Genomic DNA, 57,671 nt, shown 5'->3' on the forward strand with positions numbered 1-57,671 from the left:
CCAGCAATTACAAATCGTATTTCAGGATCCCTATGCGAGTTTAAGCCCAAGGATGTCGGTACAGGATATTATTGCTGAAGGCGTACATGTATTTAATCATCAACAAAAGTTAAGTGATCAAGAAATAAGTCAGCAAGTATCCCAAGTATTAACTAAAGTTGGGTTAGAACAAAGTGCTGCAAGCCGTTATCCACATCAATTTTCAGGTGGGCAACGTCAACGTATTGCTATTGCAAGAGCACTGATTCTAAAGCCAAAATTGATTGTATTAGACGAGCCGACATCGGCATTAGATAGAAGCATTCAAAAACAAATTATTGAGTTATTGAAAGCGCTGCAGCATGAGTTTTCATTAAGCTATCTATTTATTAGCCATGACTTGTCAGTGGTGAAAGCAGTCAGTCATCGTGTATTAGTGATGAAAGCAGGTGAAATCGTTGAAGAAGGGCTAACTTCACAGTTATTTGCGCAAGCAAAGCACCCTTATACACAAGAGTTGATATCTTCGACTATTCTATGAAAAGATAGTTAACATTGTGAAAGTAGCGTTAAGTTTGTAAAAAGATTGCTAAGTTCATATACAGCTGACTATGTGTAGATAAAATGTACACATAGTCAGCTCATTTATTGTTTCCATTGAGGTGTTATGAAAAAATTAATTTTAGGTTGTTTGTTGTTTTCTGCATCAAACTTCGCCAGCGCCCTAAGTTTAGATGTTCAGCGTAATATTTTTACTGATACCTTAGACTTACAAGAGAAAAAACAGTGGCAAAAAGCCAATCAGAATATTAATGATATTGCTGATTACCCGCTTGCTTATGTCGCCCAATACAATTATTTGAATGCGAATATGTCGACGGTCAGTGATGCCGATATTATAAATTTCATTAAAACGCATAAAGGCAAGGTGGTCAGTGATGATTTACAGCGCTCTTACCTTTTTTATTTAGCGAAACAAAAAAATTGGAAACAGTTTTTAACTGCTTACCCTAAAATGCCGAATAATCGCGTTTTAAAGTGTTATTACCTGCAAGCTTCTATTGCCACCGGACAAAGCGAAAAAGCCTGGCCGGATGCACAAAAATATTGGTTATCTAGTACTTCATTACCGAATGCCTGTGATGATGTTTATGTTTATTATCAAGCGCACAAAAACTTGACACAAGAAGATATCTGGCAGCGATTTAACTTGGCTTTTGTAAAAAACAAACAAGGCTTGATGCGATTTTTAACCGCAAGAATGGATAAAGACAAAGCTGCCTTAGCGACTCAATTATATGAACTACATAAAGATCCTGAAAGTTTATTAGACAGCGATCTTTTTGCTTCTAGAAAAGTCCAAAGTTATCGTTTTTTAGTACCGAGTATTAAACGCCTAGCACGAAAAGACTTAGCTAAAGCGATGCTAGCTTATCAGCAGTTTGATAAAAAAATTGCATTTACCGCTACTGAAACCAATGCAATCAAAAAGCAATTTGCGACACTTATTGTACAGCGTGATAAAACTAACTATTTTTCTTGGTTAGACAAAGAGTTGCCGTCATTAAATAACGCGTCTTTAGTTGAGCAGCGTATCCGTTATGCGATTAAACGTAGTGACTGGAAAAATATAGGTTACTGGTTAAGTAAGTTACCAGATGAGAAACGCTATTCATCTGCATGGTTATATTGGCAAGCAAAAGTATTAGAGCAAGCCGGTGAAGCTGATAAAGCAAAGTCTATTTATGAAAAGGTGGCAAAAAATCGTAATTTCCATGGTTTTATGGCATCTCAAAAATTAGGTTTGAATTTTTCTCTTAATGCACAAACTATTGTTGAAGAGAAGGATAGCTTGAACTCTTTAGGTGGTGAGCTGGCGGTGATTGATGAGTTATTGTTCCATCAATTGAGCATACAGGCTAAAAGACAATGGCAACGCCTTTTAAATACACAAAACAAGAAGATTCAGCAGAAGCTAGGATTATATGCCTATGATCAAGGTTGGGCACATTTATCCGTACTAGCGAGTATTAACTCTAAAAGTTGGAATGCACTAAATATTCGTTTCCCAACAGCAAAACCAGAAATATTTGTAAAGGCGGCTAATAAATATGATTTAGAAGATACTTATATTTATGCCATTACTCGTCGCGAAAGTAGTTTTGATGAATATGCAAAATCACCTGTTGGTGCAAGTGGTTATATGCAATTAATGCCTAAAACAGCAAAAGAAACGGCGCGTAAGATTGATCTGACTGAATATAATGAAGTTTCACAACTTAACCAAGGTGCGCTCAACGTACAATTAGGCACCGCTTACTTTAATGGCCTATTAACACGTTATGACGGTAATCGAGTGTTAGCAACAGCTGCCTATAATGCAGGCCCACACCGAGTTGATAGATGGGTAACACCGAACAAGAAAAATGGCAATATTGGGATTGAAATAGATAGCTGGGTAGACACCATTCCTTATTATGAAACACGTGCCTATGTGCAAAGTGTTTTAGCCTATAACGTTATTTATCAACATGTATTAGGTAAACCATTGAAGTTTTTGAATCAGAAAGAATTTTTAGCTCGTTATTAATGATGACTTAATAATAAATAGTCGGCCGTTAATGGTAGTTAGCTGTTAACAAGGGCATTAATAAATGTTCTGTAGGGAAAAAGCCTGCAGAACATTATTTACAGGGGCTGTTTTCAAATATTTAAGTCGCAGTTTATAAGCCTTTCCATTTTAATATTACCTTCTAGCATTACCTACTAAACATTACTTTCTAAACATTACTTTCTAAACATTACCTTCTAGCATTACCAATTAAACACTACTTTCTAAAAAATTCTTCTGCTCTCCGCATATTTAGCACTACAGTGATTGGATTTATATTGTTCATAGAAGTTGAATTGATCTAAAAATTGAATTGAAGGCAGAAATGCTTTTAATTGATCCAGCAAGCATTATTTTGTTGGTTACCATCACTGGTTTTAGTGTTGCTCTGGTCTATATAAAGCGTTCTACAGTCGCTTTCGTCATTGATTTGACTACCTGTGGCTTTTGCTTCGGCTTTTAGCGTGTAGGTGTGTGTAGCGGCGGACACAATACTAAAAGTATAGTATTGATTATTTGAAGGTAAACCCGCAGACGATGCATTAGATATGTAGGTAGGATGAGTGATGCGAAAACTGCTTTGTTCTATTTGTGCTTTAATCAGTTCACTTTGAGCATCTGCTCGTCGTGTTTTTATAACAAATCCTTGATACGAGGGATAAGCGATAGCTGCTAATAGGCCCAAAATAGCAATCGCTATCAACAGCTCAATGAGTGTGAAAGCGCACTGCTTTTTTATTTTTAATTTTTTATTATTAACTATCAGCATAATCACCTACCTGTATAGGTTATCGCTAGCTCCCATATTTTTTATTAATTTTTTAGAGATTGAATAAATACTCAAAAAAACGAGGAAGTGGGGAGTATCTTCGCTCGTCATTTTTATCTATAACGATTTAAACTGAATTCGAGTTACTTATTACTTGAGTTATTACTGAGTTCCATATTGATAAAAGACCTAATTTCACTTTAAATCAATAGTGATGGTTGTTTTAATCAAATAGTTTGTGCACCACTGCCAATGTTTCTTCTATTTTTTGCGTATTACTTGGCGCAATGTAGATCGTATCATCGCCGGCTATCGTTCCTAGAATACCTTCTGCTTTACTCATCGAGTCTAATAAACGTGCAATTAATTGCGCTGCGCCTGGACTAGTACGGATAACAATTAAACTGTCATTTCTGTCTATATCAACAACTAAGTTTTTTAGTGGGCTGGTGGTCGTCGGAATACCCAGTTCTGCAGGTAAACAATATACCATTTCACCCGTTGCATTGCGTGTACGGACCGCGCCTGTCTTACTTAACATACGGGACACTTTAGATTGATTAATGTGAGTGAATCCAGCGCCGATCAATGCATCGACAATCTCACTTTGTGAGCTTAAATGTTCTTTTTTAAGCAAGCCTTTAAAGAAGTCCATTAGTTCAGAGGTCTGTCGCATTTGCTAATTCCATAATTGCATTATAATAAAAGCCATATCTTAATCTAAATGCACCGTAGGTTAATAGATTAAATGTCACTTTTTTTGCATATTTATTCGTTTTTGGCTAAACGGTTCTATTTACATTGAGAGTCTCTACTTTATTGCTGGTACTTCTGCTAAAATTTGCAATAAATTGCCAATATCAAGGATGATTCATTATGATCTCTGTTGCTCGCCTATTGGCGCTTATTATGTTTTTCTTTGCTACTGCAATAAGCGCTGAGATCATGCCTCAGATGCAGGTTAAATTTGCTACCGATAGTAATTACTATCCCTTTGAATATTTATCTAAAGATAAAGAGATCAAAGGCTTTGATATTGATATTGCTAAAGCAATTTGCCACGAAGTTAATTTGCAATGCACTTTTGAACATCACCGCTTTGATGGTTTACTATTAACGTTACCTTTTGGTCGATATGATGCCGTTATTGCCGCGTTAGACATTACTGCTGAACGTTTAAAAACCGTCGACTTTAGTGATAGTTATTATAAAGTGCCTCCGGTCTTTATTAGTAAAGAACCGTTGCAAGGGCAGTTTTCACTCTCCGGAAAATTCATCGGCGTACAGGCTAATACTTCAAATCAAAATTACTTGATTAAATACGCGAGAGACAATAGTTACATCGTGCCTTATTTTTCATCTCAAGCAGCATTCGAAGATTTAAAACTACAACGAATAGATGCCGTTTTTGCAGACTTTGCTGTAGTTAATGATTTTTTAAGTAAACAACTTTCAAGCCAACAACTGACAGGTGACTCATTAGTAATTAGCCGCACTGAAGAAGTCTTTATTAAAGAGTTTTCTGAAGGTTACGGTATTGCGGTAAAAAAAGGTAATGATCTGTTACGTGAACGTTTAAATACAGGATTAAAGCTCATAGTTGAGAATGGTACTTATGCCAAAATTTATCAGCAATATTTTCCATAATTAATTTTTAAAGTCCTAATATCAGCATTTTATAGAAAATAAAAGACCTTTCTTTTTTACATTGCTCACAATTACTTAACATATTTCACACTTGCGTATTTATTCACTTTAGAATGACAAGGCTAATCTTATTTCTATTATCATTAGAAATGCAAAATAAAGCATTTTGTTTGGTGATGGCTATACATACTTAAACATTTTATTTCACTGGAGAAAAATATGAAAGTTGCTGTTCTTGGTGCTGCAGGTGGTATCGGTCAAGCGTTGTCATTATTATTAAAAACTCAACTACCAGCTGGTTCTGAGCTAGCATTATACGATGTTGCTCCTGTTGTTCCTGGTGTAGCGGTTGATTTATCACATATCCCAACAGCAGTTAAAGTTGAAGGTTTTGGTGTTGACGCGTTAGGCGCTGCATTAACGGGTGCTGATATTGTAATTATTCCAGCGGGTATGCCACGTAAGCCAGGTATGGACCGTGCTGATTTATTTGCAGTGAATGCTGGTATTATCAAAACGTTAGCTGAAGGCATTGTTGCTAACTGTCCTAAAGCATTAGTTGGTGTTATCACTAACCCTGTAAATGGCACTGTTCCAATCGTTGCTGAAGTTTTCAAAAAAGCAGGTGTTTACGATAAAAACCGTATATTTGGTGTAACGACGCTTGATGTTATTCGTAGTGAAGCATTTGTTGCTGAACTTAAAGGCCTAAACGTTGCTGAAGTTAAAGTTCCAGTAATTGGTGGTCACTCAGGTACAACTATTTTACCACTTCTTTCTCAAGTTGAAGGTGTCACGTTCTCTGAAGAAGAAGTTGCTGCATTAACACCACGTATTCAGAATGCGGGTACTGAAGTTGTAAATGCTAAAGCTGGTGGCGGTTCTGCTACTTTATCTATGGGTGCTGCTGCCGCTCGTTTTTGTTTATCTTTAGTTAAAGGTTTACAAGGCGAAGACGTTGTAGATTACGCATACGTTGATATTGACGGCGGCGATGCTCCTTACTTCGCTCACCCAGTACGCTTAGGTGTTAACGGTGTCGTTGAAATTTTATCATACGGTAAATTATCAGCTTTTGAAGAAAAAGCTAAAAACGATATGTTAGAAACACTTAACAAAGATATCCAAGAAGGTGTTGATTTTATAAACGGCTAATCTTTTTTTAGTTTTTTATACAATATTATTAATAAGGTCAGCGATGCTGGCCTTTTTTGTGCCTATAATTACTTAAGCTTGTAATTGCTTATTAATAGTTACTTAATGAATTAATTTTTAAAAGGATCGCTATATGAAAGTTGCAGAAGCAATGACCGCTCGCGTAGTGACAATCGAAATGGATGATCGTATTCCTGCGATCCAAGAAATATTATCCCAACTAGGGTCTCATCACTTATTGGTAGTTGAAGAGGGGAAATTGTGTGGTGTTATATCTGACCGTGATATTTTACGAATACTCAGCCCCTATTTGTATACAGAATCAGAGTTAGTACGTGATACTGAAACGATGCAACGTCGCGCTCACCAAGTGATGACGCGCAGTCCTATTACTGTTTCTCCAGAAGTGTCAGTTAAAGAAGCGCTGGCATTGATGTTAACCCATGATATTAGTTGTTTACCGGTACTTGAAGGCGATAATATTGAAGGGATATTTACTATTCACGATGGTGTTCGCGCGCTGATCAAATAATAATTGGGCGTTAATATAAAAACTTACAGTCCTGACTCATAATAACCCCCTAGTTAGGGCTGCTTTATTAGTTTCCTCAGTTAGATTGTGACGATATTTTATAACAACAGCATTCACTACAGAGTTAATTTGATGGTGTAATCTCTTGGTATATACATAAACGTCATAAATAATGTGCTTTAAATATTTTATATTGTATGAATTATTCTTTATAGTGTTTGTATCGACTAATTACCCCCTGAGATTTACATGGATTATCTCCCTATTTTTACCAAACTTAATAACCGCCATTGCCTTGTTGTAGGTGGTGGTGATATTGCTGCGCGTAAAGTTCACTTATTATTAAAAGCTAATGCTTCTATTACCGTTTGTGCACCGGAAATCTGTGACTCATTATTAGAAAAAGCTAAAAATAATCAGTTAACGGTTATCAAAGAAGTTTTTTATGATGAGCTTATCACTGATAAATGGTTAGTTATTGCTGCTACTAATCAGCATCATGTGAATGAACATATTGCACAACTCGCTGAGCAAAAACAGATTTTAGTGAATGTAGTCGATGAACCTAATTTATGTAGCTTCATTATGCCGTCTATTGTTGATCGCTCACCTATTGTTGTGGCCATTTCTAGCGGTGGTAAAGCGCCTGTATTAGCACGTTTAATACGCGAACGTTTAGAAGCTTTATTACCCATGCATATTGGCCGTCTAGCAAAGATCTCAGGGGATTTTAGACACCGAGTGAAGCAAGTGATCACCAAAGAGTCTTTACGTCGCCGTTATTGGGAAAAGCTGTTTGGTAATGGAGATTTAGCTAGCTTATTACAAAAAGGCCAAATGGAAAAAGCACAACAGTTGATGGAAGACAACCTCACTGAAGAAGTCGCGCAGGGCGACGTGGCTTTAGTTGGTGCAGGGCCAGGCGATCCTTCATTGCTAACGCTTAAAGCATTACAGTTAATGCAGCAAGCGGATGTGGTGCTCTACGATCGATTAGTTTCAAAAGAAATTCTTGATTTAGTACGCCGCGATGCGGATTTAATTTCCGTGGGTAAAGCGGCAGGTAAGCATGAAGTTGAACAGTCTCGCACTAATCAAATGTTAGTGGAACTTGCACAGCAGGGTAAAAAAGTAGTGCGTTTGAAAGGCGGTGACTCTTTTATCTTTGGGCGTGGTGGTGAAGAGTTAGAAGAACTAGTAGAAGCTGGTGTTGCTTTTCAAGTTGTCCCTGGAATTACCTCTGCCTCTGGTTGTAGTGCTTATGCCGGGATCCCTTTAACTCACCGTGATTACGCGCAATCGGTGACGTTTGTAACAGGGCATAGAAAGAAAGATGGACAAGCATTAGACTGGAAAGCACTAGCTATTCCGCACCAAACATTAGTTGTGTATATGGGGCTATTACAAGCGCAAGACATTCAAACTAATTTGTTAGTGAATGGTCGCGATGCTAATACACCGGTTGCATTAATTAACAAAGGAACCAGTAGTGAGCAGCAAGTGATCACAGGGACGTTATCTGAGCTCTCTAAGCTCGGTGGCGGACTTGAAGGGCCGACATTAATGATTATAGGTGAAGTGGTTGAGCTGTCTTCTAAGTTAGCTTGGTTTAATCCAGAAAAAAGTAAAAAGTTATCCCGAGACCCTTTTTTAGTTGATTTGTCATAAACAGCTATTTAATCTGCTAAAAAATTACTGAGCTAATCGTTTACTGATACCCATAAAAAAGCCTGATTCAATATCAGGCTTTTTATTATTTACAGTTTACTCTTTCAACAATAATGCTTTTTTATACTCTTTTCAGTAACAGTAACAGTAACAGTAACTTACTTTACTCATCTGTTCTGTTGACTTATTTTACCAATGCTGGTGTAAGTGTAATGCTCGTTGATATAAGCGTTCATAATGTTTTGCTGAATCTGACCAGTAAAAATGCGATTGCATTGCCTGTGTTTTTAAACGCAACATCTCTTCAGGGTGCTCAATATAAAGCAGTATTACACGGCGTAACAGATTTAATAATTGATCTGGGTTGGCATCATAAAACATAAAACCATTTGCATGTTCTGAATCTTGGTCATAATCAACAACGGTATCTTTTAAGCCCCCAACTGCACGTACTATAGGTAAAGTACCGTAGGCTAAACTGTATAATTGATTTAAACCACAAGGTTCAAATATAGATGGCATTAAAAAGAAATCTGCACCAGCTTCAACCAAGTGTGACAATTTATTACTGTAAGTATTAACAAACTTAAACTTATCTGAATAATGTTCAGATAAGGCGGTTAAATGGCCTGTAATAGCTGGGTCACCAGAACCAATAATGATCAGTTGCACATTATGTTTTAAAAAACGCTCTAAAATTGGCAGAATTAAACCAAAACCTTTTTGATCCGTTAAGCGACAAACCATACCAAAAATAGGCAAATCAGCTACTTCAAGACCGACTTCTTGTTGTAATGCTTGCTTACATTTTTCTTTCCCAGATAAATCTTCATGGTTAAAGTTAAATGGAATTAGGTTATCTGTTTCAGGACTCCAATCATTATAATCACAGCCGTTTAAAATGCCTTCAAAGTCATGGATACGTTCGATAAAGTGATGTGACATACCATGGGAGCCTAAAGGCGTTAATAGTTCACTCGCATAATTAGGGCTAACGGTATTTACTTTGTCTGCATAAATAACGCCGACTTTTAAGTAGTTAATATAACTGAAGTTTTCTAAAACGCGTTCATCCATACATGAGCTAACTTCTGGGATCAGGTTTAATTGTGACTTTTCAAATATACCTTGGTATGCAGAGTTATGGCTGGTCAGCACAGTTTTGGTGTGTGCAAAATGAGAATGGTCATGGAAACGTGTTTTTAATAGGTAAGGTACTAAACCTGTATGCCAATCATTACAATGAATGATATCAGGAGAGAAGCCTTCAGCTAATGAAGTTAATAGCGATGCTAAGCTGAAAAATGCAAAACGTTCTCCATTATCTTGGTATGCATTATTTTCTTCACCGTAAAAGCCTGCACGGTCAAAATAATGTGCATTATCAATGGCTAAAACTTTAATCCCATCCAGTGATAACTCTTTTACTGTGAACTGTACGTCTGGTCGAGAAGAGTCTGTGTGCAAGGTTAATTGATGCACTTGTTGAGCATGTTCACGGTGTTCAATGGTGCGATAAAATGGTGTAATAATAACCACTTCATGGCCTAAATTGCGAAGTTCAAGCGGTAATGCTTTTGCTACGTCTGCAAGGCCACCTGTTTTAGAAAAACCTTCAACTTCAGACGAAATAAATAAAATTTTTAATTTTTGAGAATCCACTGGGACCTCCTTTGGTATAGGCCATGGATAGCAATAAAAAAGCCACCAGAAATAGTGGCTTTTTAAATCATTGTACTGGTTTAAAAACCGATTCTAGATCCTTTCGGAATAACTACAATACCTTCGTCAGAAACGGTAAAGCGTTTTTTATCATCCTCTAGATTAACACCAATTTCTATTCCATCGGCAATTCTTACGTCTTTATCAATAATTGTTTTGGTAATAACGCAATTTTTACCGATTTTAGTATCACCTAATAATACTGATTGATAAATATCCGTACCTTGACCAACAAAACAGTTAAAACCAAGAACTGATTTTCTGACCGTTGCACCAACAATTAGTGCACCATCGGAAATCAATGAGCGGCGAATACTACAGGTGATATCGCCATCATTTTGGAAATTAGCTGCTGGAAGTGGTGGATAATGTGTATGCATTGGCCACGCTCTATTGTAAAAAGAGATAGGCGGTACGGATTTAATCAAATCCATATTCGCTTCCCAGTATGACTCAATCGTACCCACATCACGCCAGTAAGCTTCCCCTTCTTCATTGGGGATTTTATTAGTTGTAAAGTCATACACAAAAACTTTACCGCTTGGCATTAAATAAGGAATGATATCTTTTCCAAAGTCATGACTTGATTCATCATCTGCTGCATCGCGGATCAATTCATTTTGCAACTCTGCAGATTTAAAAACGTAGTTACCCATTGATGCCAGTACATGGTCTGGGTCGCCAGGGATCGTTTTGGCATCTTCTACAGTTGGTTTTTCTGCAAAACCTATCATACGACCTTCTTCATCGACTTCGATAATACCGAAGTGATAAGCCTGTTCTTTAGGTAGGCGGATCGCGGATACGGTTAATATTGCATCTTTTTGTTTATGAAATTCAAGTTTTTGGCGGATATCCATCTTGTAGATATGATCACTACCGAATATACAAATGGTATCTGCATCATCTGATTGGATAAATTGTAAGTTTTGATAAATTGCATCAGCTGTACCGCTGTACCAATGCTTACCCTTACGCATTTGCGCAGGAATTGCATCGATAAAAGTGTCAGTAAAGCTGTTTACTTCCCAAGCTTCACGAAGATGATCGTTCAAAGATTGAGATTTAAATTGAGTCAGTACGTAAATACGTAATAAGTCAGAATTTACAAAATTATTAAGTACACAGTCAATTAGACGGTAACTTCCTCCAAAAGGCACAGATGGTTTGGTGCGCGATTGGGTTAAGGGGTACAGGCGTGAACCTTCACCACCTGCTAAAATCATCGAGAGAACTTTTGCCATGAGAAAACCTCATCTAAGTAATATAAAAAATAGTCATTTGTAATCCTATGCCAGTTTAATCAAAACCCACACGGCTACCTTTTGCAATCACAACAATGCCTTTTTCAGAGACAGTAAAGTGCTTGCGATCCTCTTCTAAATTTTCACCAATCACCATGCCAGGAGCTATTTCTACATTCTTATCTAGTATTACATTAGTGAGGCGTGCACCACTACCAACTTTAGCGTTACCTAGGAAAACACAGCCTTTGATTTCTGCATTGGTACATAAATGTGTTCTGAAACCTAAAATAGAATTTTCGATAGTTGCACCATTAATATACGAACCAGCTCCAAGGTGGGATTTAGAAACGTGACTTACTGAGTCACCTTGATCTCGGAATGTTGCTGGTGGTAACGGTGGATGGTAAGTGTGTAAAGGCCAATGCTTGTTATACAAAGAAATAGGTTGATTGTCGCTTAATAAGTCCATGTGCGCTTCCCAATAGGAATCGATGGTACCTACATCACGCCAATATGCATGCTCTGGTTCACCTGGTATTTTATTTTTACTAAAGTCATACACAAAAACTTTACCCTGAGGGAATAGTTTAGGAATAATGTCTTTACCAAAATCATGACTAGAGTCTTCTATTGCAGCATCTTTTTCAAGTTCTTCCACTAGTGTGTCGGCTTTGAAAATGTAGTTACCCATTGAAGCTAATACATGGTCAGGGTCTCCAGGAATTGTTTTTGCATCTTCAACAGAAGGTTTTTCTGCAAATCCAATCATATGGCCTGCTTCATCAATCTCGATGATACCAAAATGGAAAGCTTGTTCTTTTTGCACTCGAATTGCTGCAACTGTTAAGTCTCCTCCCATTTCTTTATGGTAATCAACCATTTGTTGCACATCCATTTTATAGATATGGTCACTACCAAAGATACAAACATGTTCTGCTTCATTTTTGGTGATAAAACGAGAGTTTTGATAGATGGCATCTGCGGTACCTGAATACCAGTTTTTGCTTACACGTTGCTGAGCGGGTATTGCTTCAATAAAACGATCTGAAATACTGGAAAGTCGCCAAGCTCGGCGTAGATGAATATTCAGAGATTGAGATTTGAATTGGGTTAGAACGTAAATTTTCATTAAATCTGCATTTACGAAATTATTTAATGCAAAATCTACTAATCGATAATTGCCGCCAAAAGGCACGGCGGGTTTGGTTCTGTTCTGGGTTAATGGGAAAAGCCGAGAGCCTTCACCCCCAGCAAGAATCATAGCCAAAATACCAGCCATAAAAGCCTCCACATATTTTGTATAATAAAAAGCTATGCCAATACGGCGATAGCGCCTGTCCAATTATTTAATAATTTCAACTTTCTGACATTAGCAATAAAAACAAAGTTATGAAATGCCTGCTTGATGATTATTTGAGACAGCTCAATACTTTAAATTTATTGTTTTGGGCATTTTCAATGAATTTTTTATAAGTAAGGGTTAAAAGTGGCTCATAGCGTAGGAATTTATTAGCAACAATAGTCAATTTTCCTTTCTTTTTCAAAAATTTAATTGACTGATTTATAAATGTTTCTGCTGCGTCATAGTTCGTTTTTTGACCAGAATGAAAGGGAGGGTTCGAAAGCAATACATCATATTCTTTGCTTACGTTGGAAAAAACATCCGATGCAAACACTTTCGCGTGTAAATTATTTTTTTCTAGGGTCAATTTAGCACTAGCAAGTGCGTAAACGTTAACATCAATTAAATCTAAGCTTAGTTTGGGATGCTTTTTAAGCAGGTAGCAAGAGAGTACGCCAGCACCACAACCAAAGTCTAAGCCGTCTCCACTTAATTGATCGGGCAAATTATTGAGTAACAGTTCACTACCTTTATCTAATTCACCAAAACTAAATACGCCAGGTAATGAGCGAATGGTAAGAGAGACATCATTAATATTAAGCTGGTAATCTTTTATCCATTGTTGTTGGTCAAAAGTAGCGACGGGTTTAGTTAGCTGCGCATAAATAATGCTGCAATGACGAGCAGAGTCAATGGCGTTGCTATTTTCAGCATAGGGAGTCAACAGAGACGCGACACTTTTTATCCCACACTTTTTCTCTCCAACTAATACAATATCCGCATTTTGCTTTAGGTGAGGAGTCAGGTTTGCCAGTAAATATTCAATTTCTGTTTTTGCTTTAGGGATATAAATCAATAATAGATCGAACTTCTCTTGATCATCTCTGCCTTTATAGTCTGCGGTAAAGTGAACTTCAGAAGATCCTAGTTGGCTTTCTAATTGATGATAATAACGATAATCGTTAAAACAAAAACAACTTGATGATGCTATTGTTTGTAAATGAATGGGGTAATTATCATCAATGTTACCTGCCACTAAAATAGACTTTCCGGAAAATAAAGATTCATTACGCTGTAAAACTTGACTTGGATTTGAATAAATTTGATTAGAGGCCATATAAAAGTCCTATTACAGCTTGTGATTAAAAGTTTGAATGATCATATATCCACGCTACTTCGACCTTACAGCTGGTAATGTATTTGAGCTGTAAGGGTATATATACCTAAAATGCATAAACATGGGCGTTTAAGTCATTAGGTTATAGAGTCTGAGGGCAGTATTATAAGGGTATTTTAACGATTACTCACCTAATCATGGAAAATAGTTTGTCACAGGGATGTTATGAAGTTTACTAATAAATTTACGTTTATTACGAGTGCTATCGTGTTGACTTGTATTGCGTTGGTACTGGCAGGCGGTATGGTTAGTTTACGTGCTTTGTCCTTGAAGTATCATCAGCAACGTATTGATAGCATTATTCAAGTTATTGAGAAGCAAGTAGCGAAGCAAACTACTATCACTCAATTTGATCACTGGTTACCTGATGTGCTGGATGCCTCGGGAGTGGTTCGTTTACGTGTTGAGCGGGATCAGCAAATTGTTTATCAAAATTATTATGAAGGGCGACGCTATTTTCCTTCTCGATTATTATTACGCTATGACTATGATCTAAAGTATTACCCCGGTGTTCGAGTAATAATACACACTCGACAGCCTTTTTCTGATCTCAAATTTACCTTTTGGCCATTATTAGGGATCACCTCAGCAGTTATTTTATGCCTTAGCTTATTATGGTTTGCCATTCGTTGGATGCGACGTTCTTTTTATGGTGCCGAGCTATTAGAACGCCGCGCTCGTTATCTATTACAAAATAATCCCACCGCTCGTTTTGCACAAAAAGGTGAGTGGCCAAAAGCTGCGAGTAAAGCTTTGGATGTACTATCTGAGCGATTAGAGAACAGCCGTAAAGAGCGAAGTATCTTTGATACACATATTCGCGGAAAAGTATTCTTAGATGAAGATACCGGTTTAGGTAATCGCTTAGCCTTTGAAAATAGGTTAGATGCAGTAGCGATGGATGAAAATTTTTTAGCTAGCACCTTAATGTTAATTAGTTTGACTGAGTTAAGTGCAGTTAAACACCAGTTTGGTGTCGCTGAAGGTGAAAAAATCATTCAGCAGGTTGTTGATTTATTGCACCACTTTTGTGCTCGCTACGACGATAGTTTTTATGGCAGGGTTCAGAAGTCAGAGTTTGTGATCCTATTACCACAGATGTCCTACCAAGAAACCAAAATAGCTGCTAAACAGTTAGCTAAACTGTTGTCTCAACTACTCCTGCCAGATGCCGCTTGGACTGATAATTTCTATCACGTCGGTGTAGTTAATTTTCCTTTTGGTGCTAAAACTATGCATATTATCGATGATGTTAATCAATCATTATTAGTCGCAGAACATCAGAAAATCAGTGGTTGGCACTTGTCAGAGGAAGATAAAAATCAAGCGGTCATAGTCAAAGGAACAGTGCGTTGGCGTGCATTATTAACAGATATTTTAGATAGACAAGCGCTGTTAATGTATCGACAACATCTTATGCATCGCGATGCCATGAGTATTTTATATTGCGAGTTGTGGCCGCGTATTATTGGATACCAAAAAGAAATTATTGCCGCCGGTACTTTTATGCCAATGGCTGAAAAGTGTGGTTTAAGTGATCAAATAGACAAACAAATGCTAGAAAAAGTATTGGCGTTGTTAGTGATGCGTGGTGAGTTGTCTAAGCCTATCGCTGTTAATTTAGGTGCTCACCTTCTGATGAATAAAAAGAATCATCAATGGTTTATGTTTGAGTTGATGCAACAAACTCGGCAAATTCGCCATAATTTAGTGATTGAAGTGTCAGAGCATTTGATTGATAAAGATTATTTTGCACTTCGTTCTGCCTTAAATGCTTTACAAAAAGTGGGTTGTAAGATTGCGGTGGATAATGTCGGTAAGTCAGTGGTCAATACCTCCTATATACTGGATTTTAATATTGATTACTTAAAATTACACGCCAGTTTAATCCGTGATATTCATAATCGTAAAACTAATCAAATCGCAGTACAAAGCTTAATGGCTAGTTGCTTGAATAGTCATGCGAAAGTGATTGCTGTTGGTGTGGAAAGTAAAGAAGAGTGGGAATGTCTGTTGCGACTGGGTATTTATGCCGCGCAAGGATCGTTATTTTCGACCCCTCAGGCAATGAGTATTTAGCGCTGCTAAGCGTAAATCGTTGCTACTAAGCTGATAGCTCTTTTACTAATCCGCTTGCATTGTTACCAAGCAGGCAGCTTTTTTATAACGTTGATGACTCTTTTTCTGATCCGAGAATCAATAAGCACAGCAACGTTTAAAATTTTTGTTGTGCTTTTAACCCTGCTAGTCCTTGTAACCCTCCGGTATGAACGGCCACTATATGCGTTCCAACAGGAAAAAAACCTTGTTCAATTAATTGCCATAGTGCATAAAACATTTTCCCCGTATAGATAGGTTCTATCGGGATTGTTGTTTGTTGTGTAAATTGATGGCAAAAATTCGCTAAGGATGACGATATCTTACCGTAGCCTCCTGCATGAAAGTCAGTATGTAAATGCCAATTTAACGCGTTTGCTTGAGGTACAAAGTGAGTGACAGTGTTACTTAAATAGTGTGCATTTTTAAGTACTGCAATGCCATGTACTTGCGTTTCGGGAGAGTATTTTAATGAGCCACTGATTAAACCTGCCAAAGTGCCCGCGCTGCCTGTCGCGGTAAACATATGATCTATCGGTTGCTCAGATTGCTGCGCTAATTCTATGCATATCTCTTCTACACCGGGAAGGGCTAAATCGTTACTACCACCTTCTGGAATAATATAAGCATCGCTATATTGTGATTGTATTGTTTGTAAATATTCAGCCTGCTCTTTTAAACGGTAGGTTTTTCTATCCACAAATTGTAGCTGCATGCCCCATTGCTGAGCTTGTGACAGTGTAGGGTTAGCTGCATAGTGCGCTTCGCCTCTAATGATGCCGGTGGTCTTTACATTGAAGTGTTTACCCGCTGCTGCCAGAGCATGAATATGGTTAGAAAATGCCCCTCCAAAGCTAAGTATATGTTGTTGATGGTTTTTTTCTGCGTGCAATAGGTTATATTTTAATTTTCTCCATTTGTTGCCAGATATCTCTGAATGCAATAAATCATCTCGTTTTATTGAGAGCTTTACTCCGTGAGCCGTGAGGAAAGGGAGATTGATTGATTGCAAAGGGCTAGGAGGCAGTTGCTGATATATACTGCTTTCTGTGAATCTCATTTACTTTATTACCTATAACGGGAAATGACAGTTTTTTGTATCTTATACGAGTTAAATTTATCATGATATGCATGATTGAGCGCTTAATTAACTGATCTGATTGTGAAGATGCTTAATTTTTTCTTTTCTGTATTTTCTTTACACCTTCCCTACACTTTGAGGAATACCATGTTTGAATTAAAAACCATTGCGCTTTTTGTGTTGACTGCGATTGCTGAAATTGTGGGTTGTTATCTTCCTTATCTTTGGTTAAAACACGATAAAAGTATTCTATTATTGTTGCCTGCAGCTTGTAGCCTTGCACTCTTTGCTTGGTTGCTTTCTTTGCACCCAGCAGCTTCAGGGCGTGTCTATGCCGCTTATGGTGGTGTTTATATTTTTGTCGCAATAGTCTGGTTATGGGCGGTCGATGGAGTGAAACCAACAGTCTGGGATATGGTGGGGGCTTCAGTCGCATTAACGGGAATGGCTATTATTATGTTTGCACCTAGAGGGACTTAATATTTAGTTGTACATTTATGTGATGATTAGCTACTTGCTGCTCTATTATTGGGTGCTTTAGTTGTTTATTAATAGTACGGAGTAAGATCTTATTAAAAATACGAGGACAAGATCGCATTAAAATGATATCGAGTGCGCTTAAATTACAGAGCAATATTAACCAGCGACGATCAATATTATCCAGCGACATTCAATATTAACCAGTAACGATAAGGCGCTTTATTATTAATTATAAACAGTTTAATCAATTTTGTGCTTCGTTACCTGCTACCACCTATGTGCAACAGTGGGGCGGCTCACATGTCTGGAAAGTAGGTGGGAAAGTCTTTGCGATTGGCGGCTGGGAAAAAGATCAAATACCGGCTTTCACTTTTAAAACATCAATATTGAATTTTGGATTTCTAAGTGAAGTTGATGGCTATAAACCAGCTCCTTATTTCGCTAGTCGAGGTATGAAGTGGATCCAGCTATATGATGGTGATGCAGGAAAAGATCAAGATTTACATTATTACCTAGGTGAGTCGCATCGATTAGTGTCATTGGGTTTAACTAAAATAAAACAGAAGCAATTAGGCTTAAATCAAGAAACACAATAAGTCATAGTTGCTTACACTTTCATTTATACTGTTGCTAAGTATATGATTAATTTAAGCTGTTAAAATAATCCACTGTCTCAATATTGTCTCCTTACGCCCTTATTTGAATTTCAACTTCACTCTTTACTCTAATACACCATCTTTGTTCTTTTTCTAAAGTAATACCTCCTTTTTTATTGCGCGATCCCTCTTTAATGATCAAAAAATAGATCCTCGTGTGATATGAGCAACAAATTGTTAATTAAAGAGATTCATATTTTTTAGTGCAATGGCACCCTGTTAACAAATAGGTAACATTTAGTTTAATGAAGCTTAATAAATTTACATATTTTTATTGGATTGCTGAATTAAGCAATAATTTCAATTCTAACCTTACATGGAGTTAATAATGCTGAAGACTTTTTATAAAAGTACCTTAATCGCGGCTGTTGTCATGGTGACAAGTGCTAATGCTTTTGCAGCAGATAAAGTATATCGATTGAAACTTGCTGAATCCTGGGGACCTAATTTCCCTGTTTTTGGTGATTCAGTTAAAAATATGGTGAAAATGGCTGAAGAAATGTCCAATGGCCGTTTAAAAATTCGCGTTGACTCTGCTAATAAGCATAAATCAGCATTTGGTGTTTTTGATATGGTTAAAAGTGGTCAATATGACATGGGCCACTCAGCAAGTTATTACTATAAAGGTAAAGTGCCAAACACACTATATTTCACTACTATGCCCTTTGGTATGACTGCGATGGAGCAACATGCTTGGTTCCAATACGGTGGTGGCCAAGAGTTAATGGATCAAGTTTATGGCGATCATAATCTAATGGCTTTCCCTGGCGGTAATACAGGGGTGCAAATGGGAGGTTGGTTCCGTAAAGAAATTAATAGCCTTGACGATCTACAAAACTTAAAAATGCGTATTCCTGGTTTTGCGGGTGAAGTACTGGCTAAATTAGGCGCGACTCCAGTTAATATACCACCTGGTGAGTTATATACATCATTAGAGCGTAATACTATTGATGCGTTAGAGTGGGTAGGTCCATCACTTGATTTACGTATGGGTTTCCATAAAATTGCACCGTTTTATTACATGGGGTGGCATGAGCCAGCAACTGAGTTGATGTTTATTATCAATAAAAAGAAAATGGCTTCATTACCTGCAGACTTACAAGCAATCTTAGAAGTTGCAATGCGTAAAGCAGCTTATGATATGTATGTTCAATCATACGCTTTAAGCGCTGAAAACTGGGAAAAAATGACTTCTGAATTCCCTAACATTCAAGTTAAAACTTTCCCACCTGCGGTATTAAGTGCGATTAAAAATGCCAATGATGAGATCCTTGCTGAAAAAGCAAGTGGCGATGAAATGGCTGCTAAAATCATTAAATCACAGCAGGATTATCTAAAATTAGTACGCGTGTGGACTGATATCTCTGAGTATGGTTACATTAAGAGTACCAAAGAATAACCGTTACACTCCTCATTAAGGCTACTTTATGTAGCCTTTTTTTCACCTATCTGTTTACTTAGAAGGAATTATCTTAAATGGAAGGTTTGCAAAAAGTCTTTGATCGCTTCTCAGATTATATTGGTAAAATTTCTGCAACATTAATGCTATTACTGTTAGCCAACGTTTTTTATGATGTTGTGGCTCGTTATTTTTTTAAATATAGCTCCATTGGTTTACAAGAATTAGAGTGGCATATCTTTGCTTCTATGTTCCTATTAGGTATTGCTTACACACTAAAAGAAGAAGGGCACGTTCGTGTTGATATTCTTTATGAAAAGCTCAGCCTTAAAAATAGAGCTTGGATTAACTCCATAGGTTGTGTGCTGTTCCTGATTCCTTTTTGTGCTCTGGTTATTTGGTACAGCTACGATTTTGCTCTGGAGTCTTATCATTTGAATGAAACCAGTGGCGACCCAGGTGGTTTATCACACCGTTGGTTAATTAAAGCAATGATCCCTCTTTCTACTCTCGCGCTTGTGTTTAGCGCATTAGGTATGTTGGTAAAAAATCTGCGTTGTATTGTTGAGAAAGATATTTAAAAGGGACTTTTTATGATTGGCATTATTATGTTTGGTGTAGCTTTATTGCTACTACTAACTGGTTTCCCCGTTGCATTTGTTTTTGCAGGTGTGGCATTAATCTTTGGTGTTTTTGCCGAGGGTTTTGAGTTATTTGCTTTTATGCCTTATCGCATCATGAGCATCATGGAAAACTCGATTATGATGGCCGTTCCCATGTTTATTTTTATGGGTAACGTATTACAAAAAACCAAATTAGCAGAACAATTACTAGAAGCCATGGGGCAATTATTTGGCCGTATACGTGGTGGTGTTGCGGTTTCAACTATTTTAGTAGGTTGTCTGTTAGCTGCTTCAACAGGTGTTGTAGGTGCTTCTGTAGTGGCGATGGGAGTTATCTCCTTACCTGTTATGCTCAAGTATAACTATGATAAAAAACTTGCGACAGGTGTTATTTGTGCCTCTGGTACGTTAGGGCAAATTATTCCACCATCTATCATCTTAATCATTCTTGGTGATGTGATGGGAGTACCGGTTGGTGATCTGTTTAGATCTGCGGTGTTACCCGGCGCAGTATTGGTTGGGGCGTTTATTCTTTATGTACTGATTTACGCTTTCTTCAAACCAGAGTCTGCACCTGCGCTTCCTGAGTCAGAGTTTGCAGGGCATGGAATGAAACCTTGTTGGACTGCTTTTAAAGCCATTGCTCCTCCTTTAGCGTTAATTTTTTCGGTATTAGGTTCAATATTTTATGGTATTGCAACACCAACTGAGTCTTCTGCTATTGGTGGCGGTGGTGCTATTCTGCTCGCTATTTTGTATCGTCAATGTTCTTGGAAGGTGTTGTGGGAGTCTTCAATTGAGACGGTAAAAGTCACGGCGATGGTATTTGCTATTTTCATTGGTGCAACCGCCTTTTCAATGGTCTTTTCTTACACAGGCGGGGAAGAAATTATTGAAGAGATCATGTTTAGTCTACCAGGTGATAAATGGGGTTTCCTGATCATTTCAATGTTGGTTATTTTGGTATTGGGTTTCTTCATCGATTTTGTTGAAATATCTTTTATTGTAGTGCCAATGTTGTATCCAATTGCTGAAATGATGGGGATAGATTTAACATGGTTTGCTATTTTAATTGCAATGAACCTACAAACCTCATTCCTGACGCCCCCCTTTGGTTTTAGCTTATTTTACTTAAAAGGTGTGGCACCACCCGAAGTCAAAACCATGGACATCTATAAAGGAGTTATTCCCTTTATTCTCTTACAATTGTTAGTACTAGCTTCGATTGTGGTGTTCCCAGGGTTTTATGGGTTTGATTCATGATCAAAAGGGTCTGACTTTTAGTGGATTAGCGATAAAATGATTGTTAATAAAAACCTCTCTAGCAGAGGTTTTTTTATAGGTTGATTATATTGACTTCATGAAGAAAATTATATTTTTAATCGTATAAATATTACTAAGGAGAGTGTCGATTTTTCCAGTTAAACAAAAAAGCCTGCTTTAAAAGCAGGCTTCTTAACAACAGATCATCGTTGCTCATTAATCGTTGTTCATCAATAGTAGTTAAGCGTCATTGATAACAATACTGTAACTCCATAATAGACAATCGCAACATCATTAAATCACAACTTTAGCACATTGCCACATTACTAAATCATAACAGTGCAATGCTTAGTCTCTGTTACTTAACTTCTTTACCCGATGCTTGTAGATCCGCATGGTATGAAGAACGAACTAAAGGTCCACAAGCTGCGTGTTCAAACCCTACTGATTTTGCCATTTCACCCAGTGCATCAAACTCTGCTGGTGGCACGTAACGCTCCACAGCAAGATGTTGTAAGCTAGGTTGTAAGTATTGGCCTAAGGTCAGCATAGTCACTCCATGAGCGGCTAAATCTTTAATTACCGTTTCAATTTGCTCATTGGTTTCGCCTAATCCCATCATTACACCTGATTTAGTCGGTACAGTTGGGTGCTGCTCTTTGAATTTTTGTAATAACTGAAGAGACCATTTGTAGTCTGCGCCTGGACGAACTTGCTTGTACAAATGAGGTGCCGTTTCTAGGTTGTGGTTAAATACATCAGGCACATCTTTTTCAAAACAAGCCAGTGCTTTGTCCATACGACCTTTGAAGTCTGGCACTAAAATTTCAATTTTTATCGCAGGGTTAAGTAAGCGAATTTCACGAATACAATCAGCAAAATGTTGTGCGCCACCATCTCTTAAGTCATCACGGTCAACGGAGGTGATTACCACATACTTTAGCTTCATATCTTTGATCGTTTCAGCTAATTTCTTTGGTTCATCTTTATCTACAGCCAATGGTTTACCATGGCCTACATCACAGAAAGGGCAGCGACGAGTACAAATGTCACCTAGAATCATGAAGGTCGCTGTACCGTGGTTAAAACACTCATTTAAGTTCGGGCATGAGGCTTCTTCACAAACAGAGTGTAATTTGTTTTTACGCAGTGCTGCTTTAATTTCATTGACGCGAGTATTATCTGCAGCCAGCTTGATTTTCATCCAAGCAGGTTTTTTTAAGATAGTGCCTTTGTCCGATGGAATAACTTTGATAGGTATATGAGACATTTTATCTGCATCACGCAGTTTGTTGCCCGCGGTTAATTGGCTTGGCTTAGTGTTCATTAATAAAGCTCTCTATCTGTGTGTATTTTAAATTCTGATTTAATTTCTCAATCAATAACGGCGATAATTCAGCGACGGATGAGGTTAATCCTAAATCGCGACACTGGGTCATTTCTAATCCAGCATAACCACAGGGGTTAATTTGTAAAAAGGGAGTGAGATCCATGTCGACATTCAAGGCAAGGCCATGAAACGAACAGCCTTTACGAATCTTTAATCCTAATGATGCAATTTTTTTACCATCAACATAAACACCTGGTGCATCGGGTTTAGCTACTGCAGTGATATTATGATCAGCAAGTAGATCTATAATGGCTTGTTCAATAATCGTAACTAAGCTACGCACATTAAAATCTTTGCGGCGTATATTAATTAATAAATAAGCGATTAATTGTCCCGGAGCATGGTGTGTTATCTGCCCACCTCGGTCACTTTTAACAACAGGAATATCTGTCTGTGTTAATAAATGTTCTGCTTTTCCAGCTAACCCTTGTGTGAAAACAGGCGTATGTTCAACCAACCAGATTTCATCAATCGTTTCTTGATCTCGCTGCTCGGTGAAATCACTCATTGCTTGCCAGGTTTGCTGATAGGGTTGAACCCCTAGGTAGCGAATAATTAATTTATCTTGTATTAATGTCATGAGCTTGGCTTATAAATAGACTGGCTTATAAAATAAAGCGAACAAGTTCAAGCTTGTTCAATTCACTATAAATTTCTTCTATATGTTCTTTGCTAGTAACAATCACTGGTACTGCTAAAGAATGATAGTTGCCTTTAGAGCTGGGTTTTATGGTCGGAGAATAGTCACCTGGTGCTATTTGTTGGATAACACTGATCACTTCTGGAACCAATTGAGGATGAGCCATACCCATCACCTTAAATGACAAACTACATGGAAACTCTAATAATTCATCAAATTTAGTATTCAATGCCATGACTAACTCCTGATTGAGAGATTGATTGAAAGTTAAAAGTGAGGACAAGCCTCACTGATAAAGATCCTATTAATGTTATATAGGTAATATAGCTTATATGGGGATCTTTTTAACCAAACCAACCAATAAATAATAATTTAATATAATCGATGATACGGCTGAAAATACCACCTTCTTCAACAGTCTCTAAAGCAATTAGATCATAAGTTGCGATGGCCTCATCTTCCAAGGTGTAATTCACTTGGCCCACTTTGTCACCTTTTTGAATAGGAGCGCGTAGTTCACTATCAATTACAAAGTCTGCTTTTAAATTCTGTGATTGGTTACGTGGAAGTGTTAGTGGTGTATCAACTGCAACACCTAAACGAATGTTTGCTTGTTGACCCATCCAAATACGTTCACTAGCTAATTGATCGTTTGCTTTGTAAGGAGTAATTGTTTCAAAGAAGCGAAAGCCCCAGTTAAGTAGTTTTTTACTTTCTACTTTACGGCCTTCATCTGAACGAGCACCCATTACAACACTGATTAAACGCATGCCATCTTTAGTTGCTGAAGAAACTAAGCTGTAACCTGCTGCACTAGTGTGACCTGTTTTAATGCCGTCCACGTTTAAGCTTTTATCCCACAATAGGCCATTACGGTTATATTGAACAATGCCGTTAAACTTAAATGATTTTTCACTATAAATTCGGTATTCCGTTGGTACATCTGTGATCAATGCTTTAGCAAGAATCGCCATGTCGCGAGCGGTAGTATGGTGCCCGTCCGCATGTAAACCGTGGCTATTAACAAAGTGAGTATTGTTCATGCCTAGTTGTAATGCCCATGAATTCATTAAATCTGCAAATGCGCCTTCACTGCCAGCAATGTGTTCAGCCATTGCAACACAAGCATCATTACCTGATTGAATAATAATACCGCGGTTCAAATCTTCTACAGTGACTTCTTTACCTACTTCGATAAACATCTTTGAAGAATCTGGAAAGTTTTTTGACCACGCATTTTCAGAAATAGTTACTTTGTCATCAAGATTTAAATTACCTGATTTAAGTTCCTGTCCAATGATGTAACTGGTCATCATCTTAGTCAAAGATGCTGGCTCTAGTAATTCTTCACTGTTGTTTTCAGAAAGTACCTTTCCTGAGTTGAAATCTATTAATAAGTACCCTTTAGCAGCAATAGACGGTGCTTTAGGAATGATCATAGGAGCGGAGAATACATTAATGCTAAATAAGAAAGTGATAAGCAGCAGGCTTACTTTTTTCATGTTACATACCTTCAAGGTTGTTAAGTCGAAAAATTGTTACGCACTATAGCAGATGAAGCGTTATTTGCTAAGGGGCTAAGATGATTTGTTGAGTAATTATTCTGGCTCCGTGCCTGTTCACCATTAAAACTTATTAATGAGTTTAATAAGGTTTATCTATCCTTATTGTACATTTTTTCACTGCAATCCTCTTAAATTAGTAAGAGTGCAGTTAAGCAAAACATAAGGGTAAGAAGCTTCGGCAAAAAAATATTAATTAAGTTCGATACAAATATTTATAAATAAAATCCCAGTGTTTCATATTAGTGCAGAGAAAGAATATTAAATGCACCAAGTTGGTGCTAAATGAGTCGCTTAAAATTATTGATGTTATTAACTTGTTGTTATTTAAGGTAAATATATTTTGGCACGTTAGTTGTAAATAGAATCATATATGCAAACGTTAAATACACATTAAAGGAATATATGATGAAAATGTTAACCGCAATTATTAAACCATTTAAATTAGATGAAGTGCGTGAAGCCGTAATGGGTATCGGCATTGCTGGTGTTACTGTTTCTGAAGTTAAAGGTTTTGGTCGTCAAAAAGGACATACTGAATTGTATCGTGGCGCTGAATACCAAGTAGATTTTTTACCAAAAGTAAAATTAGAAATTGCAGTGAAAGATGATGATATTGAGCGTTTAGTTGAAGCTATCGTTGGCGCTGCAAATACAGGGAAAGTAGGTGACGGTAAAATATTCATTCAACCGTTAGAGCAAGTTGTTCGTATTCGTACTGGCGAATTAGACGAAGAAGCACTTTAAACCAAATTCATTAAGTTAAGGATTACCATTATGGAAACGACAGTTACAGAACTACGATTTGCGTTAGACACCTTTTATTTTTTAATTTCGGGTGTTCTTGTTATGTGGATGGCAGCAGGTTTTGCCATGTTAGAGGCGGGTTTAGTTCGTTCTAAAAATACCACTGAAATTTTAACTAAAAATATCGTGTTATATGCGATTGCTTGTACGATGTTTTTACTTGTTGGTTACAACATCATGTATGTAGACAATACTGCAGGCGGTTGGTTACCTTCATTTGGTTCATTAATTGGTACTCAGGCAGAAGGTGCTGATCACTCTTTAGAATCTGACTTCTTCTTCCAAGTAGTATTCGTTGCAACTGCAATGTCTATCGTATCGGGTGCTGTTGCTGAACGTATGAAATTATGGGCATTCCTTATTTTTACCGTATTTTTAACTGGTTTTATCTACCCAATTGAAGGTTTTTGGACTTGGGGTGGCGGTTTCCTAAGCGAAGCTGGTTTCAGTGACTTCGCTGGTTCAGGTATCGTTCACATGGCCGGTGCAGCCGCAGCATTAGCAGCAGTAATATTGCTAGGTGCCCGTCGTGGTAAATACGGTAAGAATGGTAGTATTCACCCAATCCCAGGTTCTAACATGCCACTTGCTACATTAGGTACGTTTATTCTATGGATGGGTTGGTTTGGTTTTAACGGTGGTTCACAACTATTAATCTCTGATGCAGAAAACGCATCTGCAGTAGGCCTTATCTTTTTAAATACAAATGCCGCAGCTGCTACAGGTGCTATTGCAGCACTATTAGTGAGCAAGTTTAAATGGGGTAAAGCAGATTTAACAATGATTCTAAATGGTGCATTAGCTGGTTTAGTTGCGATTACTGCTGACCCACTATCTCCATCACCACTATTTGCAGTCGTGATTGGTGCTATCGCAGGTGTTATCGTTATTTACAGTATTATTACTTTTGATAAATTGAAAATTGATGATCCAGTAGGTGCATTATCAGTACACGGTGTATGTGGTTTATTCGGTCTATTAGTTGTACCAATGTCGAATGACGGTGCATCATTTATGTCTCAATTATACGGCGCAGCGGTTATCTTTGGATTTGTGTTTGTTTCTTCATGGATCGTTTGGTCTATCATCAAAGTAACAATGGGTATTCGCGTTACTGCTGAGCAAGAAGATGCAGGTATGGATTTACACGATTGTGGTGTTGAAGCTTACCCTGAGTTTAAAGATTAATTACAGCTGATTATTAACCTCTGAGTATTGTTAATATTTAAGATAATGCGTTAATTAAAATTGAAATCCCTACTTTATTATTTAAAGTGGGGATTTTTTTTATATTAACTTTTGATTATTCAATCTAAACTATGGCATCTAATAACGTATTTTTACCGTTGATTAAGGAATGATTATGTTTAAAAAAATCCATTTATTAAGTTTACCTGCACTGCTTCTGTTAACAGCTTGTTCGAATAACAACCCAACACAAGAAACGGCAATCGGTGAAATACCTAGCTGGATATTAAACCCTCAAACAGAAGATGGAATTGCCGTTTCTGAATGTGTCCTATGGTCTGGTAACATGTCCATTGATAAGCAACAGGCGATGGCTAATGCACGCGCCTCATTAGCACAACGCATTGATACTCGTGTTAGTGCAATGGATAAAGCTTATAGTGACAAAGTAGATGTAGCCACTGGAATTGAGTCAGGAGTGACTTTCTCAAGTGTTTCTAAACAAGTGACAGAACAAAATTTATCTGGTACCAGCGCATTAAAAACAGATATTGTTAAGATCGCAGAGAAAGATAATTTATGTGTATTAGTGGCAATTGGGCAAGCGTCAACCAAAACTATTTTTGAAGATTTGGTGAGTGCTTCTAAGCTACCGCTAAACGCAGAGCAAAAAGATGCTCTTTACCAGGAGTTTAAAGCTCAAGATGCGGAGCAGCAACTGGACCAAGAAATACAGAAGTTAAAAGATAATAAAAATGATTAACCGTTGAGACTGAGGCTTGCCTTGAGCCTTTATTTTTTCATTATATTTTTAAGGGCATTAATACCTGTTAATGCCTTTTTTATAACGCCTAGATTCTCAAAACTAAAACTAAACCTTTCTAGCAAATGCACCTTAATCACACTGCTTAGCTCTCATTGCAACATTAAGTTTTTTTGTATGCAAAATTTAAGCTATCGAATTAAGTCATCGTCATAAATACTCAACTGCTGTTATGTCAGTTTTTTTAAGCTTTTTATCAATAACTCAAATGGGATGGAGCTTAGAAGAATATAGGTCTGAAAAAGGGTGTAGAGGATTGACAATTACAGAAGTAGCCACTATTGATTTTGGGTTAATAGATTTCTCTGAATGGATAGATATGATGGCACAATCCGGTATGCTTACAGAAAATGGAGATATGGATAGTGTTACAAGGGGCAGTATGGCTAATGCATTTAATAGAGACAATACTTTAGAGCGAATGGAATCTCGTGGAGGTAGTAACAATACATGGGTTGATCGAATGACTGAAATTGAAGGTGCCGATATGATTAACAATATAGATTGTAGCAGTAGACCTAGACCGCAATCATGTGAGGTCGGAACAATTAAATAACAATGTAATATTAGTATAAAAAAAGGCTTTCATGATAGAAAGCCTTTTTTATATGCAAGATTTATTAGTCTTTCTTTGTTTTTAGAAAATAATGACTCTTTCCATTTTCACCCACAATGTATGGGTAATCTAAAATAGTGTTTGGAATTACTTTGTTCACCATATTTTTATAAACAGGTAATCGAGTCGGGATAAAAGCATACATCATGTCGGTTTGGATTCTTAATGCAGCCCCAAGTGATGTAAGGCTAGAGTCCAGAATGCGAACAACTATATATTTATTTGCTTTTATCGATGGTGTAAAAGGCATTGTCTCTGCCGTCGCATATCGGTTAGCAACTATTCTTTCAAATGGGTCTCCACAATTGTTATATTCGTCTCGTCTTTTAAAAGTAGGGAAACAATGCGCCCCTTTGAATGAATAAACATTGTTTATATTGCTAACCATTTCAGCTGGTGGATCCATTTTTTTTGGTGCATCTGATGCCATAAAAGCATCTATTGCTGGAGCGAGGTAATTATCTCTTACATATTGCTCAATTTTATCTTTCTCGCTAATATCTATGTCATCTGCTGGCACATATGCAATATAATAGAGCCATTTAGCATCATCACCTCCACCAGAATGCAATAAAGTAGCCCAACCTAAACTACTTAACCCGCCCGAAACACCGTCTTCTAGATAACCCAAAGTACCCTGAATAGATTTATAAACGACGTGTGAATCTGTCATGTCGCCTTCTTTAATAACTGTGTCTTTAACACCTTTTGGAAGGGCATTGAAACCAGAGTCCATTAGTGCATAGCAAATGAATCATCTTGATTTAGAGCCTTTGGAGAAGGGTCGCTAGCATAGCCATCAAGCACTCGATTATGTACCGCGCAACCACTCAACAGTGTGGCCGCTAATGTTGTTGCTAATAATATTTTTTTCATTAACTCGTTCCTTTTTATGTCCTTTAATTGTATGGGGAAGTTTAAATCAAGCAACCAACACAACGTAATCAAAACAAATATTCAATAGTCTTGAATACAATAGATATTCACATTGTGGTTGATTTTTATATTTACGTCACTTTCTAGCTATATTTAGGTATATTGTAAATCAAAGAAGATAAAAAGTGTCACTAACTGAAGATTAATAATTAGTTGTTAATGCAGGTAAACACACTATTTCTTGTGCACTGATTGGGAGTAGTAAGGCACATACCGCTATTTCATTAGCGGATAACCTTGTTAGAAAGGATCCAAATTTTTTTTGTTACTAATTACTTTTACTCGAGCGGCTGCAAAAGAATTAATTGAATGTATTAAGGATAGATTAGAACCATCTAAAGCTTATAGGGTTATAGGTAAATTTTTATTACAAAGTCAACTGGCATAGTTATTGCTTTTTACTATTATCTGTGTCAAAAAAAGGCTATTTACAATGAATATTAATGCTGCATCAATGTTTAAAGAGTTACAAAATCAAGGCTTAGAAGCAAAAGGGTTAAGTAACGAATTAAGTACAAAAGCAACTAATCCAGCGCCTGCTGATTTTTCTGCAATGCTTAAACAAGCAATTGAAAATGTAAATGGCTTGCAACAAAATACATCAGATTTACGTAATAGCTTTGAAATGGGTGATAAAGATGTCAGCTTAGCTGATGTTATGATCGCATCGAATAAATCTGGTTTAGCATTTGATGCGACCGTGCAAGTGCGTAACAAAATGGTTGAAGCTTATAAAGAAGTTATGAGCATGCCTGTTTAATCGCCTCACTGCATAAATATAATAGTTAAAAAGGAAGCACTGTGTCTAATTCAGCAAGTAATGCTAATTTGTTGCTAGAAGGTAATGGTAACAATGACATACCAGCAGTACCACAAAAAGGGGCGATTTCTTCGTTTTTCTCTAATGTGGATGTATTGCGTCAAATTAGTATGATCATCGGTTTGTTGATTGTCCTCGCAATTGTAGTGATCATTTGGTCATGGGGCAAAGAAGCCGATTATCGTCCTTTAGGCACCTATCAAACTGACGAGTTAATCAGCACGTTAGACTTTTTAGATCAGCAGAAACTTCCTTATAAATTAGAAGGTAATAATGTTTCCGTCATGTCTGATCAATATCAGAAAATAAAACTGCTAATGACACGTGCAGGTTTAGTTAATGATAATACAGAAAATGGCGATGATATTTTATTGCAAGACATGGGGTTTGGTGTAAGCCAACGTGTTGAAAAAGAAAGATTAAAGCTAAGTCGTGAGCGTCAACTTGCTCTCGCGATTAAAGAAATGAAAAATATTACTAACGCGCAAGTTTTATTAGCAATTCCCAAAGAAAGTGTATTTGCTCGTAAAGAGCGTCAAGCTAGTGCAACTGTGGTTATTACTACTTCTCGATCTTATGCATTATCAGGCCAAGAAGTTGATTCTATTGTCGATTTAGTGGCTTCAGCCGTTCAAGGCCTATCACCAAACAATGTTACCGTTACTGACCAACGAGGTCGCTTATTGCATTCAGGTAGTACTTCTGGGGCTTCTGCACAAACCAGTAAAGAATTTGGTATGCAGCGTGAACGAGAAGAAGAATATAAATCTAAAATTGATGCGATTTTAATTCCGGTACTAGGGATTGCTAACTATGCATCAGAAGTTGATTTAGTGATGGACTTTACCGTTGTCGAAGAAACTAAAAAAACGTTTAACCCTTCTAATCAAGCTGTTCGTAGCGAAATGTTGATTGAAGATAAATCATCATCTTCTTCTTTGTTAGGGTCAGTCCCTGGCGCGCTATCAAACCAACCACCGGCTAATGGTGCAATACCTGAAGAGTTAACCGAAGCTAATGAAGAGGCTAATACGAATGATGGCTCATCAAGAACTGAATCAACTCGAAATTATGAAGTTGATACAACCATCACTCATACTAAACACAAAGTAGGTAAAGTCGATCGCCTAGCGGTATCGGTCGCCTTGGATTACACTAAATCAGTAAATGATGCTGGTGAAGCTGTTTATACGCCAAGAACTCCCGAAGAAGTAGAAAATATTCGTCAGTTATTGTTAGGTGGTTTAGGGATCAATGATGCACGTGGCGATATTTTGGCGCTGGCTTCTGTTAGCTTTAATCGCCCTGATGTTGAGCCTATAATTGAAGAAGATTTTTGGGAAACTGAAACCTTCCAAGGTTATGTTCGCTTTGGCGGTAGTTTACTTGTCATTATTTTGACCCTGTTGTTAATTGTACGTCCAATCATGAAAAAATTATTGTACCCAGAGCCTACAGAGACGGAAGAAGATTACGAATTAGGTGGCGCGATTGGTTCAATCGATAACGACAATCTTCAATTATTGTCTGATGATAATAATGACACTCCTGATTTTGGATTAAATAACAGCGGGCAAATAAAATTACCTGATTTACATAAACATGAAGATTTATTAAAAGCAGTGAGAGCCTTGGTGGCGAATGAACCTGGGCTGTCAGCGCAAGTAATTAGAGAGTGGTTATTAGAAGATGAGTGATAACGATAAAAAAGAAAAATCAACGCAAGTGGCTGAGTATGACGTATCGACGTTAACGGGTGCTGAAAAATCAGCAATCTTAATGCTTAGTTTAACACCTGCTGATGCTGCGCAAATATTTCGAAACCTTGAACCTAAACAAGTGCAGAAGTTAGGGATGCAAATGGCTTCCTTAGAAGACTCTTCACAGGCTAAAGTAAGTGGTGTTCATCGTGCTTTTATTGAAGATATTCAACAATACAGTAATATCGGTTTAGATAGTGAAGACTTTGTGCGTAACTCATTAATTGAAGCCCTCGGTGCCGATAAAGCTGGTAATTTAGTCGACCAAATTATTCTAGGCAGTGGGTCTAAAGGTCTAGACTCACTTAAATGGATGGATGCTCGACAAGTAGCGAGCATTATTCAAAATGAGCATCCGCAGATCCAAACCATTGTTTTGTCTTATTTAGATCCGGAGCAATCGGCTGAAATATTAACTCAATTCCCTGAGAAAATTCGTTTAGATTTAATGATGCGTATTGCTGATTTAGAAGAAGTGCAACCTGCTGCATTACAAGAGTTGAATGAGATCATGGAGAAACAGTTTGCCGGCCAAGCGGGCGCTCAAGCTGCGAAAATGGGGGGGACTAAAGCTGCCGCTGATATCATGAACTACTTAGATACTGCCATTGAAGGCCCATTAATGGATTCTTTACGTGAATCAGACGAAGACATGAGTCAACAAATTCAGGATCTTATGTTTGTCTTTGATAATCTTATTGATGTTGATGACCGTGGTATTCAAACGCTACTGCGCGAAGTACCACCGGAGCAATTACAATTGGCACTTAAAGGTGCAGAAGAACAACTTAAAGACAAAATATTGGCTAATATGTCTAAACGTGCCGCTGAAATGCTAGCAGATGATCTGGAAGCAATGGGACCAATCCGTATTAGTGAAGTTGAAGGTGCACAGAAAGAGATCCTATCAATCGCACGCCGTTTATCTGATGCTGGTGAGTTAATGCTAGGCGGTGGTGGTGGGGAAGAGTTCTTATAATTGAGTGCTCACTAATACCCCCTAGTCGCCAATGTTTATTACTTACCTAATCGGTTACCCTTTCAGGTAAGTAAATATAATCATCTACTTCAATTAAATAGCCCTATTATATTGTTAACTTGTGTATTTAATTTATATAGACTGGTTATATAGGACAGTTATGTAGCTTAGTTATATAGCTCGTTAATTTAGAGCTATGATATGGTTTACAAATATAAGCTAGTTGCATTTTTTAGTCGTATTGTCGGGTAACTCGTTAATTATTAAGTAAGGTAAATGCATGAGCATTGAAAGTGATAAAGATTTTCAAGAGTGGATCTTGCCAGATTTTGAAGCCGAGGAAACCCTGCAAGAAGATGAAATTGACCTATTTGGTCGACCTGCAAATTGGTACCGTAGCCAGCAAGAAGAAGAACCAACTCCAGTCAAAGACGAACCTAAACCACTTACTTTAGAAGATATAGAATCCATTCGAGCTTCGGCCTATGAAGATGGCTTCAATGAAGGTAAAGAAGCTGGAATGGAAAAAGGTCTAGAGGAAGGTAAATTACAAGGTTTAGCTGAAGGGCACGAACAAGGTTTAGCGCAAGGTATTGAACAGGGCTTAAGCGAAGGCAAAGCAAAAGTTGATGCGCAAGTACTACATTGGGAACAGTTAGTTTCTCGCTTACACCAACCACTTGAAAAATTAGATGATAATGTCGAATTTCAATTAATTAAATTGGCAACTAATTTAGCTGAACAAATGGCGCGCTGTGAAGTTAGTGTTAATCCTCAAGTTATTCTACAAGCCTTAAAACAAGGTGTTGAAGCACTACCGGTTAATGAACAAACTATTGTGATTTCGCTGAATCCTGAAGATCTTGCATTCGTAGAAACTGCATTCTCTGAATCCGAGTGTCAAAAGCGTGGCTGGGATTTACGTTCAGAACCTACCTTGTTAAGAGGTGATTGCCAAATACATACGCAAACTTCCAGTATTGATTATGCTTTTTCAACACGTATCGAACAAGTACTAAAACACTTCTTAAAAGAGAATTATGAAAATACCCCTGAAGTAAGTAACGACGGTGATATTAGTCATGATCAGCCTTTAGATTATGAAATGAAAACAGAACAAGATTTATTAGCAGAAGCCGAATCCTCGACTGAACCGACGGATATTAATGATACTAACGCCATTAACGATCAACAGAACGATCTCGCAGCTGCCACTGGTACAGATAAAAGCTCAAGTGAAACTGATACAAATACTGAAAATACCAATACCAATACCAATACTAATAATAAGACGCTTAATTAACCATGAAAACATTATCGCAACGTATTACTCAATATCAAGTGGGTGAGTCAGTTACTCATCCAGTGGTGGCTGGAAAGTTGGTTCGTGTTGTTGGTCTGACTCTAGAAGCGGTTGGCTGTAGTGCTGCCGTGGGGAGTATGTGTAAAGTAGAAACGAATGACGGTTATATTGATGCGGAAGTTGTTGGTTTCTCAAGTGACCGATTGTTCTTAATGCCTAGCGAACGTTTAACCGGTGTATTACCTGGCGCTAAAGTTATTCCTCAAACAAAAGAAGTTGGTATTCCGGTAGGAATGGAATTACTCGGGCGTGTTTTAGATGGCATGGGAAACCCGATTGATGGTAAAGGCGAAGTAAAAACCAATACCATGAGTGGTTATAATAACACGCGTATTAATCCCCTTTCCCGTAAAGCGATTAAACAACCTCTTGATACCGGCATCAAAGCAATTAATGCATTATTAACCGTCGGCCAAGGACAACGAATGGGGTTGTTCGCGGGATCCGGTGTGGGTAAAAGTGTTTTATTGGGAATGATGACCCGAGGTACTAATGCCGATGTGGTCGTAGTAGGATTAATTGGTGAACGTGGTCGAGAAGTAAAAGAGTTTATTGAAGAAATTTTAGGGGAAGAGGGGCGTGCCCGTGCTGTTGTGATTGCAGCGCCGGCTGATGCATCACCATTGATGCGTTTAAAAGGCTGCGAGACTTCGCTTACCATTGCTGAATATTTTCGCGACCAAGGTTTGAATGTTTTATTGTTAATGGATTCATTAACTCGTTTTGCTCAGGCCCAGCGTGAAATTGCACTGGCTATTGGTGAGCCACCTGCTACGAAAGGTTATCCGCCTTCTGTTTTTGCAAAGTTACCGGCCTTAGTGGAGCGTGCTGGGAATGGTAATGAAAACCAAGGATCTATTAGTGCGTTCTTTACCGTATTAACCGAGGGCGACGATCTTCAGGATCCTATTGCCGATGCTTCTCGCGCTATCTTGGATGGCCATATCGTATTATCGCGTTCATTAGCAGACTCTGGACATTTTCCTGCTATTGATGTGGGTAAATCAATTAGTCGAGTTATGCCAATGGTTACCTCCGATGAGCATCAAACCTTAGCTAGGGTGCTAAAACAGGCTTATTCCTTATACGAAGAAAATAGAGAGTTAATTACGATTGGTGCTTATGCGCGTGGCAGTGATCCTCGAATCGATAAAGCGATCTTGATCAGGCCAAGATTGGATCACTTCTTGCAGCAAGGTATGAAAGACAGTATTAGTTATAACGATTGTTTGACACAGCTTGCAGTATTGACGCAGGAGTTTGTTAAAAGTTAATAGGGAAAAATCATGGCCGTTGATGCATTACAGCTTGTTTATGAACAAAGAGAAAAGCAAGTTGAGCAAGCTTTACAAGCTTACCAACAGGCTCAAAAAGCATTATTTGAACAACGTAACCAGCTGCAAAATCTACATCAATATAGACGTCAATATACTGCTCAATTAAGTGAAAAAGGCTCGCAAGGCCTGACCATTTCAACCTTAGCTAAATACCAACAGTTCATTGTACAAATAGATCAAGGGTTAACTAATCAACAGTCTTCATTAGTTAAGTTTGAATATGCCGTACGCGAAAAAAAACGTCAGTGGACAGATAAACAGGTTGCGCATAAAGCAATGGGTTTATTGTTAGAAAAAAAAGCACGTGAAAAAATAAAACTAGCCGATAAAAAAGAACAACAATTATTGGATGAATTTGCCACTTTTCAGTTTTTTCGAAAGAAACAAGCGGAACAAGATACAAATTAAGTTTTTACTTAATAATCTACTTTTTTGGTCTATTAATTGCTTTATTAAAGTAATGGTCAAATTTCGATAAAAGCGGCAACGAGTGACGTTAACCTTGTGATAGGTGCCGCTAAAATCCACCGTAAGTGAAATAGAGAATACTTTTATGATGCAATCCTTATTAAATGGCGCTGTAAGCGCAAAAAACAATGATCTGAAGGCGCATAAAGAGAGCGATAAAATAGATTCGGCTGCGAATAATTCTTCAAAATCTAAGCTTACGGAAGAACAAAATAGTTTTTCTAAAGTATTAAAAGAAAATATCAAACAAGATAATGTAGCAACAGATACTAAAGCAAATAACAAAATAAATACTAAAGATCAAAACAATGCGATTCAGAAGGCGGCTAATAAATCAGAAATGAATAGCCTCAACGGGGTTTCTGAGTCTACAGACGTAAAGGTTAAAAATAGCGCTATTAGCGATTCAGCAAACCACAATAAAGCACCTAGTGGAGACATTAAGACTAACGTGACGACTAAAAAGTCTGTCGCTATTGACAGTAATATTACTTCTAATACTGCTGAAACAAAACAGATGCTTGGTTTGTTGCAAAAAAACAATGCAGGGGATGCGATAAAAGTAACAACTAGCGAAATACAACAGGAGCTAGGGCAAAAAATATTGTCACCTTCAATGGATGCTGCAAGTTTACAACAACCTAGTTTAGCGAATTCTGCAAATATCAATTATTCTGCGTTGACTGGACAGCAAAATAATAGCGAACAAATGACGGCTTCTGGTGATTCCGATGCCCAAACGGATGCTGATCAGGAAATTAACAATACACAAAATCAACAACTGTTATTGGCTATTCAGTCTGCGCAGCAAGTCAATACAAAGGTTAATGTCAGTAATAATGAAGTCACTGGAGAAAGTGCCGCTGAATTCGACATTAATAATCAACTAATGTATCTCGATGGAAGTGAAGCAACGTTAAATACTACCGATATCAATCCAAAAATAGAATCTACCGATGCGAGTGATATGCTTACTAGTGAGGATATCGCAGAAGTAGCCGCTTTGGCTGCTAATGTAATGACAGCCCAAAATACTCCGCAACAAAACATGATTAATAATGCAGGTGTAAACACAGCAGATTTCGTGGCAGGCGAACAAGTTGTTACTGGAGCACAAGGTAATAATGAACTAAACATTAGCAATTCTAACAATGGCAGCAATGTCGTAAATAATAATGTTGTAACGAGTAATGGGACAAAGAGTACGACTGCTGAAGTAAATATTGCTAGTCAATTAGCGAGTACCGAAGGCTCTAGCCTTTCGGACAATACGTTAAGTGCAAACCCTCTGCCTGCAAATTCCCTATCAGCAAATAGTACGGATAGTAATGAATTGCAGACAGAAAAGGTTGATCCTATTATCTCAGCTTTGACTAAGGATAATACACAGCAAAACAAATCAATAACTACACCTGCAACCTCAATGCTTGAAACTATAGGGGCTGAAAATGTTGTTGAACCATTAACTGCGGCTAATAACAGCCAAGCCTTAAAGGTTGCTGATAGTCTAGAGCAAAGTGTTGATGAACAAGAGCCTGTTACTATAGAGACCATTAATTCTACAAATGCACAGCTCACAGAAGACATTCCAGTAGATGTTGTTAATGTAAATGCGACAACAAATACTGCTGTCAATTCAACGATTAATAAAGAATCTATAGACAACAATATCGAACAACAAAAAATTACTACTAAAGCTGCAAATACTAGTAACTCAGCCTTAAATACTGGAGGCGATGGCAGCAATAATGAAAAAAATGATCAAAGCAGTTCATTAAAACCGATGGCGGCAAGCAACCAATCTCAGCCGATTGCCGCAAATGTTTCAGGCACAACTCCAGAGAGCGAAACTGATCCTGCGAGTATCGAGGCGGCATTGCAGACACTTAAAAAGTCAGAACAAGATGATAGTGCAGGATCTCCTATTAGGCATGAAAGCACCGCTGCAGCACAAGCTGTTACAGATGTTAACGGCGCTAGGCCGAATCAAACTAGTTTAGCGCAATTAGATAAGTTAATGGCGGGTAATCAACAGCAACAAGCAACGAACAATCTATTACAACAACCTTTAGACATTCAATCAAAACATGCCGCGGCAATGATGGGCGAACGAGTGATGATGATGATCTCTCAAGGTAAGCAAGAGGTTCAAATTCGTTTAGACCCTGCTGAGTTAGGTTCAATGTTTATTAAAGTTAATATTCAACAAGATCAATTACAATTGAATATTCAAACTCAAGCTGGCTTAAGTAAAGATATTATTGAACAAAATATGCCACGGTTAAGAGAACAACTTGCACAGCAAGGAATTCAATTGGGTGAAGCAAACGTTCAGCAACAATCTCAACAACAAGGTCAGCAACAACAAAATAACGGTATGAATGCCATGTCAGGTAGGCAGACTCATAACAACGGAATGGTCGAAGAAGAGCAAACAGCGGTATGGATGCCGTCAAAAGTAGCGTCTACAGATCAAGGAATTGATTTTTATGCTTAAACAAAGCAATAGTTACTGGCTTACTGAGAAAGAACCATTAAAATCAACTTATTATTTTTGCACAAAACACGTATTCTTGAAAAATTGAGAATAAATACATCGAGAGGAATGACAGGCAATGGCTGAAGGAAATGATGCATCAATAGACGGTGAAAATGCAGCACCTAAGAGTAAGAAAAAATTAATTATCATCATTGTTGCTGTTGTGGTTTTACTTGCCGCTGGTGGTGGTGCTTTTTTTATGCTCTCTGGGGATGATGCAGCAAGCGATGAAACAGCGGCTGAAGCAACGACTGAAACCACAGAAAAAGGGGCTAACTACGTGCCAATGCCACGGCCTTTTGTGTTCAATGTATTAGAAGGTAAGCGCGATCGCACAGTGCAAATTAAAGTGCAATTAATGGTTAACACTAAAAGCAGTGAAGCCATTATTCGTAAACACATTCCATTATTAGAAAGTACATTAGTGAGTGTTTTTGGTTCAGCAACGATTGAACAATTACGTAGCCCTGCAGGCAAAAGTGAATTACGCCAAAAAGCGCTTGAAGAATTAAATGCCGCAACCACTATGGTTGAGCAAAGTGCACTTATCCATACGGTACTATTTACCGGTTTTGTTTTACAGTAATAGATAAGGGCTAAGCATGGATTTATTATCTCAAGACGAAATTGATGCACTATTGCATGGTGTGGATGACGTTGATGAGGAAGTGATTGAAAATGATGCGATGGATGAAAGCAACTCTCATGCCCATTTCGACTTTTCTTCACAAGACCGTATTGTTCGTGGTCGAATGCCAACCTTGGAATTGGTTAATGAGCGTTTCGCTCGTCATCTAAGGATCAGTTTATTTAATATGTTACGCCATACCGCTGAGGTTTCAATCAATGGTGTGCAAATGCTTAAATTTGGAGAATATGTTCACACCCTATTTGTTCCTACTAGCCTTAATATGGTGCGCTTTAGACCTTTAAAGGGAACTGGGTTGATCACCATGGAGGCGCGATTAGTTTTTATTTTAGTTGAAAACTTTTTTGGTGGTGATGGGCGTTATCATGCAAAGATTGAAGGGCGTGAATTTACGCCAACAGAGCGACGTATTATTCAAATGTTATTAAAAATAATTTTTGAAGATTACCATGAAGCGTGGTTACCAGTGATGGATGCTGAGTTTGAATATTTAGATTCAGAAGTAAACCCTGCAATGGCAAATATTGTCAGCCCCACAGAAGTGATTGTGGTTAACTCTTTTCATATCGAATTGGATGGCGGCGGTGGTGATTTTCATATTGCGATGCCTTATTCGATGTTAGAGCCAATCCGTGAATTATTAGATGCGGGTGTGCAAAGTGATAAAGAAGATACTGACCAGCGTTGGTCTCAGGCACTTCAAGATGAAATTATGGATGTTGAAGTTGATTTAGGAGCTCGCTTAGTAGAGAAGCAAGTTCCATTACGAGATATGATGCACTGGAAAGCAGGCGATATTATTCCCGTGGATCTACCCGAAAGTTTATTAGTGTCGGTGGAAGGTTTACCGACTTATAGGGCAACATTAGGGCAACGTAATGATAATTATGCATTAAAAATAACTCAAAAAATTGCGCGTCCTGAAGTACAAAAAACACAAATTCAATTGCAAGACTTAAAAGAGAAAAAACCTAAGCCCAGTTAACTTAAATACAGTTAAGCTAAATAAACTTAAATATAATTAAGTAAAAATAAGTAAAGCTAAGTAATTAATCGATAGGATATAAAGCATGAGCACAGAACAAGATATGGCAGATGAATGGGCTGCGGCATTAGAAGAGTCTGGAGATGCAGATTCAGGCGCTACAAATATTGATTTGGACGAGTTGAAAGATACTGCTGCGCCAATGAGTAAAGAAGAATTGGCTCGTTTAGATAGCATCTTAGATATTCCTGTGACTATTTCAATGGAAGTAGGCCGAAGTAAAATTAATATCCGTAACCTATTACAGCTTAACCAAGGTTCAGTAGTTGAATTAGAGCGTGTTGCTGGTGAACCACTAGATGTATTAGTTAATGGTACTTTGATAGCACACGGTGAAGTTGTTGTTGTTAATGACAAGTTTGGTATCCGCTTAACCGATGTCATTAGTCAAACTGAACGTATCAAAAAACTAAAATGAAGCAGTTAATTCAAACAGTTTTGTTAACAGTAATTAGCTTGCCTGTTGTTGCTTTAGAAGAGACTAGTAAACGTCCAGAATTAGCGATCGGCACTATGCTTGGCTCGTTAATACTAGTGCTTGCTTGTATTTTTTTGTTTGCTTATTTAATGAAAAAAAGCAATTTTATTCGCCAAGGTGGCAGTAAAAACCCAATTAAAATCATTGCAACTCAACCGCTAACTAATAAAAGCCGTGTGCAAATTGTTGAAGTCTACGGTAAGCAGTATTTATTAGGAGTAAGTGAGCAATCAATTAATTTATTAGATCAAATAGATACACCGAGTGTCGAGCAACAGGCTGAAACGCAAAGCGTGCCATCATTTGCGACAGCTTTTGCCAGTGTATTATCTAAAGCAGGAAAAAAGAATAATGAATAAACTGCTGATATTATTATGCTCAGGTCTATTTTTGTTTGCTCCACAGGTAATGGCAGAGCCAGGTGCATTGTCGGCAGTCACAGTCACAACGAGTGCTGCGGGTGACCAAGAATACAGTGTAACCTTGCAAGTACTTGCGTTTATGACTGCGCTTAGCTTCTTGCCTGCAATGTTGATTTTAATGACCTCTTTCACTCGTATTGTGATTGTGATGTCGATTCTTCGTCAAGCGCTTGGTTTACAACAAACCCCTTCGAATCAAGTGGTTAATGGTATCGCTTTATTCATGACTTTTTTCATTATGGCGCCTGTTTTTGACCGTGTGAATGAAAATGCAATACAACCTTACTTAAATGAAGAGATGACAATAGTGCAAGCCCTTGAACAAGGGAAAAAGCCTATGATGCAATTTATGTTGTCACAAACGCGGCTGAAGGATTTAGAAACATTTTTGGAAATTGCTAATGTAGAAGTTGATAGCCCTGAGGAAGTTCCGATCACTGTGCTGATCCCGGCTTTTGTCACCAGTGAATTAAAAACCGCTTTCCAAATCGGCTTTATGTTATTTATTCCTTTTTTAATTATTGACTTGGTGGTTGCTAGTATCTTAATGGCCATGGGGATGATGATGTTATCACCGATGATTATTTCATTACCCTTTAAACTAATGCTATTTGTTTTAGTAGATGGCTGGAATCTAGTGATGGGTAGTTTAGCTAATAGTTTCGGGTTGTAAGGAGACTTATGGAACCGGAAGTTTTTGTAAACATATTTAGACAAGCATTATGGCTGGTTTTGATCCTCGTATCTGCGGTTATCGTGCCAAGTTTATTAGTGGGTTTGGTGGTTGCTGTGTTTCAAGCGGCAACATCAATTAATGAACAAACCTTGAGTTTTTTACCGCGTTTAATTATGACCTTAGTTGCCTTAGCCTATGGTGCACATTGGGGGTTTGGTAAGTTAATGGAGTTTTTTATCGCCATGATTAATCAAATTCCGGAAGTGGTGGGATAATGGTTTTTTCGGCGGATATCATTCTTGATTTTATCGCCAGTTATTTATGGGCATTTTGCCGTATCGCTGCCATGCTAATGGTGATGGTAGCTGTTGGCTCTAACACAACGCCGACACGGATCCGCCTTTTTTATGCGCTTAGCATTACTTTATTAGCCTTACCTTCTCTCCCTCCTGCGCCCAACTACATTGAACTCTTCTCCATGACCAGCTTTATTGTCGTGTTACAACAACTCTTAATTGGCATCGCAATGGGCACAATCTCTGTTTTTGTGGTGCAAACTTTTGTGGTTGCAGGGCAAATTATTGCAATGCAAACTAGCTTAGGTTTTGCTTCTATGGCTGACCCTATGAGTGGACAGACATCGCCGGTTGTTGGTCAATTTTATGTGTTGTTGGTGACTTTACTATTCTTAGGAATAGATGGGCACCTGTTAATGATAGAGATGATTATTAGAAGCTTTGAAACCTTACCTATTTCTGAAAATGGCTTGTTAGCAGCAGACTACTATAAAATAGCTGAATGGTTCTCGACTATGTTCCATGCTGCACTGGCCTTCTCAATTGCATCGATGGTTGCGATGTTATTGGTTAATTTATCCTTTGGTATTATGACCAAAGCAGCACCGCAATTAAATATTTTCAGCTTAGGCTTCTCAATCAGCATGGTGTTTGGTTTATTTGTATTGTGGATAACCTTATTAAATGTGCCATTGCATTTTGAAAACCAATGGTCAAAAGGGGTCATCACTATGTGTGAAATACTTGATAATCCCTGTACTAAACCGTAATGAGCTACACTATTATTTGTAGCTCTGTTTGCAGTGCGATCTTCACTACTACCTATAGTGCTATCTGCATTATTAGAGGTTACCTCTACTCACGGTTTGCTAAAGGAGTAATTGATGGCTGAAAATGAAAACGGTACGGATAAGTCCGAGGAAGCCACCCCCGACAAAATACGAAAGTCCAAAGAAAAGGGACAAGTAGCCCGATCCAAAGAATTAGCGACTGCGTCGGTGTTAATTGCTGCAGCATTATCGGTGTTTATTTTTGGAGATCGATTAGCCTACGAGTTGTCGATAATGATGAAGCGTTCATTCACTTTTGAGCGCGCAGATATATTTGATCCCGAACAGATGTGGCATGCACTTGTTGATGGCTTTAGCGGTTTAGGCGTGCCGATGTTTGTTATTTTATTAATGCTATTTATTATTTCAATTTTAGGCAGTGCTTTGTTAGGCGGCATGATTTTTAGTACTAAAGCAATGATGCCTAAGTTTAGCCGTATGAGTCCAAAAGCAGGCCTAAAGCGTATGTTAGGTTTACAAGCTTGGGTTGAATTATTGAAGTCCATTCTAAAAGTAGCCGTGGTGATTGGTGTCGCTTGGGCTATTTTAGGTGCGACCTTTGAAAACATTTTACATTTGTCGGTGAGCCAACTTCCGGGTAGTGCTTTTGAAGCCCTGGACATGCTGAGGTGGATGTTTCTTATATTGTGTTTGTCGTTATTAATTATTGTTGCAGTGGATGTGCCCTATCAAATTCACAAACACAGCGATGAGTTAAAAATGACCAAACAGGAAGTAAAAGACGAGTACCGTAATTCGGAAGGTAAACCAGAGGTTAAGCAGCGTATTCGTCAATTACAGTATGAGATGTCACAACGTACCATGATGGGAGATGTGCCCGATGCGGATGTTATAGTCACCAATCCGACTCATTATTCAGTGGCCTTGAAGTACGATAAAGATGGCGATAGACCTCCCTATGTTGTTGCTAAAGGTGTCGATTTTATGGCGCTTAAAATCCGCGAAGTTGCACGAGAAAATGAAGTGCCTGTTATGCAATCTCCACAATTATGCCGCGCCGTTTACCATACCACTGATATCGGTAAAGATGTGCCAGAAGAGTTGTTTATTGCGATTGCTAAAATATTGGCTTATATCTATCAGCTCGAGCAATTCAGAAAAGGCAGATCTGGCCGCCCTAAAGCTTTACCGACGGATATTCCTGTGCCCGATGACTTTATTTATCCCAATTAAAAATTCGATGTAGGGTTAACAATAAAAGAATATTTTTACCTGTTATTTATCTAAACTGGTATTGTTGCTGCGTTATCACTAAAATATAAGCATAAAATAGTTAATATGTTTGATTAATAAGCATAAATTGCGGCTTATGCTAAAAAATATTCAGGCAAGTTCCTATTTTTTAGCTATTATTTATGTCTATGCTCACGAGTTAAATTCGTAAAGCTAATATCTGCTACTTGAGTTTGTTAAAGTAGACTGAATATAAGACATATTAACACTCGCTAACACATTCATTTTTTTAGGTGACGCTATCAACACTGTTTTTTCATCTCTATGGGCCAAACGCGCAATTTTCTTCGGCGGTTTAGGTACTCCAATTTTAGTGTTAGCTGCACTAGGCATGGTTATTTTACCAATGCCTACTTTACTGCTGGATATCCTATTCACTTTTAATATTGCCCTCGCGTTAGTGGTTTTATTAGTATCCATTTACACCAAGCGGCCACTGGATTTTGCTGCTTTCCCAACTGTACTGCTAATTGCAACCTTACTGCGCTTGGCGTTAAACGTTGCTTCTACGCGAGTGGTATTGTTAGAAGGCCATGAGGGTGGTAATGCCGCTGGTAACGTGATCGAAGCCTTTGGTTCGGTGGTGATTGGCGGTAACTTAGCCGTTGGTCTAATTGTTTTTATCATCTTAATGATCATTAACTTTGTAGTAATTACCAAAGGTGCGGGACGTATCTCAGAAGTAAGTGCTCGTTTTACCTTGGATGCAATGCCGGGTAAACAAATGGCCATTGATGCAGATTTGAATGCCGGATTAATCAATCAAGAGCAAGCTCGAACCCGCCGTGAAGAAGTTACTATGGAAGCTGACTTTTATGGTTCTATGGATGGTGCCAGTAAGTTTGTAAAAGGTGATGCCATCGCTGGTATCATGATCTTATTTATCAATATCATTGGTGGCTTTATTATTGGTATGGTGCAATATGATCTACCTTTGGCTCAAGCTGCTGAAATTTATACGTTATTAACGATTGGTGATGGGCTTGTTGCACAAATACCGTCATTGTTATTATCGATTGCCGCTGCGATCACCGTTACCCGTGAAAATACTGAAGCGGATATGGGTAATCGAATGCTGGGGCAGATGTTTGATGACCCTAAAGCATTAACTATTACTGCTGGCATATTGTTAGTGATGGGCATTGTGCCTGGTATGCCACACCTTGCTTTTTTAACTCTAGGTGCAATTGCGGCAGGCGGTGCATATTGGCAATTACAACGTTTGAAAGTGAAACAGGAAACGGCTCTCGCGATACAAGAAAATGGTGGGCCAATCAGTGATAAACCTGCTGAAGTAAAAGAGCTAGGTTGGGATGACGTACGCAGTGTTGATACCATTGGTTTAGAAGTCGGCTATCGCCTTATTCCGCTGGTTGATAAATCACAGGGTGGGCAGTTATTAGATCGCATTAAAGGGGTGCGTAAAAAACTATCGCAACAAATGGGTTTTTTAATTCCACCTGTGCATATTCGAGATAATTTAGATTTATCGCCTAACAATTATAATATTTCTTTGATGGGTGTCAGTTGTGGTCAAGCAGATATATATCATGATAAAGATATGGCCATTAATCCAGGGCAAGTGTTTGGGCCGATTGATGGAATAACAGGTGTTGATCCCGCGTTTGGACTAGAAGCAGTATGGATTGATGAAGTGCAGCGTGAACAAGCACAAGCATTAGGTTACACCGTTGTTGATACTGCAACCGTTGTGGCAACACATCTTAGTCAAATATTAAGTAACCATGCCGCACAGTTATTAGGGCATGAAGAAGCACAAAATTTATTAGATATGCTGGCTAAGAAGCAGCCGAAGTTAGTGGAAGGATTAGTACCTGAGGTATTGTCTTTAAGTACTGTTGTTAAAGTATTACAGAGTTTATTAAACGAGAACGTTGCGATTAGGGATATTCGTTCTATTGTACAAACGTTAGTAGATTACGGGCCGCGTAGCCAAGATGCCGAAGTTTTGACGGCAGCGTGTCGAATTTCATTAAAACGCATGATTGTACAAGAAATTATCGGTAATGAGCCTGAAATCCCAGTGATTACGCTGTCTTCAGAGTTGGAGCAAATATTGCATAAGTCTATACAGGCTGGTGGATCGGATGGTGCAGGTATTGAGCCTGGGTTGGCAGAGCGTATTCAAAACTCATTAATTGAAGCGTCGCAGCAACAAGAATTGATAGGTCAACCTGCGGTTTTATTAACATCAGGGGTATTACGCGGCACCTTAGCTCGATTTGTTAAAAATACAATACCGAGTCTACACATACTGTCTTATCAAGAAATTCCCGATGATAAACAGATTAAAATAATAAGCTCAATTGGGCAATAATGGTTGTAATCAATGAAAATTAAACGATTTTTTGCAAAAGATATGCGTACGGCTATGGTTGAGGTCAAAGAAGTTTTAGGGCCAGATGCTGTGATCATGTCTAATAAAAAAGTAGTGGGTGGCATTGAAATTGTGGCCGCCGTTGATTATCAATCACAAACCTCGGCTGATGCAAAAGCAGATAAAGGCGATGCACTGTCGCAATTAAAAGAAGATAGCGTGCAACTGTCTTCTAAAAGTGCAGAAAAAGTACCAAAAATAAAATTACCAAATAGTATTCGTAGTAATCGTAAAGAAAGCGGAGATGACTTTGCTAAATCATTAAACTCGTTTTTTGGTAAGGTTAATGCGCAACAAAATAAGAAACCACAGCCTAAAAAACGTGATGACTTGCCTGCTTTTTCTTTTCAAGAACAAGAAGAAAGAAGGTCTACCTCTTATTCATCGTCATCACAACCTGCTACGCTAGCGGAGCAGCAAAATTGGAATAATCGACAAGAAACGAGTGCGCCTTTAACAAGAAGTTCAGCGCCTACCAATCGTGCGAGTGACAATAAAGAAATTGCTAAAATTAGTGAAGAAGTTGCTTCATTGCGTAAACTGCTTGAACATCAAGTATCAGGATTAATGTGGCAAGAAATTGAACGTAAAGAGCCTGTTCGCGCGATGATTATTAAGTGGTTAAACAGCGCTGGCTTTTCCGATGAAATCGCAGATCATTTAGCCAGTTATGTTCCTGAAGATGCCTCTTCAAGCGAAGTACAGCACTACATTCAAGCATTATTGCAAGATAAAATATCCATCGGTCAAAATGAAATATTAGTGCAAGGCGGTGCTATTGCGCTGTTAGGGCCAACGGGAGTCGGTAAAACCACAACCATTGCAAAATTAGCTGCACAATTTGCTATTAAGTACGGTCCTGAACAAGTTGCATTAATAACAACAGATACCTATCGAATTGGCGCACATGAACAACTGGCAACCTACGGTAAAATAATGGGCTGTGCAGTACGCGTAGCAAAAGATGCCGATGAGTTGTCACAAATTTTATACCAGTTTAGAGAAAAACGATTAGTGTTGATCGACACTGCAGGTATGGGACAGCGAGATGTGCGTCTTTCTGAGCAGTTAGAAACTTTGATGAGTAGTAGCCGTGTTAATATTAAAAGTTATTTAGTGGTGCCTTCCACTGCGCAACGTAGAGTGGTAGAAGAAGCATTACAACACTTTAAGCGTATCCCGTTATCGGGCTGTATTCTAACTAAAATAGATGAAAGTATTGGTCTAGGAGAAGTGTTAAGTGTAACCATGAAGCATGCATTGCCGATTAGTTATATCACCACTGGACAGCGTGTTCCTGAAGATATTGAAATTGCTAAAGTAGAAAATTTAATTAGCGGAACCTTATCCATGATGGAAACACAACAACAACAAGACAAACATCAATGGTACAGCAGCACTGAAGATTAATTCAATGATTGTGTTGTGTACTATATTGATTTAACTAATTTTAAAATGATGAGTAACAATGATGATGGCAGATCAAGCAAGCGGTTTAAGACGAATGAGAAATCAGCAGGTTAAAGTGATTGCTGTCACTGGCGGTAAAGGCGGTGTGGGTAAAACTAACGTGACACTGAATATGGCTGTGTCACTTGCTAAAATGGGTAAGCGTGTGATGGTGCTCGATGCCGATTTAGGACTTGCTAATGTGGATGTTTTATTAGGGATCCGTGTTCTTAAAAATTTATCACATGTGTTGTCCGGTGAGTGTACTTTAGATGAAGTGATTGTAAAAGGCCCAGAAGGAGTGATGATCATTCCGGCAACCTCTGGTACTCAATCCATGGTTGAATTAACGGATGTTGAGCATGCCGGATTGATTCAGGCTTTTAGTTCATTGCAAACTCCGATCGATATTTTATTAATTGATACCGCGGCAGGTATTTCCAATATGGTAGTGAGTTTTGCTCAAGCTGCTCAAGATGTGTTGATGGTGGTATGCGATGAGCCGACTTCGATAACCGATGCCTACGCGCTAATTAAAATACTAAGTAAGCAAAATGGTGTTTATCGCTTTAAAATCGTGGCAAACATGGTCAGAAGCTTACGTGAAGGGCAGGATCTATTTACAAAATTAACACGTGTAACGGATCGATTCTTAGATGCATCATTAGAGTTAGTGGCTTGTATTCCATTTGATGGCAATGTGCGTCAAGCGGTAAGAAAACAAAAAACTGTGGTTGATGCCTTTCCAAAAACACCCGCTTCTCTTGCTTTTAAAGCGTTAGCGAATCGAGCTTGTGATTGGCCTATTCCACATCAACCCGGCGGCCATTTAGAGTTTTTCATTGAAAAACTCTTGCTTAATGATAAAGACGATACTCTGAAAGAGCTATTATAAGTGATTAAAGCGCAGGGATACCAAACCGACACATCAGAGCTGATTGGGCGTCATTCAGAACTGGTGCAAAAAATTGCTTATCATTTGATGGCTAGGTTGCCTGCGAGTGTACTGGTCGATGATTTAGTACAATCCGGCATGATCGGACTATTAGAAGCTGCGCGTAATTTTGATGCCACTAAAGGCGCAAGTTTTGAAACGTTTGCGGGTATCCGTATTCGTGGTGCGATGTTAGATGAAATGCGTAAAGGTGATTGGGTTCCTCGTTCAGTACATAAAAACAGTAGAACTATAGCCAGTGCTATCGATGCTGTTGAAAAACAAACTGGGGAAGACGCCAAAGAGATCGATGTTGCTAATTATCTGCAAATACCATTACCTGAATATCAGCAAATGTTACAGGATGTTAATTGTGCAAGATTGGTTGCCTATGAAGATTTAGCCAATCCAGATGATATGTTTGCACAGCCAAGTTCTTCTTTTGATAGTACTTTTGATGCTGTTGCAGATAATCAATTTACTCATCAATTAGCGCAAATGATTGAACAACTTCCACAACGAGAAGCATTAGTGTTATCGCTTTATTATGATGAAGAATTGAATTTAAAAGAAATAGGCTTAATTCTTGAAGTCAGTGAATCACGTGTTAGCCAAATTCTTAGCCAAGCCGTACATCGACTGAAATCTAAAGTTAATCCTGATAGAATATAGCCAATAAGGAGTAATTCCAAGGAGTTGCTCACACTGCAAGTACCAAGCTAAAAAATAATGTAGAAATATAATGTTTTTTTCCAATTTTTATCTACTTTTATTGTAGTTAATAATAATAGGTAGATTTAAGTAACATTAAGTAGCTTTAAATAACAATAAGTAGATTTTTGACTTAGGGGAATGTTTTGAAAAAAGATATGAAAATCTTGATTGTTGACGATTTTTCAACAATGAGAAGAATAATTAAAAACTTGTTAAGAGATTTGGGTTTTACAAATACCTATGAAGCCGATGACGGCCATACAGCTCTGCCTATGTTAAAAAGTGGTAATTTTGATTTTGTGGTCACTGACTGGAACATGCCAATAATGCAAGGTATTGATCTTTTAAAAAAGATCCGTAAAGACCCCCAGTTAAAACACCTTCCTGTTTTAATGGTAACCGCTGAAGCAAAACGAGAGCAAATTATTGAAGCTGCTCAAGCTGGTGTAAATGGTTATATTGTTAAACCATTTACGGCTGGTACGTTGAAAGAGAAATTAGATAAAGTATTTGAGCGTTTAGGTTAACTTTAGGGGGTTACAGTATGGCGAATACAATTATGCCACACATATCTCTCTCTCAAGCTAAGGCGCTTGTAGCATACTTAGAAGCAGAGCAAATCACTGAAGCTAATAAGATTGTTGAGAGTATTGATTTTTCAGTTACATCCGATCAGATTATATTTGAACAAATTGGCGAGCTCACCCGCGATTTGCATGAAGCATTACTCTGTTTTAATAATGACACGCGTTTAGTTGATTTAGCAGGGCAAGATTTACCCGATGCTCAAAACCGCCTAAATTATGTTATTGAAATGACTGATAAAGCGGCGAACACTACCATGGATGCCGTAGACTACTGCTTACCTATTGCCGATAAACTAATTAACGATTTAGAGGCCATTACACCAAGTTGGCAAGGGTTAATGACACGCAACTTAGAATTAGGTGACTTTAAGACACTATGTCATTCACTGGATGAAATCTTTGCTCATTCTAAAATCAGTGCCGTTGATTTACGCAATAAATTAACTGAGATTTTAATGGCTCAAGAGTTTCAGGATTTAACTGGGCAAATGATTAATAGAGTGATTGATTTAGTACAGGAAGTTGAGTCTAAATTGATTGTCATATTGACCGTTTGTAGTAAAGAAAGCGAATTAGCTAATTGTGCAAAAACACAATACAACAATATAGAGGCTGAAGGTCCTATTATGAATGCTGAAACGCGTTCAGACGTTGTTAATGGACAAGATGAAGTTGATGATTTACTTTCAAGTTTAGGATTTTAAAGGGACCGGGAAATGACATTTGAAGTAGATGAAGAGATCTTGCAAGACTTTTTAGTTGAAGCTGGGGAAATTTTAGAGTTGTTATCTGAACAGCTCGTTGAATTAGAAAATAACCCCAATGATACCGAACTGTTAAATGCTATTTTCCGTGGTTTCCACACTGTAAAGGGTGGTGCAGGCTTTCTTTCGCTGACAGAGTTAGTTGAGACTTGTCACGGCGCAGAGAATGTTTTTGATGGTTTACGTCAAGGGAATCGTCAAGTTGATTCTGAATTGATGGATACAATCCTAGGCGCATTAGATATAATTAATGATCAATTTTCTGCCGTGCAAAATGGCGAAAAAATGGAAAAAGCTTCGGCATCACTTTTAGATGCACTGCATCGATTAAGTAAACCTGCCGCTGCGACTGAAGTCGAACAAGTAGTTGTTGAAACCGTCGTTACTTCACCAGAAGCGATCATAGAGCCCATTCTTGCAACGTCAGATAATATTAGTGATATTGATGAATTTGAGTTTGATGCGCTACTCGATGAATTACATGCACAATCAGGCTCTAATGTAGAAGCTCAACCCGCCAAAAAAGAAAATGCAGATATTACGGAAGATGAATTCGAAAGTTTATTAGATGAATTACATGCAAAACCGAATACAGATAATGACGCTTCTAAACAAGATGCTGCCGACGATTCAGATATTAGTGATGACGAATTCGAATCATTGTTAGATGAGTTGCATGGTGTAGGTAAACATTCGTTATCTGCAACAGCACCTTCGGCTATTGTTGAGGATAGCGATGAAATTAGTGATGATGAATTCGAAAATTTACTCGATGAATTACATGGTAAAGGTGCGCATAGTGGTATCCCTGCCATTGATAGTGATACTTCAGATGCGATCACTGATGACGAGTTTGAATCATTACTTGATGAGCTACATGGCTCAGCAAAAAATGCATCAGTAAAAAATACTTCAGCAAAAAGTGTAGAAACAGAGTCAAAACCGGCTGAAGCAATACAGTCTGTAGTCAAACCCGACGTAAAAGCTATACAGCCAGCGCCTGCTGCTAAATCAGAGCCAGTAAAAAGTGAAGCTGTAAAACCGGCTGTAGTTAAAGATAAAGCTGCCGCTGCAAAAGCGCCGGCTAATAAAGTAGCGCAAGCAGAGCCTACAGTGCGCGTGGATACGAGTACGCTAGATGAAATCATGAACATGGTCGGCGAGCTAGTATTAGTACGCAACCGATTGGTGAGTTTAGAGTCAACATCTGACAATGAAGAGATGTCACGCGCGATTGCTAATTTAGCGATAGTTACTGGTGATTTACAAGGTTCGGTGATGAAGACACGTATGCAACCTATCAAGAAGGTCTTTGGTAAGTTTCCTCGCGTGGTACGAGATCTTGCTCGTCAGTTAGGCAAAAATATTCATTTAGAATTAGTGGGTGAAGAAACAGATCTTGATAAAAATTTAGTAGAGGCTTTGGCCGATCCCCTAGTGCATTTAGTGCGTAACTCCGTAGACCACGGTATTGAAATGCCAGATATTCGAATGCAGTCAGGCAAAGAAACACAGGGACGAATTTTATTATCAGCGGCCCAAGAAGGCGATCATATACTATTAGTTATCGAAGACGATGGCGCAGGAATGGATGCTGAAAGATTAAAACAGATAGCGATCAATAAAGGCATCTTAGATCAAGATGGTGCAGATCGCATGACCGATAAAGAAGCGTACTCTTTGATTTTTGCACCGGGCTTTTCAACAAAAGCTGAAATCTCAGATATTTCAGGCCGTGGTGTAGGCATGGACGTAGTTAAAACCAGTATCAGTCGTTTGAACGGAACAATTTCTATTGATTCTGCGATTGGTAAGGGTACACGTTTAGAAATTAAAGTACCGCTCACGTTAGCTATTTTACCTACTTTGATGATAGTGATTGCAAAGCAAACATTTGCTTTACCATTAACGAATGTTAATGAAATATTTCATCTCGATTTAGCTAAAACCAATGTTGTGAATGGTCAACTAACTATAGTTATTCGAGACCGTGCTATTCCTTTATTTTATTTACGTGATTGGTTAGCGCCTAAAGCACCGCGTGCGGAAAAAGGTAAAGGTTTAGGCCATGTAGTTATTGTGCAGCTTGGTACTCAATTGGTGGCTTTTGTAGTGGACGGGTTGTTAGGCCAAGAAGAGGTGGTTATCAAAGCCTTGGATAAATTATTGTCAGGAACGCCAGGTATGGCAGGTGCAACTATTACAAGTGATGGTGGAATAGCCTTAATCTTAGACTTGCCAAGTTTACTAAAACACTACGCGTAAAGGAAAATTAATGACGATTAAAGTGTTAGTAGTTGATGATTCTAGTTTTTTCCGTCGACGAGTTAGTGAAATTATTAATGCATCTCCTGCATTAGAAGTGATTGCGACAGCGAATAATGGCCAAGAAGCCATTGATATGGTGATTAAACATAAACCTGATGTTGTTACCATGGATATTGAAATGCCAGTGATGAACGGCATCACGGCAGTGCAAAAAATTATGGCATCGACACCGGTGCCTATTTTGATGTTTTCATCGTTAACACACCAAGGCGCAAGTGCAACGCTGGATGCATTAGAAGCGGGTGCTTGTGATTTTCTACCGAAAAAATTTGAAGATATTGCCAGAGATAAAGAAGAAGCCATCACTCTATTACAACAACGTATTCAAACGATAGCCAGAAGAAGGGTTTATCGGGTCACAGAGAAAACTGCTGAATCCGTACATACCTCGACTTCTCATAGTGTCAATAATCCTAGTGCTAGAAAATCTGTTGCTCCAGGCGCTGCGTTAACAGCATTACAAAGAGCCAATGAGCGTCAGCAGATTTCTGCCAAAAGCGCGTTAAATTCAAATCCGTCAAGCGCGCCAGTTGCGGCAACAAAACCTATGCGCACTAAAGCATCGGGTAAGTCATACAAGGTGTTAGCGATTGGTACCTCAACGGGTGGTCCTGTTGCATTACAAAGAATATTAACCGCATTACCTAGTGATTTTAAATTACCGATTGTGTTAATACAGCATATGCCGGGTACATTTACAAAAGCATTTGCAGATCGTTTAAATAGTAACTGTCGGATTGCTGTGAAAGAAGCTGAAAATGGTGACATATTAAGAGCTGGCTGTGCTTATTTAGCTCCAGGCGGTAAACAAATGATGGTTGGTCCAAACGGACAAATAAAAATATTAGATGGTAGCGCGGCGCTTAACTATAAACCCAGTGTTGATATTACTTTTGCTTCTTTATCAAAATCATACGCAGATAAAGTACTGGCTATTGTGTTGACCGGTATGGGCGCAGATGGGCGAGATGGTGCACGTTTATTAAAAGATAAAGGTGCTGAAATTTGGGCTCAAGACGAAGCAAGTTGTGTTGTCTATGGTATGCCACAAGCAGTTACCAAAGCGGGCATAGCCACCGAGTCAATTGCATTGGAGCAAGTGGCAAAACGAATTTTAGTGGAATTAAAACATGAATAGAATGGGTATTGTTGGCTTTATTGTCATCGTATCTAGTGTGCTATTTGCACAGCTTTATCATAATGCGCCGTTGAGTGGGTTATTTGATCTCGCTGCTTTTTTAATTGTGTTTGGTGGTACTGTTGGTACTATTTTAATTCAATCATCTTCAAAGCAATTAAAAGATGCTAGTACACAGTTATTCACCTTATTTACACCTCCTAATTACTCCCTAGATGAGCAAATACAAAAACTCAAACGTTGGTCCGTGCTCTCTCGGCAGGAAGGGTTTTTAAGCCTCGAAAAAGAAAGCCTGGAACAGAACGATAGTTTTACTCAGATTGGCATTGCTATGTTGGTGGATGGCTGTGATAGGGCTGCATTACAAGACGTTTTACAACAAGAAATTGAATTGGAAATGGATCAGCACGAGCGAAGTGCACAGGTTTTTGATGCAATGGGGGGTTACAGTCCAACCATAGGTATTATTGGTGCCGTACTAGGCTTGATTCAAGCAATGGCATTTCTAGATCAGCCTGAGTTATTGGGACAAGGCATCGCAGTTGCTTTTGTTGCAACTATCTACGGGGTTGCCTTTGCTAATTTTATATTCCTACCTATTGCTAATAAAATCCGTTTAAACTATCAACATCGAGCATTATTTCAAGAGATGTCGATGGTGGGATTAATTGCGATTGCCGATGGTGAAAACAGCCTGTTATTAGAGCGTCGATTACATGGGTATATCGCTAGAGCAGCTTACTAATGTCTAGACGCAGACCTCGATTACACCAAAAGCAAAACAACCATATTCATCGTTGGACCGTCTCTTACGCAGACTATATGACCTTAATGTTTGCTTTATTTGTGGTGCTGTATGCGGTCTCACTGAATAAAGAAGAAAAATACCAAGAAATTATTAGTGTAATTCAAAGTGCCAGTAAGTTTGTTCAACCCACCAATAGCGGCTCTAATGCGACAGGCATATTAACTAAAAATAGTAACGATATTAAAGATAATACCGGCCCTGCATTAATCAGTGACGGTGATAATTATGCTCAGGGTTATGTTAGCGATTTACCCATTGAGCAACTTTCTACACAACAAATACCTGCCGAGCAGTTATCAACGCCACAAGGTTATTATACTGGTAATGCTTTAAGTGAACTGCAGTTATCATTACAAGCGGAATTAGAGACAGAGTTAGAAGCGGGCGATTTAAGCCTTGATTTAAACGGCGATTGGCTGACCATTGAAATGAAAGGTCCGTTATTATTTGCAGCTGAAAGTCATACCATTTTAAATACCGCTGAGCAGAAAATTGAACGCATTGCTGCTGTTTTAGCGCCAGCTACCAATATGATTCGATTACGTGGTTATACTGATTTAACTAACGTTTCCAACGAACTATACCAGTCAAACTGGGAGTTATCGGCATTACGGGCGATCAGTGTGTTACATGCTTTTAATGAGCGTGGTATCGTTGGAGAAAGAATGGTCATTGAAGGTTATGGAAAATTCCAGCCGTTTACTGATAGTAACGGAAAAGTAGACCCATTAAACAGTCGTCGAGTGGTTATTGCGATCTCAAAATTTGCATTATATACAGATAACTCCTTTGGCAAAGACAATATGAAATCAACGGATAAAGAACAACAAAAAATATTACGCACACCTAAACCAGATAGTGAAGAAATGCGTGAGGTTTACCTTCCTAATGGACGACTAATTATTACCACAAGGCAAGAATAACGGTGAAAGTTTGGACGATTGCAAATCAAAAAGGTGGGGTCGGAAAAACCACAACCGTCGCATCCCTTGCTGGGATCTTAGTGGATCGTGGTTTTCGTGTTTTATTGATTGATACTGACCCGCATGCTTCATTAACCAGTTATTTACAATATGATTCAGACCAATTGCCGGTGAGTTTATATGACCTTTTTCAAGATCCTGCTACTACCAAGGCGGAATTAGAAAAACTAATACTGCCCACTGAAATTGATAATTTATCATTAATTCCTGCATCAATGTCATTAGCCACCTTGGATCGGGTATTGGGAAACCAACAAGGTATGGGGTTATTTCTTTATAAGCAGCTTAAATTAGTCGAAGATGATTACGATTTTGTGCTTATTGATTGCCCGCCGGTATTAGGTGTGATGATGGTTAATGCATTAGCCGCGTGTGAACGGATTTTGATCCCTGTACAAACTGAGTTCTTAGCATCGAAGGGCCTACAACGTATGGTACAAACCTTAGGCATCATGCAGCAGTCGAGAGGCAAAGATTTTAATTATTGCATAATCCCTACTATGTTTGACAGGCGCACCAGTGCTTCAATCAAAACTTTAGATGAATTAAAAAAGACCTATCAAGGCAAGGTCTGGAATGGTGTTATTCCCATTGATACTAAATTTAGGGATGCAAGTTTAGCGCATTTACCTATTTCACATTTTATAAAAAGCTGTCGCGGGTCTTTTGCCTATGAAACTTTATTAAATTACTTGCTACAAACTGAGCATAACTAAATGAAAAACAACAATGACGAGGCTATGAAAAACTATTTTGATTCTATGCTTCATAATGAAAAAACAACGCCGGCGTCAGAAAAATCAGATAAACCAGAAAAAAAGGCCTCGACTGAATTTGCAGAGTTACCAACATTGCCTGAAGAATTAGTGTTTTCAAATTCAAGCACTAAAGCGCAATTGCATTTACAAGTATCAGAAGAAGCCGAAATACAAAAACAATCAGCAACCACCGAAGAATGGAAAAATATTGACGTAGAGAATGAGTTTCAAGTGTTATTTTTTGAGCTTAATCATGTTACGTTTGCAGTACCTTTGACTGATTTAGGTGGTATCTATCACCTTGATAAAGAACTTAATTTTTTGATGGGCAAACCAGCTTGGTTTTCTGGCGTCACAAAACATAATAATAAACTCTATAATATCGTCGATACATCATTATGGTTGCAGCTTGGTTGCAGCGCCAAGGATCTTAAGTATAGTCATTATATTTTATTGGGTAGTACAGCGTGGGGATTATCCTGTG

At 38.2% G+C, this 57,671-nt stretch carries 56 protein-coding genes (2 of these 56 cut by a window edge); 43 read left to right on the forward strand and 13 right to left on the reverse strand.

All coding sequences use genetic code 11. From position 1 onward, the window contains the following. Together MT390_RS04620 and MT390_RS04625 are read left to right on the forward strand one after the other, a co-directional pair. Positions 1-520 carry the 3' portion of an ABC transporter ATP-binding protein gene (locus MT390_RS04620; RefSeq protein WP_499439868.1) on the forward strand. 1,073 nt of this gene lie to the left of the window's left edge, so only the last 520 of its 1,593 coding nucleotides appear in the window; its start codon lies off the left edge, out of view; its stop codon occupies positions 518-520. 126 nt (positions 521-646) lie between these two features. Continuing rightward, a complete protein-coding gene (locus MT390_RS04625) occupies positions 647-2,569 on the forward strand; it encodes a transglycosylase SLT domain-containing protein (protein ID WP_499439870.1) in 1,923 nt (640 codons plus the stop codon). 352 nt (positions 2,570-2,921) lie between these two features. On the opposite strand, the gene MT390_RS04630 is transcribed toward MT390_RS04625, so the two are convergent. Both MT390_RS04630 and argR read right to left on the reverse strand, forming a co-directional pair. Beyond that, entirely contained in the window at positions 2,922-3,359 is a 438-nt protein-coding gene (locus MT390_RS04630; protein ID WP_499439872.1) for a type IV pilin protein, read from the reverse strand. 223 nt (positions 3,360-3,582) lie between these two features. Further along, positions 3,583-4,035, reverse strand: coding sequence for a transcriptional regulator ArgR (gene argR / locus MT390_RS04635; protein WP_028867378.1), 453 nt, complete (start codon positions 4,033-4,035; stop codon positions 3,583-3,585). Between the two features lie 200 nt (positions 4,036-4,235). Between argR and MT390_RS04640 the strand changes: the two genes are divergently transcribed. The 4 genes from MT390_RS04640 (at position 4,236) to cysG (ending at position 8,361) form a co-directional block, all read left to right on the forward strand. Beyond that, positions 4,236-5,006, forward strand: a complete 771-nt coding sequence (locus MT390_RS04640) for a transporter substrate-binding domain-containing protein (RefSeq protein ID WP_499439874.1) — start codon at positions 4,236-4,238, stop codon at positions 5,004-5,006. Positions 5,007-5,225: 219 nt separating this feature from the next. Beyond that, entirely contained in the window at positions 5,226-6,161 is a 936-nt protein-coding gene (mdh, locus tag MT390_RS04645; protein WP_028867380.1) for a malate dehydrogenase, read from the forward strand. Between the two features lie 133 nt (positions 6,162-6,294). Further along, positions 6,295-6,693 (forward strand): CBS domain-containing protein, encoded by a 399-nt coding sequence (locus tag MT390_RS04650; protein WP_028867381.1) that lies wholly within the window; start codon positions 6,295-6,297, stop codon positions 6,691-6,693. Positions 6,694-6,942: 249 nt separating this feature from the next. Next, positions 6,943-8,361 (forward strand): siroheme synthase CysG, encoded by a 1,419-nt coding sequence (gene cysG, locus MT390_RS04655; RefSeq protein ID WP_028867382.1) that lies wholly within the window; start codon positions 6,943-6,945, stop codon positions 8,359-8,361. A gap of 189 nt (positions 8,362-8,550) precedes the next feature. Here the strand turns inward: cysG and glgA are convergent, their stop codons facing one another. The 4 genes from glgA to rsmC all read right to left on the reverse strand — a co-directional run bounded on the left by glgA (position 8,551) and on the right by rsmC (position 13,789). Further along, on the reverse strand, positions 8,551-10,023 hold the full coding sequence (gene glgA / locus MT390_RS04660) for a glycogen synthase GlgA (protein WP_499439875.1): 1,473 nt from the start codon (positions 10,021-10,023) through the stop codon (positions 8,551-8,553). An 80-nt stretch (positions 10,024-10,103) separates the two neighbouring features. Then, positions 10,104-11,327 (reverse strand): glucose-1-phosphate adenylyltransferase, encoded by a 1,224-nt coding sequence (gene glgC, locus MT390_RS04665; RefSeq protein ID WP_028867384.1) that lies wholly within the window; start codon positions 11,325-11,327, stop codon positions 10,104-10,106. 55 nt (positions 11,328-11,382) lie between these two features. After that, entirely contained in the window at positions 11,383-12,621 is a 1,239-nt protein-coding gene (gene glgC / locus MT390_RS04670; protein ID WP_281170592.1) for a glucose-1-phosphate adenylyltransferase, read from the reverse strand. Positions 12,622-12,739: 118 nt separating this feature from the next. Beyond that, on the reverse strand, positions 12,740-13,789 hold the full coding sequence (rsmC, locus tag MT390_RS04675) for a 16S rRNA (guanine(1207)-N(2))-methyltransferase RsmC (protein ID WP_499439877.1): 1,050 nt from the start codon (positions 13,787-13,789) through the stop codon (positions 12,740-12,742). A 225-nt stretch (positions 13,790-14,014) separates the two neighbouring features. Between rsmC and MT390_RS04680 the strand changes: the two genes are divergently transcribed. Beyond that, positions 14,015-15,928, forward strand: a complete 1,914-nt coding sequence (locus MT390_RS04680; protein ID WP_499439878.1) for an EAL domain-containing protein — start codon at positions 14,015-14,017, stop codon at positions 15,926-15,928. Positions 15,929-16,064: 136 nt separating this feature from the next. Here MT390_RS04680 and MT390_RS04685 read toward each other — a convergent pair whose 3' ends face one another. Further along, positions 16,065-17,006 (reverse strand): 1-aminocyclopropane-1-carboxylate deaminase/D-cysteine desulfhydrase, encoded by a 942-nt coding sequence (locus MT390_RS04685; protein WP_499439880.1) that lies wholly within the window; start codon positions 17,004-17,006, stop codon positions 16,065-16,067. Positions 17,007-17,174: 168 nt separating this feature from the next. Here MT390_RS04685 and MT390_RS04690 point away from each other — a divergent pair, with 168 nt between their 5' ends. The 5 genes from MT390_RS04690 (at position 17,175) to MT390_RS04710 (ending at position 21,448) form a co-directional block, all read left to right on the forward strand. Then, positions 17,175-17,507, forward strand: coding sequence for a YnfA family protein (locus tag MT390_RS04690; RefSeq protein ID WP_499439881.1), 333 nt, complete (start codon positions 17,175-17,177; stop codon positions 17,505-17,507). Between the two features lie 224 nt (positions 17,508-17,731). Beyond that, positions 17,732-18,103 carry an MmcQ/YjbR family DNA-binding protein gene (locus tag MT390_RS04695; protein WP_028867390.1) on the forward strand — a complete coding sequence of 124 codons (372 nt, stop codon included), beginning with the start codon at positions 17,732-17,734 and terminating at the stop codon, positions 18,101-18,103. A gap of 376 nt (positions 18,104-18,479) precedes the next feature. Beyond that, positions 18,480-19,562: a TRAP transporter substrate-binding protein gene (locus MT390_RS04700; protein WP_028867391.1), complete on the forward strand. Its 1,083-nt coding sequence runs from the start codon at positions 18,480-18,482 to the stop codon at positions 19,560-19,562. A 77-nt stretch (positions 19,563-19,639) separates the two neighbouring features. Then, the gene (locus MT390_RS04705; protein ID WP_028867392.1) at positions 19,640-20,143 is read left to right on the forward strand and encodes a TRAP transporter small permease subunit; all 504 of its coding nucleotides are present in this window, start codon (positions 19,640-19,642) and stop codon (positions 20,141-20,143) included. Positions 20,144-20,155: 12 nt separating this feature from the next. Next, a complete protein-coding gene (locus tag MT390_RS04710; protein WP_028867393.1) occupies positions 20,156-21,448 on the forward strand; it encodes a TRAP transporter large permease in 1,293 nt (430 codons plus the stop codon). 358 nt (positions 21,449-21,806) lie between these two features. Here the strand turns inward: MT390_RS04710 and lipA are convergent, their stop codons facing one another. From lipA to MT390_RS04730, 4 genes are all read right to left on the reverse strand, one after another. Continuing rightward, positions 21,807-22,775 (reverse strand): lipoyl synthase, encoded by a 969-nt coding sequence (gene lipA / locus MT390_RS04715; RefSeq protein WP_028867394.1) that lies wholly within the window; start codon positions 22,773-22,775, stop codon positions 21,807-21,809. Next, positions 22,765-23,409, reverse strand: coding sequence for a lipoyl(octanoyl) transferase LipB (gene lipB, locus MT390_RS04720; protein WP_028867395.1), 645 nt, complete (start codon positions 23,407-23,409; stop codon positions 22,765-22,767). Before lipB ends, lipA begins: the two co-directional genes overlap by 11 nt. Positions 23,410-23,443: 34 nt before the next feature. Further along, on the reverse strand, positions 23,444-23,713 hold the full coding sequence (gene ybeD / locus MT390_RS04725; protein ID WP_499439883.1) for a DUF493 family protein YbeD: 270 nt from the start codon (positions 23,711-23,713) through the stop codon (positions 23,444-23,446). A 109-nt stretch (positions 23,714-23,822) separates the two neighbouring features. Continuing rightward, positions 23,823-24,980 (reverse strand): D-alanyl-D-alanine carboxypeptidase family protein, encoded by a 1,158-nt coding sequence (locus tag MT390_RS04730; RefSeq protein WP_299660043.1) that lies wholly within the window; start codon positions 24,978-24,980, stop codon positions 23,823-23,825. A 468-nt stretch (positions 24,981-25,448) separates the two neighbouring features. Between MT390_RS04730 and MT390_RS04735 the strand changes: the two genes are divergently transcribed. The 4 genes from MT390_RS04735 (at position 25,449) to MT390_RS04750 (ending at position 28,414) form a co-directional block, all read left to right on the forward strand. Further along, entirely contained in the window at positions 25,449-25,787 is a 339-nt protein-coding gene (locus MT390_RS04735; protein ID WP_028867398.1) for a P-II family nitrogen regulator, read from the forward strand. 30 nt (positions 25,788-25,817) lie between these two features. After that, complete coding sequence (locus MT390_RS04740) at positions 25,818-27,035, forward strand: ammonium transporter (RefSeq protein ID WP_499439884.1); 1,218 nt, start codon at positions 25,818-25,820, stop codon at positions 27,033-27,035. A 175-nt stretch (positions 27,036-27,210) separates the two neighbouring features. After that, positions 27,211-27,798 (forward strand): LPP20 family lipoprotein, encoded by a 588-nt coding sequence (locus MT390_RS04745; RefSeq protein ID WP_499439885.1) that lies wholly within the window; start codon positions 27,211-27,213, stop codon positions 27,796-27,798. Positions 27,799-28,114: 316 nt separating this feature from the next. Continuing rightward, on the forward strand, positions 28,115-28,414 hold the full coding sequence (locus MT390_RS04750) for a hypothetical protein (RefSeq protein WP_499439887.1): 300 nt from the start codon (positions 28,115-28,117) through the stop codon (positions 28,412-28,414). Positions 28,415-28,478: 64 nt separating this feature from the next. Here MT390_RS04750 and MT390_RS04755 read toward each other — a convergent pair whose 3' ends face one another. Further along, positions 28,479-29,147 carry a hypothetical protein gene (locus tag MT390_RS04755; protein WP_499439888.1) on the reverse strand — a complete coding sequence of 223 codons (669 nt, stop codon included), beginning with the start codon at positions 29,145-29,147 and terminating at the stop codon, positions 28,479-28,481. Positions 29,148-29,209: 62 nt separating this feature from the next. Continuing rightward, positions 29,210-29,350, reverse strand: a complete 141-nt coding sequence (locus tag MT390_RS04760; RefSeq protein ID WP_499439889.1) for a hypothetical protein — start codon at positions 29,348-29,350, stop codon at positions 29,210-29,212. Positions 29,351-29,864: 514 nt separating this feature from the next. On the opposite strand from MT390_RS04760, the gene fliE reads away from it, so the two are divergent. From fliE to MT390_RS04895, 27 genes are all read left to right on the forward strand, one after another. Beyond that, entirely contained in the window at positions 29,865-30,170 is a 306-nt protein-coding gene (fliE, locus tag MT390_RS04765) for a flagellar hook-basal body complex protein FliE (protein ID WP_499440069.1), read from the forward strand. Between the two features lie 41 nt (positions 30,171-30,211). Next, positions 30,212-31,927, forward strand: coding sequence for a flagellar basal-body MS-ring/collar protein FliF (gene fliF, locus MT390_RS04770; RefSeq protein WP_499439890.1), 1,716 nt, complete (start codon positions 30,212-30,214; stop codon positions 31,925-31,927). Further along, positions 31,920-32,969, forward strand: coding sequence for a flagellar motor switch protein FliG (gene fliG / locus MT390_RS04775; protein WP_499439892.1), 1,050 nt, complete (start codon positions 31,920-31,922; stop codon positions 32,967-32,969). Before fliF ends, fliG begins: the two co-directional genes overlap by 8 nt. Positions 32,970-33,249: 280 nt before the next feature. Continuing rightward, positions 33,250-34,272: a flagellar assembly protein FliH gene (gene fliH / locus MT390_RS04780; RefSeq protein ID WP_499439893.1), complete on the forward strand. Its 1,023-nt coding sequence runs from the start codon at positions 33,250-33,252 to the stop codon at positions 34,270-34,272. A 2-nt stretch (positions 34,273-34,274) separates the two neighbouring features. Next, entirely contained in the window at positions 34,275-35,606 is a 1,332-nt protein-coding gene (gene fliI / locus MT390_RS04785) for a flagellar protein export ATPase FliI (RefSeq protein WP_499439895.1), read from the forward strand. A 12-nt stretch (positions 35,607-35,618) separates the two neighbouring features. Then, positions 35,619-36,077, forward strand: coding sequence for a flagellar export protein FliJ (fliJ, locus tag MT390_RS04790; protein WP_166371917.1), 459 nt, complete (start codon positions 35,619-35,621; stop codon positions 36,075-36,077). Positions 36,078-36,222: 145 nt separating this feature from the next. Next, positions 36,223-38,634: a flagellar hook-length control protein FliK gene (locus MT390_RS04795; protein WP_499439897.1), complete on the forward strand. Its 2,412-nt coding sequence runs from the start codon at positions 36,223-36,225 to the stop codon at positions 38,632-38,634. A 118-nt stretch (positions 38,635-38,752) separates the two neighbouring features. Next, entirely contained in the window at positions 38,753-39,262 is a 510-nt protein-coding gene (gene fliL, locus MT390_RS04800) for a flagellar basal body-associated protein FliL (RefSeq protein ID WP_499439899.1), read from the forward strand. 16 nt (positions 39,263-39,278) lie between these two features. Further along, complete coding sequence (gene fliM, locus MT390_RS04805; protein ID WP_499439900.1) at positions 39,279-40,310, forward strand: flagellar motor switch protein FliM; 1,032 nt, start codon at positions 39,279-39,281, stop codon at positions 40,308-40,310. An 85-nt stretch (positions 40,311-40,395) separates the two neighbouring features. After that, positions 40,396-40,788: a flagellar motor switch protein FliN gene (fliN, locus tag MT390_RS04810; RefSeq protein ID WP_166371913.1), complete on the forward strand. Its 393-nt coding sequence runs from the start codon at positions 40,396-40,398 to the stop codon at positions 40,786-40,788. Beyond that, positions 40,785-41,207, forward strand: coding sequence for a flagellar biosynthetic protein FliO (gene fliO, locus MT390_RS04815; protein ID WP_166371912.1), 423 nt, complete (start codon positions 40,785-40,787; stop codon positions 41,205-41,207). Before fliN ends, fliO begins: the two co-directional genes overlap by 4 nt. Before the next feature lie 49 nt (positions 41,208-41,256). Beyond that, positions 41,257-41,943 carry a flagellar type III secretion system pore protein FliP gene (fliP, locus tag MT390_RS04820; RefSeq protein WP_499440070.1) on the forward strand — a complete coding sequence of 229 codons (687 nt, stop codon included), beginning with the start codon at positions 41,257-41,259 and terminating at the stop codon, positions 41,941-41,943. A gap of 8 nt (positions 41,944-41,951) precedes the next feature. Further along, on the forward strand, positions 41,952-42,221 hold the full coding sequence (fliQ, locus tag MT390_RS04825) for a flagellar biosynthesis protein FliQ (RefSeq protein ID WP_028867412.1): 270 nt from the start codon (positions 41,952-41,954) through the stop codon (positions 42,219-42,221). Further along, positions 42,221-43,012 (forward strand): flagellar biosynthetic protein FliR, encoded by a 792-nt coding sequence (fliR, locus tag MT390_RS04830; protein ID WP_205963046.1) that lies wholly within the window; start codon positions 42,221-42,223, stop codon positions 43,010-43,012. The genes fliQ and fliR overlap by 1 nt, the downstream gene beginning before the upstream one ends. A 114-nt stretch (positions 43,013-43,126) precedes the next feature. Then, positions 43,127-44,266 carry a flagellar biosynthesis protein FlhB gene (flhB, locus tag MT390_RS04835; protein ID WP_028867414.1) on the forward strand — a complete coding sequence of 380 codons (1,140 nt, stop codon included), beginning with the start codon at positions 43,127-43,129 and terminating at the stop codon, positions 44,264-44,266. Positions 44,267-44,567: 301 nt separating this feature from the next. After that, positions 44,568-46,664: a flagellar biosynthesis protein FlhA gene (gene flhA, locus MT390_RS04840; protein ID WP_166371963.1), complete on the forward strand. Its 2,097-nt coding sequence runs from the start codon at positions 44,568-44,570 to the stop codon at positions 46,662-46,664. Between the two features lie 12 nt (positions 46,665-46,676). Further along, positions 46,677-48,134 carry a flagellar biosynthesis GTPase FlhF gene (gene flhF, locus MT390_RS04845; protein ID WP_499439902.1) on the forward strand — a complete coding sequence of 486 codons (1,458 nt, stop codon included), beginning with the start codon at positions 46,677-46,679 and terminating at the stop codon, positions 48,132-48,134. A gap of 61 nt (positions 48,135-48,195) precedes the next feature. After that, positions 48,196-49,068 carry a MinD/ParA family protein gene (locus tag MT390_RS04850; RefSeq protein ID WP_166371962.1) on the forward strand — a complete coding sequence of 291 codons (873 nt, stop codon included), beginning with the start codon at positions 48,196-48,198 and terminating at the stop codon, positions 49,066-49,068. Continuing rightward, the gene (locus MT390_RS04855; RefSeq protein ID WP_166371909.1) at positions 49,069-49,779 is read left to right on the forward strand and encodes an RNA polymerase sigma factor FliA; all 711 of its coding nucleotides are present in this window, start codon (positions 49,069-49,071) and stop codon (positions 49,777-49,779) included. 197 nt (positions 49,780-49,976) lie between these two features. After that, positions 49,977-50,348: a chemotaxis response regulator CheY gene (gene cheY / locus MT390_RS04860; protein WP_499440072.1), complete on the forward strand. Its 372-nt coding sequence runs from the start codon at positions 49,977-49,979 to the stop codon at positions 50,346-50,348. A gap of 17 nt (positions 50,349-50,365) precedes the next feature. Further along, positions 50,366-51,112, forward strand: a complete 747-nt coding sequence (locus MT390_RS04865) for a protein phosphatase CheZ (protein ID WP_299660110.1) — start codon at positions 50,366-50,368, stop codon at positions 51,110-51,112. Positions 51,113-51,124: 12 nt separating this feature from the next. Next, a complete protein-coding gene (locus MT390_RS04870) occupies positions 51,125-53,437 on the forward strand; it encodes a chemotaxis protein CheA (RefSeq protein WP_166371906.1) in 2,313 nt (770 codons plus the stop codon). A gap of 10 nt (positions 53,438-53,447) precedes the next feature. Continuing rightward, positions 53,448-54,638 carry a protein-glutamate methylesterase/protein-glutamine glutaminase gene (locus MT390_RS04875; RefSeq protein WP_499439905.1) on the forward strand — a complete coding sequence of 397 codons (1,191 nt, stop codon included), beginning with the start codon at positions 53,448-53,450 and terminating at the stop codon, positions 54,636-54,638. After that, positions 54,631-55,383: a flagellar motor protein gene (locus MT390_RS04880; RefSeq protein ID WP_205963045.1), complete on the forward strand. Its 753-nt coding sequence runs from the start codon at positions 54,631-54,633 to the stop codon at positions 55,381-55,383. Before MT390_RS04875 ends, MT390_RS04880 begins: the two co-directional genes overlap by 8 nt. Continuing rightward, positions 55,383-56,369 (forward strand): flagellar motor protein MotB, encoded by a 987-nt coding sequence (locus MT390_RS04885; RefSeq protein WP_499439908.1) that lies wholly within the window; start codon positions 55,383-55,385, stop codon positions 56,367-56,369. Before MT390_RS04880 ends, MT390_RS04885 begins: the two co-directional genes overlap by 1 nt. 2 nt (positions 56,370-56,371) lie before the next feature. Continuing rightward, positions 56,372-57,145 carry an AAA family ATPase gene (locus MT390_RS04890; protein ID WP_166371903.1) on the forward strand — a complete coding sequence of 258 codons (774 nt, stop codon included), beginning with the start codon at positions 56,372-56,374 and terminating at the stop codon, positions 57,143-57,145. Between the two features lie 24 nt (positions 57,146-57,169). After that, positions 57,170-57,671: the 5' portion of a chemotaxis protein CheW gene (locus MT390_RS04895; RefSeq protein ID WP_499439910.1), read on the forward strand. The gene runs 167 nt beyond the window's last position; only the first 502 of its 669 coding nucleotides appear in the window; it begins with the start codon at positions 57,170-57,172; the stop codon falls past the right edge of the window.

Source organism: Vibrio sp. 2-Bac 85, from assembly GCF_037546705.1.
In the GTDB taxonomy this organism is placed as follows: Bacteria; Pseudomonadota; Gammaproteobacteria; order Enterobacterales; family Psychromonadaceae; genus Psychromonas.

Excerpts from the sequence above, each read along its gene's own strand:
- fliQ (WP_028867412.1), top strand. The coding sequence starts at position 41,952 with ATGGAACCGGAAGTTTTTGTAAACATATTTAGACAAGCATTATGGCTG.
- fliJ (WP_166371917.1), top strand. The coding sequence starts at position 35,619 with ATGGCCGTTGATGCATTACAGCTTGTTTATGAACAAAGAGAAAAGCAA.
- MT390_RS04865 (WP_299660110.1), top strand. The coding sequence starts at position 50,366 with ATGGCGAATACAATTATGCCACACATATCTCTCTCTCAAGCTAAGGCG.
- MT390_RS04640 (WP_499439874.1), top strand. The coding sequence starts at position 4,236 with ATGATCTCTGTTGCTCGCCTATTGGCGCTTATTATGTTTTTCTTTGCT.
- MT390_RS04870 (WP_166371906.1), top strand. The coding sequence starts at position 51,125 with ATGACATTTGAAGTAGATGAAGAGATCTTGCAAGACTTTTTAGTTGAA.
- lipA (WP_028867394.1), bottom strand. The coding sequence starts at position 22,775 with ATGAACACTAAGCCAAGCCAATTAACCGCGGGCAACAAACTGCGTGAT.
- mdh (WP_028867380.1), top strand. The coding sequence starts at position 5,226 with ATGAAAGTTGCTGTTCTTGGTGCTGCAGGTGGTATCGGTCAAGCGTTG.
- MT390_RS04705 (WP_028867392.1), top strand. The coding sequence starts at position 19,640 with ATGGAAGGTTTGCAAAAAGTCTTTGATCGCTTCTCAGATTATATTGGT.
- MT390_RS04690 (WP_499439881.1), top strand. The coding sequence starts at position 17,175 with ATGTTTGAATTAAAAACCATTGCGCTTTTTGTGTTGACTGCGATTGCT.
- fliR (WP_205963046.1), top strand. The coding sequence starts at position 42,221 with ATGGTTTTTTCGGCGGATATCATTCTTGATTTTATCGCCAGTTATTTA.
- cysG (WP_028867382.1), top strand. The coding sequence starts at position 6,943 with ATGGATTATCTCCCTATTTTTACCAAACTTAATAACCGCCATTGCCTT.
- ybeD (WP_499439883.1), bottom strand. The coding sequence starts at position 23,713 with ATGGCATTGAATACTAAATTTGATGAATTATTAGAGTTTCCATGTAGT.
- fliO (WP_166371912.1), top strand. The coding sequence starts at position 40,785 with ATGAAGCAGTTAATTCAAACAGTTTTGTTAACAGTAATTAGCTTGCCT.
- fliG (WP_499439892.1), top strand. The coding sequence starts at position 31,920 with ATGAGTGATAACGATAAAAAAGAAAAATCAACGCAAGTGGCTGAGTAT.
- glgC (WP_028867384.1), bottom strand. The coding sequence starts at position 11,327 with ATGGCAAAAGTTCTCTCGATGATTTTAGCAGGTGGTGAAGGTTCACGC.
- MT390_RS04630 (WP_499439872.1), bottom strand. The coding sequence starts at position 3,359 with ATGCTGATAGTTAATAATAAAAAATTAAAAATAAAAAAGCAGTGCGCT.
- MT390_RS04795 (WP_499439897.1), top strand. The coding sequence starts at position 36,223 with ATGATGCAATCCTTATTAAATGGCGCTGTAAGCGCAAAAAACAATGAT.
- MT390_RS04755 (WP_499439888.1), bottom strand. The coding sequence starts at position 29,147 with ATGACAGATTCACACGTCGTTTATAAATCTATTCAGGGTACTTTGGGT.
- MT390_RS04875 (WP_499439905.1), top strand. The coding sequence starts at position 53,448 with ATGACGATTAAAGTGTTAGTAGTTGATGATTCTAGTTTTTTCCGTCGA.
- cheY (WP_499440072.1), top strand. The coding sequence starts at position 49,977 with ATGAAAATCTTGATTGTTGACGATTTTTCAACAATGAGAAGAATAATT.
- fliP (WP_499440070.1), top strand. The coding sequence starts at position 41,257 with ATGGCAGAGCCAGGTGCATTGTCGGCAGTCACAGTCACAACGAGTGCT.
- MT390_RS04850 (WP_166371962.1), top strand. The coding sequence starts at position 48,196 with ATGATGGCAGATCAAGCAAGCGGTTTAAGACGAATGAGAAATCAGCAG.
- MT390_RS04685 (WP_499439880.1), bottom strand. The coding sequence starts at position 17,006 with ATGAGATTCACAGAAAGCAGTATATATCAGCAACTGCCTCCTAGCCCT.
- fliL (WP_499439899.1), top strand. The coding sequence starts at position 38,753 with ATGGCTGAAGGAAATGATGCATCAATAGACGGTGAAAATGCAGCACCT.
- fliH (WP_499439893.1), top strand. The coding sequence starts at position 33,250 with ATGAGCATTGAAAGTGATAAAGATTTTCAAGAGTGGATCTTGCCAGAT.
- fliE (WP_499440069.1), top strand. The coding sequence starts at position 29,865 with ATGTTTAAAGAGTTACAAAATCAAGGCTTAGAAGCAAAAGGGTTAAGT.
- MT390_RS04880 (WP_205963045.1), top strand. The coding sequence starts at position 54,631 with ATGAATAGAATGGGTATTGTTGGCTTTATTGTCATCGTATCTAGTGTG.
- MT390_RS04700 (WP_028867391.1), top strand. The coding sequence starts at position 18,480 with ATGGAGTTAATAATGCTGAAGACTTTTTATAAAAGTACCTTAATCGCG.
- fliN (WP_166371913.1), top strand. The coding sequence starts at position 40,396 with ATGAGCACAGAACAAGATATGGCAGATGAATGGGCTGCGGCATTAGAA.
- MT390_RS04625 (WP_499439870.1), top strand. The coding sequence starts at position 647 with ATGAAAAAATTAATTTTAGGTTGTTTGTTGTTTTCTGCATCAAACTTC.
- rsmC (WP_499439877.1), bottom strand. The coding sequence starts at position 13,789 with ATGGCCTCTAATCAAATTTATTCAAATCCAAGTCAAGTTTTACAGCGT.
- MT390_RS04710 (WP_028867393.1), top strand. The coding sequence starts at position 20,156 with ATGATTGGCATTATTATGTTTGGTGTAGCTTTATTGCTACTACTAACT.
- MT390_RS04650 (WP_028867381.1), top strand. The coding sequence starts at position 6,295 with ATGAAAGTTGCAGAAGCAATGACCGCTCGCGTAGTGACAATCGAAATG.
- fliM (WP_499439900.1), top strand. The coding sequence starts at position 39,279 with ATGGATTTATTATCTCAAGACGAAATTGATGCACTATTGCATGGTGTG.
- MT390_RS04740 (WP_499439884.1), top strand. The coding sequence starts at position 25,818 with ATGGAAACGACAGTTACAGAACTACGATTTGCGTTAGACACCTTTTAT.
- MT390_RS04730 (WP_299660043.1), bottom strand. The coding sequence starts at position 24,980 with ATGAAAAAAGTAAGCCTGCTGCTTATCACTTTCTTATTTAGCATTAAT.
- MT390_RS04760 (WP_499439889.1), bottom strand. The coding sequence starts at position 29,350 with ATGAAAAAAATATTATTAGCAACAACATTAGCGGCCACACTGTTGAGT.
- MT390_RS04735 (WP_028867398.1), top strand. The coding sequence starts at position 25,449 with ATGAAAATGTTAACCGCAATTATTAAACCATTTAAATTAGATGAAGTG.
- MT390_RS04885 (WP_499439908.1), top strand. The coding sequence starts at position 55,383 with ATGTCTAGACGCAGACCTCGATTACACCAAAAGCAAAACAACCATATT.
- flhB (WP_028867414.1), top strand. The coding sequence starts at position 43,127 with ATGGCTGAAAATGAAAACGGTACGGATAAGTCCGAGGAAGCCACCCCC.
- argR (WP_028867378.1), bottom strand. The coding sequence starts at position 4,035 with ATGCGACAGACCTCTGAACTAATGGACTTCTTTAAAGGCTTGCTTAAA.
- MT390_RS04680 (WP_499439878.1), top strand. The coding sequence starts at position 14,015 with ATGAAGTTTACTAATAAATTTACGTTTATTACGAGTGCTATCGTGTTG.
- flhF (WP_499439902.1), top strand. The coding sequence starts at position 46,677 with ATGAAAATTAAACGATTTTTTGCAAAAGATATGCGTACGGCTATGGTT.
- MT390_RS04745 (WP_499439885.1), top strand. The coding sequence starts at position 27,211 with ATGTTTAAAAAAATCCATTTATTAAGTTTACCTGCACTGCTTCTGTTA.
- fliI (WP_499439895.1), top strand. The coding sequence starts at position 34,275 with ATGAAAACATTATCGCAACGTATTACTCAATATCAAGTGGGTGAGTCA.